Annotated in this window: 59 protein-coding genes and 1 pseudogene (1 of these 60 running past the window's edge); 32 read left to right on the forward strand and 28 right to left on the reverse strand. The window is 60.9% G+C overall.

Features of this window, described 5'->3' with window-relative positions:
- Positions 1-235 precede the first annotated feature (235 nt).
- The gene (locus P7F28_RS30885; RefSeq protein ID WP_277188985.1) at positions 236-1,378 is read left to right on the forward strand and encodes an acyltransferase; all 1,143 of its coding nucleotides are present in this window, start codon (positions 236-238) and stop codon (positions 1,376-1,378) included.
- A gap of 9 nt (positions 1,379-1,387) precedes the next feature.
- Here the strand turns inward: P7F28_RS30885 and P7F28_RS30890 are convergent, their stop codons facing one another.
- Together P7F28_RS30890 and P7F28_RS30895 are read right to left on the reverse strand one after the other, a co-directional pair.
- Positions 1,388-2,104, reverse strand: a complete 717-nt coding sequence (locus tag P7F28_RS30890; RefSeq protein ID WP_277188988.1) for a DUF899 family protein — start codon at positions 2,102-2,104, stop codon at positions 1,388-1,390.
- Between the two features lie 29 nt (positions 2,105-2,133).
- Complete coding sequence (locus P7F28_RS30895; protein ID WP_277188989.1) at positions 2,134-2,793, reverse strand: glutathione S-transferase family protein; 660 nt, start codon at positions 2,791-2,793, stop codon at positions 2,134-2,136.
- A 281-nt stretch (positions 2,794-3,074) separates the two neighbouring features.
- Between P7F28_RS30895 and P7F28_RS30900 the strand changes: the two genes are divergently transcribed.
- On the forward strand, positions 3,075-3,572 hold the full coding sequence (locus tag P7F28_RS30900; protein ID WP_277188991.1) for a response regulator: 498 nt from the start codon (positions 3,075-3,077) through the stop codon (positions 3,570-3,572).
- A 13-nt stretch (positions 3,573-3,585) separates the two neighbouring features.
- Here the strand turns inward: P7F28_RS30900 and P7F28_RS30905 are convergent, their stop codons facing one another.
- On the reverse strand, positions 3,586-3,903 hold the full coding sequence (locus P7F28_RS30905; protein WP_277188993.1) for a hypothetical protein: 318 nt from the start codon (positions 3,901-3,903) through the stop codon (positions 3,586-3,588).
- A 158-nt stretch (positions 3,904-4,061) separates the two neighbouring features.
- On the opposite strand from P7F28_RS30905, the gene P7F28_RS30910 reads away from it, so the two are divergent.
- The gene (locus P7F28_RS30910; protein ID WP_277188995.1) at positions 4,062-4,769 is read left to right on the forward strand and encodes an MgtC/SapB family protein; all 708 of its coding nucleotides are present in this window, start codon (positions 4,062-4,064) and stop codon (positions 4,767-4,769) included.
- On the opposite strand, the gene P7F28_RS30915 is transcribed toward P7F28_RS30910, so the two are convergent.
- The gene (locus P7F28_RS30915; RefSeq protein WP_277188997.1) at positions 4,729-5,466 is read right to left on the reverse strand and encodes a glutathione S-transferase C-terminal domain-containing protein; all 738 of its coding nucleotides are present in this window, start codon (positions 5,464-5,466) and stop codon (positions 4,729-4,731) included. The two genes, P7F28_RS30910 and P7F28_RS30915, sit on opposite strands and share 41 nt — an antisense overlap.
- A gap of 165 nt (positions 5,467-5,631) precedes the next feature.
- Here P7F28_RS30915 and nudC point away from each other — a divergent pair, with 165 nt between their 5' ends.
- Entirely contained in the window at positions 5,632-6,564 is a 933-nt protein-coding gene (gene nudC, locus P7F28_RS30920; RefSeq protein WP_277188999.1) for an NAD(+) diphosphatase, read from the forward strand.
- Here the strand turns inward: nudC and P7F28_RS30925 are convergent.
- The 6 genes from P7F28_RS30925 to P7F28_RS30950 form a co-directional block, all read right to left on the reverse strand.
- On the reverse strand, positions 6,561-7,589 hold the full coding sequence (locus P7F28_RS30925; RefSeq protein WP_277189001.1) for a LacI family DNA-binding transcriptional regulator: 1,029 nt from the start codon (positions 7,587-7,589) through the stop codon (positions 6,561-6,563). The two genes, nudC and P7F28_RS30925, sit on opposite strands and share 4 nt — an antisense overlap.
- A complete protein-coding gene (locus P7F28_RS30930) occupies positions 7,586-8,320 on the reverse strand; it encodes a ribonuclease activity regulator RraA (protein WP_277189003.1) in 735 nt (244 codons plus the stop codon). The genes P7F28_RS30925 and P7F28_RS30930 overlap by 4 nt, the downstream gene beginning before the upstream one ends.
- A 15-nt stretch (positions 8,321-8,335) precedes the next feature.
- The gene (gene araD / locus P7F28_RS30935; RefSeq protein WP_277189007.1) at positions 8,336-10,072 is read right to left on the reverse strand and encodes an L-arabinonate dehydratase; all 1,737 of its coding nucleotides are present in this window, start codon (positions 10,070-10,072) and stop codon (positions 8,336-8,338) included.
- Positions 10,073-10,150: 78 nt separating this feature from the next.
- A complete protein-coding gene (locus P7F28_RS30940; RefSeq protein WP_277189009.1) occupies positions 10,151-10,501 on the reverse strand; it encodes a hypothetical protein in 351 nt (116 codons plus the stop codon).
- Positions 10,502-10,567: 66 nt separating this feature from the next.
- Positions 10,568-11,362 carry a flagellar brake protein gene (locus tag P7F28_RS30945; protein ID WP_277189011.1) on the reverse strand — a complete coding sequence of 265 codons (795 nt, stop codon included), beginning with the start codon at positions 11,360-11,362 and terminating at the stop codon, positions 10,568-10,570.
- A gap of 194 nt (positions 11,363-11,556) precedes the next feature.
- Positions 11,557-12,183: a TetR/AcrR family transcriptional regulator gene (locus tag P7F28_RS30950; RefSeq protein ID WP_277189013.1), complete on the reverse strand. Its 627-nt coding sequence runs from the start codon at positions 12,181-12,183 to the stop codon at positions 11,557-11,559.
- A gap of 136 nt (positions 12,184-12,319) precedes the next feature.
- Here P7F28_RS30950 and P7F28_RS30955 point away from each other — a divergent pair, with 136 nt between their 5' ends.
- Complete coding sequence (locus P7F28_RS30955) at positions 12,320-12,589, forward strand: hypothetical protein (RefSeq protein WP_277189015.1); 270 nt, start codon at positions 12,320-12,322, stop codon at positions 12,587-12,589.
- 6 nt (positions 12,590-12,595) lie between these two features.
- Here P7F28_RS30955 and P7F28_RS30960 read toward each other — a convergent pair whose 3' ends face one another.
- From P7F28_RS30960 to P7F28_RS30995, 8 genes and pseudogenes are all read right to left on the reverse strand, one after another.
- Positions 12,596-13,858: an MSMEG_0569 family flavin-dependent oxidoreductase gene (locus tag P7F28_RS30960; protein ID WP_277189016.1), complete on the reverse strand. Its 1,263-nt coding sequence runs from the start codon at positions 13,856-13,858 to the stop codon at positions 12,596-12,598.
- Positions 13,859-13,872: 14 nt separating this feature from the next.
- Positions 13,873-14,157, reverse strand: a complete 285-nt coding sequence (locus tag P7F28_RS30965; RefSeq protein ID WP_277189248.1) for an MSMEG_0570 family nitrogen starvation response protein — start codon at positions 14,155-14,157, stop codon at positions 13,873-13,875.
- Positions 14,158-15,273: pseudogene (locus tag P7F28_RS30970) on the reverse strand (MSMEG_0565 family glycosyltransferase); the annotation flags it as partial.
- Positions 15,261-16,253: a sll0787 family AIR synthase-like protein gene (locus P7F28_RS30975; protein ID WP_277189018.1), complete on the reverse strand. Its 993-nt coding sequence runs from the start codon at positions 16,251-16,253 to the stop codon at positions 15,261-15,263. The pseudogene P7F28_RS30970 and the gene P7F28_RS30975, both read right to left, overlap by 13 nt.
- A complete protein-coding gene (locus P7F28_RS30980; RefSeq protein WP_277189020.1) occupies positions 16,202-16,756 on the reverse strand; it encodes an MSMEG_0567/Sll0786 family nitrogen starvation N-acetyltransferase in 555 nt (184 codons plus the stop codon). Before P7F28_RS30980 ends, P7F28_RS30975 begins: the two co-directional genes overlap by 52 nt.
- A 2-nt stretch (positions 16,757-16,758) precedes the next feature.
- The gene (locus P7F28_RS30985) at positions 16,759-17,829 is read right to left on the reverse strand and encodes an MSMEG_0568 family radical SAM protein (protein WP_370467448.1); all 1,071 of its coding nucleotides are present in this window, start codon (positions 17,827-17,829) and stop codon (positions 16,759-16,761) included.
- Positions 17,822-18,808 carry a Nit6803 family nitrilase gene (locus P7F28_RS30990; RefSeq protein ID WP_277189024.1) on the reverse strand — a complete coding sequence of 329 codons (987 nt, stop codon included), beginning with the start codon at positions 18,806-18,808 and terminating at the stop codon, positions 17,822-17,824. The genes P7F28_RS30985 and P7F28_RS30990 overlap by 8 nt, the downstream gene beginning before the upstream one ends.
- Before the next feature lie 3 nt (positions 18,809-18,811).
- Entirely contained in the window at positions 18,812-19,294 is a 483-nt protein-coding gene (locus P7F28_RS30995; protein WP_277189026.1) for an MSMEG_0572/Sll0783 family nitrogen starvation response protein, read from the reverse strand.
- Between the two features lie 70 nt (positions 19,295-19,364).
- Between P7F28_RS30995 and P7F28_RS31000 the strand changes: the two genes are divergently transcribed.
- Positions 19,365-19,607, forward strand: coding sequence for a hypothetical protein (locus P7F28_RS31000; RefSeq protein WP_277189028.1), 243 nt, complete (start codon positions 19,365-19,367; stop codon positions 19,605-19,607).
- A gap of 26 nt (positions 19,608-19,633) precedes the next feature.
- Positions 19,634-21,025 carry a PLP-dependent aminotransferase family protein gene (locus tag P7F28_RS31005; RefSeq protein WP_277189030.1) on the forward strand — a complete coding sequence of 464 codons (1,392 nt, stop codon included), beginning with the start codon at positions 19,634-19,636 and terminating at the stop codon, positions 21,023-21,025.
- A 13-nt stretch (positions 21,026-21,038) separates the two neighbouring features.
- Here P7F28_RS31005 and P7F28_RS31010 read toward each other — a convergent pair whose 3' ends face one another.
- From P7F28_RS31010 to P7F28_RS31035, 6 genes are all read right to left on the reverse strand, one after another.
- Positions 21,039-21,872: a hypothetical protein gene (locus tag P7F28_RS31010; protein ID WP_370467444.1), complete on the reverse strand. Its 834-nt coding sequence runs from the start codon at positions 21,870-21,872 to the stop codon at positions 21,039-21,041.
- Positions 21,872-24,493: a tetratricopeptide repeat protein gene (locus P7F28_RS31015; protein ID WP_277189032.1), complete on the reverse strand. Its 2,622-nt coding sequence runs from the start codon at positions 24,491-24,493 to the stop codon at positions 21,872-21,874. Before P7F28_RS31015 ends, P7F28_RS31010 begins: the two co-directional genes overlap by 1 nt.
- Complete coding sequence (locus P7F28_RS31020; protein WP_277189035.1) at positions 24,490-26,676, reverse strand: glycosyl transferase family protein; 2,187 nt, start codon at positions 26,674-26,676, stop codon at positions 24,490-24,492. Before P7F28_RS31020 ends, P7F28_RS31015 begins: the two co-directional genes overlap by 4 nt.
- Positions 26,673-28,922, reverse strand: coding sequence for a cellulose biosynthesis cyclic di-GMP-binding regulatory protein BcsB (locus tag P7F28_RS31025; RefSeq protein WP_277189037.1), 2,250 nt, complete (start codon positions 28,920-28,922; stop codon positions 26,673-26,675). The genes P7F28_RS31020 and P7F28_RS31025 overlap by 4 nt, the downstream gene beginning before the upstream one ends.
- A gap of 214 nt (positions 28,923-29,136) precedes the next feature.
- Positions 29,137-30,345, reverse strand: a complete 1,209-nt coding sequence (gene wecB, locus P7F28_RS31030; protein WP_277189039.1) for a non-hydrolyzing UDP-N-acetylglucosamine 2-epimerase — start codon at positions 30,343-30,345, stop codon at positions 29,137-29,139.
- Between the two features lie 407 nt (positions 30,346-30,752).
- The gene (locus tag P7F28_RS31035) at positions 30,753-31,811 is read right to left on the reverse strand and encodes an NAD(P)-dependent alcohol dehydrogenase (protein WP_277189042.1); all 1,059 of its coding nucleotides are present in this window, start codon (positions 31,809-31,811) and stop codon (positions 30,753-30,755) included.
- Between the two features lie 522 nt (positions 31,812-32,333).
- On the opposite strand from P7F28_RS31035, the gene P7F28_RS31040 reads away from it, so the two are divergent.
- Positions 32,334-32,648: a hypothetical protein gene (locus P7F28_RS31040; protein ID WP_277189043.1), complete on the forward strand. Its 315-nt coding sequence runs from the start codon at positions 32,334-32,336 to the stop codon at positions 32,646-32,648.
- Positions 32,649-32,662: 14 nt separating this feature from the next.
- Here P7F28_RS31040 and P7F28_RS31045 read toward each other — a convergent pair whose 3' ends face one another.
- Entirely contained in the window at positions 32,663-32,983 is a 321-nt protein-coding gene (locus P7F28_RS31045; RefSeq protein ID WP_277189045.1) for an HNH endonuclease, read from the reverse strand.
- A 135-nt stretch (positions 32,984-33,118) separates the two neighbouring features.
- Here P7F28_RS31045 and P7F28_RS31050 point away from each other — a divergent pair, with 135 nt between their 5' ends.
- The 4 genes from P7F28_RS31050 (at position 33,119) to P7F28_RS31065 (ending at position 36,399) form a co-directional block, all read left to right on the forward strand.
- A complete protein-coding gene (locus P7F28_RS31050; RefSeq protein WP_277189047.1) occupies positions 33,119-33,421 on the forward strand; it encodes a hypothetical protein in 303 nt (100 codons plus the stop codon).
- Positions 33,422-33,550: 129 nt separating this feature from the next.
- The gene (locus tag P7F28_RS31055; RefSeq protein WP_277189049.1) at positions 33,551-34,327 is read left to right on the forward strand and encodes an acetoacetate decarboxylase; all 777 of its coding nucleotides are present in this window, start codon (positions 33,551-33,553) and stop codon (positions 34,325-34,327) included.
- A gap of 20 nt (positions 34,328-34,347) precedes the next feature.
- On the forward strand, positions 34,348-35,130 hold the full coding sequence (locus P7F28_RS31060; RefSeq protein WP_277189051.1) for a 3-hydroxybutyrate dehydrogenase: 783 nt from the start codon (positions 34,348-34,350) through the stop codon (positions 35,128-35,130).
- A 12-nt stretch (positions 35,131-35,142) separates the two neighbouring features.
- Positions 35,143-36,399, forward strand: coding sequence for a patatin-like phospholipase family protein (locus tag P7F28_RS31065; RefSeq protein ID WP_277189053.1), 1,257 nt, complete (start codon positions 35,143-35,145; stop codon positions 36,397-36,399).
- Here the strand turns inward: P7F28_RS31065 and P7F28_RS31070 are convergent.
- A complete protein-coding gene (locus P7F28_RS31070; RefSeq protein WP_277189055.1) occupies positions 36,375-36,794 on the reverse strand; it encodes a hypothetical protein in 420 nt (139 codons plus the stop codon). The two genes, P7F28_RS31065 and P7F28_RS31070, sit on opposite strands and share 25 nt — an antisense overlap.
- Positions 36,795-37,160: 366 nt before the next feature.
- On the opposite strand from P7F28_RS31070, the gene P7F28_RS31075 reads away from it, so the two are divergent.
- The 13 genes from P7F28_RS31075 to P7F28_RS31135 all read left to right on the forward strand — a co-directional run bounded on the left by P7F28_RS31075 (position 37,161) and on the right by P7F28_RS31135 (position 47,345).
- Entirely contained in the window at positions 37,161-37,319 is a 159-nt protein-coding gene (locus P7F28_RS31075; RefSeq protein ID WP_277189057.1) for a periplasmic nitrate reductase, NapE protein, read from the forward strand.
- A gap of 37 nt (positions 37,320-37,356) precedes the next feature.
- On the forward strand, positions 37,357-37,659 hold the full coding sequence (locus tag P7F28_RS31080; protein ID WP_277189059.1) for a chaperone NapD: 303 nt from the start codon (positions 37,357-37,359) through the stop codon (positions 37,657-37,659).
- Complete coding sequence (napA, locus tag P7F28_RS31085; RefSeq protein WP_277189061.1) at positions 37,656-40,151, forward strand: periplasmic nitrate reductase subunit alpha; 2,496 nt, start codon at positions 37,656-37,658, stop codon at positions 40,149-40,151. The genes P7F28_RS31080 and napA overlap by 4 nt, the downstream gene beginning before the upstream one ends.
- A 4-nt stretch (positions 40,152-40,155) precedes the next feature.
- Entirely contained in the window at positions 40,156-40,644 is a 489-nt protein-coding gene (locus P7F28_RS31090) for a nitrate reductase cytochrome c-type subunit (protein ID WP_277189063.1), read from the forward strand.
- Positions 40,645-40,652: 8 nt separating this feature from the next.
- Entirely contained in the window at positions 40,653-41,273 is a 621-nt protein-coding gene (locus P7F28_RS31095; RefSeq protein WP_370467446.1) for a cytochrome c3 family protein, read from the forward strand.
- Between the two features lie 28 nt (positions 41,274-41,301).
- A complete protein-coding gene (gene ccmA / locus P7F28_RS31100; RefSeq protein WP_277189065.1) occupies positions 41,302-41,928 on the forward strand; it encodes a heme ABC exporter ATP-binding protein CcmA in 627 nt (208 codons plus the stop codon).
- Positions 41,916-42,584 (forward strand): heme exporter protein CcmB, encoded by a 669-nt coding sequence (gene ccmB, locus P7F28_RS31105; protein ID WP_277189066.1) that lies wholly within the window; start codon positions 41,916-41,918, stop codon positions 42,582-42,584. The genes ccmA and ccmB overlap by 13 nt, the downstream gene beginning before the upstream one ends.
- 10 nt (positions 42,585-42,594) lie before the next feature.
- On the forward strand, positions 42,595-43,344 hold the full coding sequence (gene ccmC / locus P7F28_RS31110; protein WP_277189068.1) for a heme ABC transporter permease CcmC: 750 nt from the start codon (positions 42,595-42,597) through the stop codon (positions 43,342-43,344).
- A 106-nt stretch (positions 43,345-43,450) separates the two neighbouring features.
- A complete protein-coding gene (gene ccmE / locus P7F28_RS31115; RefSeq protein WP_277189070.1) occupies positions 43,451-43,867 on the forward strand; it encodes a cytochrome c maturation protein CcmE in 417 nt (138 codons plus the stop codon).
- Complete coding sequence (locus tag P7F28_RS31120) at positions 43,864-45,792, forward strand: heme lyase CcmF/NrfE family subunit (protein WP_277189072.1); 1,929 nt, start codon at positions 43,864-43,866, stop codon at positions 45,790-45,792. The genes ccmE and P7F28_RS31120 overlap by 4 nt, the downstream gene beginning before the upstream one ends.
- Complete coding sequence (locus P7F28_RS31125) at positions 45,789-46,328, forward strand: DsbE family thiol:disulfide interchange protein (RefSeq protein WP_277189073.1); 540 nt, start codon at positions 45,789-45,791, stop codon at positions 46,326-46,328. The genes P7F28_RS31120 and P7F28_RS31125 overlap by 4 nt, the downstream gene beginning before the upstream one ends.
- Complete coding sequence (locus tag P7F28_RS31130) at positions 46,321-46,698, forward strand: cytochrome c-type biogenesis protein CcmH (RefSeq protein WP_306806096.1); 378 nt, start codon at positions 46,321-46,323, stop codon at positions 46,696-46,698. The genes P7F28_RS31125 and P7F28_RS31130 overlap by 8 nt, the downstream gene beginning before the upstream one ends.
- Positions 46,695-47,345 carry a c-type cytochrome biogenesis protein gene (locus tag P7F28_RS31135; RefSeq protein WP_277189075.1) on the forward strand — a complete coding sequence of 217 codons (651 nt, stop codon included), beginning with the start codon at positions 46,695-46,697 and terminating at the stop codon, positions 47,343-47,345. The genes P7F28_RS31130 and P7F28_RS31135 overlap by 4 nt, the downstream gene beginning before the upstream one ends.
- Here the strand turns inward: P7F28_RS31135 and P7F28_RS31140 are convergent.
- A complete protein-coding gene (locus tag P7F28_RS31140; protein ID WP_277189077.1) occupies positions 47,328-47,546 on the reverse strand; it encodes a DUF3079 domain-containing protein in 219 nt (72 codons plus the stop codon). The genes P7F28_RS31135 and P7F28_RS31140 overlap by 18 nt on opposite strands.
- Positions 47,547-47,623: 77 nt before the next feature.
- A complete protein-coding gene (locus P7F28_RS31145) occupies positions 47,624-48,829 on the reverse strand; it encodes a nitronate monooxygenase family protein (protein ID WP_277189079.1) in 1,206 nt (401 codons plus the stop codon).
- Between the two features lie 346 nt (positions 48,830-49,175).
- Here P7F28_RS31145 and cyoA point away from each other — a divergent pair, with 346 nt between their 5' ends.
- From cyoA to P7F28_RS31180, 7 genes are all read left to right on the forward strand, one after another.
- Positions 49,176-50,060 carry a ubiquinol oxidase subunit II gene (cyoA, locus tag P7F28_RS31150; protein WP_277189081.1) on the forward strand — a complete coding sequence of 295 codons (885 nt, stop codon included), beginning with the start codon at positions 49,176-49,178 and terminating at the stop codon, positions 50,058-50,060.
- Positions 50,061-50,064: 4 nt separating this feature from the next.
- Entirely contained in the window at positions 50,065-52,074 is a 2,010-nt protein-coding gene (gene cyoB / locus P7F28_RS31155; protein WP_277189083.1) for a cytochrome o ubiquinol oxidase subunit I, read from the forward strand.
- Positions 52,074-52,688, forward strand: a complete 615-nt coding sequence (gene cyoC / locus P7F28_RS31160) for a cytochrome o ubiquinol oxidase subunit III (protein ID WP_277189085.1) — start codon at positions 52,074-52,076, stop codon at positions 52,686-52,688. The genes cyoB and cyoC overlap by 1 nt, the downstream gene beginning before the upstream one ends.
- Complete coding sequence (gene cyoD / locus P7F28_RS31165) at positions 52,688-53,032, forward strand: cytochrome o ubiquinol oxidase subunit IV (RefSeq protein ID WP_277189087.1); 345 nt, start codon at positions 52,688-52,690, stop codon at positions 53,030-53,032. The genes cyoC and cyoD overlap by 1 nt, the downstream gene beginning before the upstream one ends.
- Positions 53,033-53,201: 169 nt before the next feature.
- Positions 53,202-53,729, forward strand: coding sequence for a 2,4'-dihydroxyacetophenone dioxygenase family protein (locus P7F28_RS31170; RefSeq protein WP_277189089.1), 528 nt, complete (start codon positions 53,202-53,204; stop codon positions 53,727-53,729).
- Between the two features lie 39 nt (positions 53,730-53,768).
- Positions 53,769-55,070 (forward strand): MFS transporter, encoded by a 1,302-nt coding sequence (locus P7F28_RS31175; RefSeq protein WP_277189091.1) that lies wholly within the window; start codon positions 53,769-53,771, stop codon positions 55,068-55,070.
- Between the two features lie 15 nt (positions 55,071-55,085).
- Positions 55,086-55,685: the 5' portion of an SDR family NAD(P)-dependent oxidoreductase gene (locus P7F28_RS31180; RefSeq protein ID WP_277189093.1), read on the forward strand. Its footprint extends 117 nt past the window's final position; the window shows 600 of its 717 coding nt (coding positions 1-600); the start codon lies at positions 55,086-55,088; its stop codon lies beyond the right edge, outside the window.

Genomic DNA, 55,685 nt, shown 5'->3' on the forward strand with positions numbered 1-55,685 from the left:
GCAGAAATATTTCCTAACAAGCCGGGCTATTTTTTGCCAATTTTTTAAGCCGATGCTTTCCCCTTACATGCGGGCTGAGAGGCGGCGGCCACCCAAGCACAAGCGTCGTTTAATCAGATGAATTAACTTGAATTATGCAGACAAATTAATCGTCTGCAATAGGTTTGTAACTCGAGTTTGTAACCGGCCCAGTTAATCAAAGGCGCGCCGCCCTCGATTCACCAGGAGGAGTTTGATGAAGCAACACGTGCAGGAGTTGACGGGGCTGCGCTGCGTCGCGGTCATGATGGTGGTATTCGGTCACGCCGAGCATATGACCAATGGCGGGTATAAAGGCGTGTTCGAGCCACTTCGCCTGATATCCGACGGCCGCCTCGGCGTACTGATTTTCTTCGTGCTGAGCGGCTATCTGATCACGCGCATTCTGCACGCCGAATTCAGGTCCACCGGCACCATTCGGCTCGTGCCGTTCTATACGAAACGCGCGTTGCGTATCTGGCCGGCGTTCTATGTCTATCTCGTCGCGATGTCCGCACTTTCATTCGCGGGATGGGTGGATATCGAGCATCGGCAAGTGATGCTGGCCGCACTGCATTTGTGGAATTACGCAGGATTGTTGGGCATCGGCGATCTGAATCATGCGCATTCGGAAGGCGCGTGGTATCTCGGGCATTTCTGGACGCTCGCGCTCGAGGAGCAGTTCTATTGGTTCTGGCCGCCGCTGCTGTACTTCATTCTCAAGCGCGCGCGCACGCGTTTGCTCGCGGCGTTGATAGTCGGCGTGCCTTTAATTCGGATTGCCACGTATTTTCTCGCGCCCAGCTTGCGCGGCCAATTGACGATGATGCTGCATACCGGCATCGATCCGATTTTGATTGGCTGCTTCGTGGCGCTCAATCTCGACGATCTGAAGCGGCGCGCCGCGGCCTTGCCCTGGGGTCCGGTGATCCCGACGCTCGTCGTTCTGATCCTGCTGTTCGCGATCACGCCCGTGCAGAACAAACTCGGCGGTCTATGGCGCGCAACCTACGGCACGACCTTAGAGTCCGCGCTGGTCGGCTTCGTGATCGTGGTGCTGGTATCGCAGAAGGAATTCTGGTTCTCGCGGCTGCTGCGCACTGCGCCGTTCGTGTTCATCGGCACGATTTCGTTCAGTCTGTACTTGTGGCAGCAGCTTTTCACGCATCCGCATTCGCCGGTGGCGTTCGGCTTTCCGTTGTGCGTGCTCGAAGCGCTCGGCGCCGCGATGATCAGCTATTACCTGATCGAAGCGCCGTTCCTGCGCATCAAGGATCGCTTCGCGGCGCGGCGGCACGAACGCCTTCGCAGCGATGATGCGCATGCGCGTGGGATCGCGCATGCGGAAGCCTCCAAGTAACGCAATAACTCAGGACCGTGGACCGTAATCGAGGCTGGGATACCAGTCGGTGCCGCGTCCTTCGGGCGTCATATCGAGCACGGTCCACAGCGGCATCGGGTCCGGCGCGCCGCGCGGATCTTCGCCGGGGTCGGCTGTCGCGAAATCCATTTCGCCGGCCCAGAAGTGGCGGATAACGCCGTCGCGGCGCGTGAAGACGTTGAGCGCGGGGTCGTCGTGTCCTTCCTTGTTCCACGCAAAGTAATCGCGGCTGAAGTTGCCGTTCAGATCGGAAAAGAGCCGCAGATCGCGCCAGCCGCGTTCTTTCTTGTACGCGACGAGCCGGTCGATCGGCGAACGTGCGATCACCGCCAGCGCCACGCGTTGTTCGATATCGCGCGCCTCGCCTTCCCACGCCGATAGCAACGACGTGCACATCGGGCACGGCTTCTCGCGCTGCGGCCCGAACATCCAGCTATAGGTGACGAGCGTGTCCTTGTCGCCGAACAGCGCGGCGAAATCAGCGGGACCGCGTTCGCCTTCGAATCGATAATCGCCCTTCACTTCGCCGCCCGGCGGCAACGCGCGGCGCATTTCCGCCACGCGTTCGATATGCCGCCGCAATTCGATTTCCTCGGCAAGCAACGCCGTGCGGGCGCGCCGGTAGTCGGCGCTTTCGTTGGGAAACCGCATGCCGGCGCGCTGCGCCAGTTCGGCGGCGGGAGCGAGATTGCGTGCTGCTGTCATGATTCGTGTCTCCTTCGTTTGATTGATGTTCAGTCGCGATCCGGCGCGCCGAGCGGAAACAGATGGCGATACGGCCGCGCCTCATCCACCGCCCGTGCAAACGATGGCCGCGCCAGCAGCCGCTTGCGATACGCGATCACCTGAGGATACGCATCGCCGATGCGATGACACCAGTCCGCATAGAACAGGAACGGCGCGGCAGCGCAATCGGCCATGCTGAAATCGTCGCCCGCCGCCCATTCGCGCGTGGCCATCAGGCGTTCGAGATACGCGTAGGACGTGTCGAGCATGGCGCGGGCATCGGCGACGCCGCGCGGGTCGCGCTCGTGCTCGGGGCGCATGGCATCGAAAACAATTTTTTGCTGCGGCGTCGCGACGTAAAGATCGAAAAAACGGTCCATAAAGCGCACGTCGAGCGCGCGTTGCGGATCGGCCGGAATCAGCGTCACCGGTCCCGCATAGTTCAATCCCAAATATTCGATGATCACGCTCGATTCGATCACCGGCGTGCCGCCATCGACCAGCAAGGGGAAGCGCTTCATCGGCCACATTTCGGTGAGTTCGCGCATGGCGTCGGGGTTGTCCGGCCCGAGCGCGCGATATTCGAACGGCGTGGCGTTTTCATAAAGCGCGGTCAGCACCTTCTGACAGTACGAGGAAAACGGGTGGGCGTATAAAACGAGGCTCATCGTATGAATCTCCTGTCGAGTGTCCGGCGCATTTTCGCGCCGCTTATCCGGACGACGAAAAGCGTCGCCGGAAATCGACACGATTTGTAAAAATTTTGTTGTGCAATGCAAGGTCGAAGGTGCGCTTAGGCTTTGCCAGCAAGCCTTGCAGGCATTTAATTGCGCCAGATTGCGAGGTTTGCCGCGACCAGCCCGATTTGCTAACGTGCGCGCCTGCACCCCGCCGCGAGGATCCATTCGAGATCCGGACGAGGGCGTGTCAAGGCAGATGAAAGATGAACATGACGCGCACAAACAAAATAAAAGTGGTCGTTGCAAGCGACCAGCCCGTGGTCCTGTCAGGCCTGCAGAACTGGTTCGATACGCACGAACGCTATCGGGTGAGCGTCTGCGCGCCGAATGCGGAGTTGCTGCTGTCGCGGCTGGAGCACGCCGCCGGCGAACTGATCGTGATGGCCTGCACGATCGATTCATCGTCCGAGGCATGGCCGGTGATGCGCGAAGCGCGCCGCCGCAGCCCGGACGCGCCGATCGTCGTGCTCACCTTACAGACCGATGCGCACCAGCTCCGCGCGATCCACACGGCCGGCGCGGCGGGAATCGTCAGCAAACACGACGACGTGCGCGAACTCGAGCGCGTGTGCAGCCGCGTGTTGTCCGGCATGACGCAGGTCATGTCCAAAAGCGTGGCCGCCCTGTGCGACGCGGCGCGTTCCTTCGACGGCGCGGCTTACCGCGGCGTGCGCCTGACCGTGAAGGCGTTCAACGCGCCATCCTGAACGGCGCGCGCGGTTACCTCGGCAAGCGCGTCGACAAAGGTGTACCGATGGTCTTGCCATCTTCGAAACCTTTCTCGTACGCCCGCTGATCCAGCGCCCGGACGAGCGGCTCGAATTCTTCGGCATAGCCACGGATCAGCGCCAGCAGCGGCTTCACCAGCGCCACCGGCGCGGCCCCCGCCACCTGATGCGCCTCATGCGCCGAACCGACCAGTTCGGTCATGGCGCGCAGCGCCTGCGTACGCTGCAGGCAATACTCCACGAGCGGCATTTCCTGCGTGATGACAGCATGTCCCTGCTCGTTGATCGTCACGCTCATGTTTTGTGGCATCGTCTGTCTCGCTTGTGCTTGTCTGTGGATGGGCCGTCCACTCTAGAAGGCGCACTCCCGCCGCTGCATCGGAAAATTCTTAAACCGCTTCACGTGTACGACATGTTCGTATGAGAATGTCGCCGGTTTGTTTCAAAAAACTCACGGCATTCCATTCGATGAGCATCGATTTCGTCCTGCGTCTTCTCGCCGCGTTCGCGTGCGGCGTCGCAATTGGCATTGAACGGCAGATGCGCCAGCGCACTGCCGGCTTGCGCACCATCACGCTGGTGGCGAGCGGCGCGTGCCTGTTCGTCACGCTCGGCATGCTCACGGGCAACGGCGAGTCGGGTGTGACGCAGATTGCGGCTTACGTGGTCTCGGGCGTCGGTTTTCTCGGCGGCGGCGTGATCATGCGCGACAAGGGTTCGATTCAGGGCATCAATACGGCGGCGACGCTGTGGTGTTCCGCGGCGGTCGGCGTGTTGTGCGGAAGCGGGCATTACGGTCCGGCGGTGGCGGGCACGCTGATCGTGCTGTTGACGAACACGGTGTTGCGCGAAGTGAGCCGCATGATCAACGCGACGCCGGTGTCGAGCGCGGATATCGTGCGTGAATATGTGCTAACCGTGATCGGCCGGCAGGAAGACGAGGTGCATATCCGCACGCTGCTTTCCAACGCGATGGACACGCAGCCGCTGTCGTTTCAAAGCCTGACGAGCGAGGATATCGACGACGAGCCGCCGCGCATGAAAGTCACTGCGACCGTGCGCATGCATCCGAAAGATCAGGCGAAGCTCGAACGCATGGCGAGCCGCATGAGCATGGAGCGCGGCGTGACGAGTATCAGTTGGACGGCGGCGGAAGTTGAGACGGCGCCGGAGTGAGCGCGCCCTGGCCCATGCGTCGGCGCATTTCCATGCAATAGCCTTCCAATTCCGTTTCTTCGTGCACGAAACGCTTGAGCGGCGTATCGATATCGTAAAAACAAATGCTTGCGACGAAGCCGTAAATGCCCGCGTCCGTACTCGAAGGCTCGTCGCCGAAAATAAACGCGTAGTCGCCCAGCAGATTCGATATCGCTTTCAGATCGGCGATACCGCGTGCATAGACCGCGTCCGGTTCGTATCGGCCGATGCCCTGATACCGGTAACGCTCGAAGTTGTACGCGCGCGCTTTTTCCAGCGCCTCCGCGCCGATATCCGGATGCTGTGCGAGCAAGGCATCGCGGAAGCGCGGCCAGTAGCGCTCGTCTTTCCAGCGCGAGTACGACATCACCCAATAAAGATCATCGAGCGTGCGGCGCACGAACAGGTCGATATCGCGTTCTTCCTGCGACATGGCTTCATCGATCGTCAACGCGTATTTGCGTTTCAGATGCGCGATGATCGCATCGCTGTCGCCGATGGTGTCGTCGTCATCGACGAGATAGGGCAACTGGCCGCGCGGCGCGGCGCTCGTATCGAGCACATGTTTGTGCGCGAACGTGAGGCCGGACAGACGCAGAAACGCGAACACCTTCAGCCCGAAAGGATTGTTATCTTCGAGACCAAACAACTGAGGGTAGGCGTACAGCGTGATCATGTGTTCTCCGCGAAAGGTTTGAATCGTCATCCAACGCTATTCAACGCTACTCAACGATATATCGCGTGATTTGCTACGATGGTCAACGCCTTCGCAGCTTTCCCTTTCTTTCCGTCAGGTACGCGCCGCTTCTGCGCGACGCGCCCGGTCAAACAGAAAAATACTATGCCCACGCCGCCTCATGCCATCGGTTTTACTCTCGACCCGCTCGATCGCGTATCCGACAAGCGCGATGACGATGCTTACGTGTCCGCGCTGCGTGACAAGTCTTCCACGCGTTTCCTGCTGTTCGTGAACAATGTGCCGTTGTTCAAGCGCGTTTCCGGTCACGATCCCTTGTTCGAAGCGCACGAAGCCGCTGCGTTCGGACCGGCTTCGCAAGCTGTTTTGCTCGGACTCGAAGCGGACGGGCGCGCGTTGTTTGCTTTGGCGCTGGAGGCATCGGCGGATGCGCTCGTGCTCGAATCGGGTCCGGTCGAAGCGGTCGAGTTGCGTCCCGTCGCGATGCAAGGGTTGGTCGCGCCGCCGCTTATCAGCGCGCTGGGCGAAGCGCGTTCGATGCTCGACTGGCATCGGCGTCACCGTTTCTGCGCGAACTGCGGCACGCCCACCGGCGATGCAGGCGCGGGCTGGCGGCGCATCTGCGGCAATTGCGATGCGCAGCATTTTCCGCGTGTCGATCCCGTCGTCATCATGCTCGTCACCGATGGCGACCGTTGTCTGCTCGGGCGTCAGCCGCAGTTTCTGCCGGGCATGTATTCGGCGCTGGCGGGCTTCGTGGAGCCGGGCGAGACGTTCGAGCACGCGGTGTATCGCGAGGTGCTGGAGGAAGCCGGAATTCGCTGCCGGAACGTACGCTACTACGCCTCGCAGCCGTGGCCGTTTCCTTCTTCGTTGATGATCGGCTGCTTTGCGACGGCGGCTGAAACCGAGTTGACGGTGGATCAGAAGGAACTCGAAGACGCGCGCTGGTTCTCGCGCGAGGAAGTCGCCGGCATGCTCGACGGCACGCATGCGCAATCGCTGTCCGCACCGAAGGCGTTCGCGATTGCGCATCACTTGCTGAAGGCTTTCGTGGACGGCACGGTGCCCGTTTAAACCGTCTCGCGTTCGATCAACTCGAAGCCCACATCCACGATGGCGCGTTCCGTTGCGCCATTCAGCCGCTCGATCAGACACTGCGCCGCCGTCGCGCCGATGCGTTTGCCATCCACGCGAACGGTGGTGAGCGCGGGCGAGGTATCGGCGGCGAATTCGAGATCGCCGAAGCCGCAGACCGCGAGTTGCTTCGGCACGTCGATACCGCGTTTGCGTGCTTCCGAAGTGATGCCGAGCGCGAGCAGATCGGAGCTGCAAAAGACGGCATCGATCGTCGCGTATTGATCGAGCAGATGCGCGAGACCGAGCTTGCCGCTGGCAACCGAAGACGGCGGCGGCATCAAGATTTCGGCGACGTGCGCAATGCCGTGCCGTTCGAACGTTTCGACAAAACCGCGCCGCCGCGCCAGCGCACGCTGATCGTTCGCCGATACCAACGCCGGATGCTTCACGCCCCGCGCGATAAACCGCCGCGCCACCATCGCGCCAATCGCATCGTGCGAAAAGCCCGTGAGCATATCGATGGGATCGTCGGTCATGTCCCACGTTTCAACGATCGGAATGCCGATCTTGCGCAGCCGTTCGCGCAGCGAATCCGTATGTGCGACGCCGGTCAGCAGCACGCCTTCGGGACGTCGGCTGAGAATGGCGTCAAGCAATTGGTCTTCGTTTTCGTCTTCGTAATCGGACAGACCGAGCAGCACCTGATAACCGGCGCGGGACATCGTGTCGCTGAAGACCTGCACCGTCTCCGAGAACAGCGAATGCGCGATGGTCGGCACGATCGCCGCGATCAGTTTCGATCGCGCCGACGACAAGCCGCCCGCCAGCCGATTCGGTACGTAACCGAGTTCCGCGATTGCGCGGCGCACGCGGGCGAGCGTATCGGGCGCGAGCGTTTGCGGCGCGTTGAATGCGCGCGAAACGGTGATCGGCGACACGCCCGCCGACGCGGCGACATCCGTAATGCGGATGGTCTTCGGTGTCTTGCGCTCGCGTCGTGGTTTGGAATCCGAAGCAATCATTTACGTTTGCTGCGCCATTCTGCGAATGCCGCGAGCGTCGATTCATCCGGCGGATACGTGCCGCGCAGAATCGCGCCGCCCTGCACACGCTCGGCGATAAACTCCTCCATGATCTCCTGCTCCGCTGCATCACGTGCGACTTCTGCGGCCATTTCCCGCGGCACGATTACCACGCCATCCACATCGCCAACGACGATATCGCCCGGATAAACGGCCACGCCGCCGCACGCGATCGGCACGTTCATATCGACAGCATGATGCCGCGCGAGATTGAGCGGCGCGCTCGCGCCCGCGCAAAACAGCGGCAGCCCGATATCGCCGATGGTGCCGCTGTCGCGCACGCAGCCGTCCGACACCATGCCCGCCACGCCGCGCACCTTGAGCCGCGTCGTCAAAATCGAACCCGTCGATGCGACGCTGCGATCGCCACGGCAGTCCTGCACCAGCACGCTTCCGGCCGGCGCGGTTTCCACCGCCTTGCGCTGCGGATGATCAGGATTCTTGAATACTCCGACATGATCGAGATCTTCGCGCGCCGGAATATTGCGCAGCGTGAAGGCCGGTCCGACCATATTCGGCGCGCCCGCAGCGGGCTTGACCAGCGGCGCGACGCCTTGCAGAAACACGTTGCGCAAGCCTCGTTTGAAAAGCTGCGTGGTGAGCGTCGCCGTGCTGACATGGCGCAGCTGTTCGATCGTTTCGTCTGAAATGGCGATGTCTTGTGTCGTCATGGTGATGAAGTGGGTTCAATGAATGTCGGGTTCGTCGCTGTCCGCGCGCACGTGTTCTTCGAGAAAATCGAAATCGCAGCCTTTATCGGCCTGCGTGACGTGCAATTGATGCATCACGCCGAAGCCGCGTTCGAACGGGCGTTTCGGCGCTTTCCACGCGGCTTGGCGCGTGGAAAGTTCTGCGTCGCTGATATCGAGGTGCAAGCGCCGCGCGTGTACATCCAGTTCGATAAAGTCGCCGTCTTTGACCAGCGCCAGCGGTCCGCCGACGAACGATTCCGGCGCGACATGCAGCACGCATGCGCCGTAGCTCGTGCCACTCATGCGCGCATCGGAAATGCGCACCATATCGCGCACGCCTTGTTTCAGGAGCTTTTGCGGAATCGGCAACTGGCCCCACTCGGGCATGCCCGGCGCGCCGACCGGTCCCGCATGCTGAAGCACGATCACCGAGTCGGCGCTGATATCGAGCGCTTCGTCGTCGATGCGTGCGGCCATATCCGCGTAATCTTTGAACACGACCGCCGGCCCGCGATGCTTCAGCAAATGCGCTTCCATCGCGGCGGGTTTGATGACCGCGCCATTAGGTGCGAGATTGCCGGTGAGCACGGCGAGGCCATCGTTCGGGACGAGCGGATTGTCGCGGCGGCGGATAACGTCATCGTCGAATATTTCGGCATCCGATATATTTTCGGACAAGGTCTTGCCATTGACCGTTCGTTGCGTGCCGTCGATCAAATCGCCCAATTCCGCGAGCATGGCGCGCAGGCCACCTGCATAGAAAAAGTCTTCCATCAGGTACTTTCCCGCCGGGCGAATATTGGCGATAACCGGCGTCACGCGCGACAGTTCATCGAAGCGCGCGGTGGTCAGCGGCACGCCCGCGCGGCGCGCCACGGCCACCAGATGCACGATCGCATTGGTCGAACCGGACATGGCGAGCACGGTGGTAACGGCGTTATCGAACGACTTCGACGTGAGAATGTCGGACGGCTTCAGATCCGTCCACACCATCTCGACGATCCGCTGACCGGTCAGCGATGCGTATTGCGCATGCCGCGAATCCACCGCGGGAATTGATGCGAAACCGGGCAACGTCAAACCGAGCGCTTCGGCGGCGCTGGTCATGGTGGAGGCGGTGCCCATCGTCATGCAATGTCCGGGCGAGCGCGCGATGCCGCTTTCCACGCCCTTCCACTCGTCCTCCGTAATCTTGCCCGCGCGCAATTCGGCCCAGTATTTCCAGGTATCCGATCCGCTGCCGAGCGTGCGGCCGTTCCAGTTGCCGCGCAGCATCGGGCCGGCGGGAAGAAAGATCGCGGGCAGATTCATGCTGATCGCGCCCATCAGCAAACCGGGCGTGGTTTTATCGCAGCCGCCCATCAGCACGCAGCCATCGAACGGATACGAACGCAGCAATTCCTCGGTTTCCATCGCAAGAAAGTTGCGATAGAGCATGGTGGTCGGCTTTTGAAACGGCTCGGCCAGCGTCATGACCGGCATTTCGACCGGAAAGCCGCCCGCCTGCCAGATGCCGCGCTTCACTTCCTCGACGCGCTGCTTGAAATGCGTGTGGCACGAATTGATCTCGCTCCACGTGTTCACCACGGCGATTACGGGTTTGCCCATGTAATCCGACGGGTGATAGCCCATCTGCGCCGTGCGCGAACGGTGACCGAACGAACGCAGATCGTTGACGCCGTACCAGCGGTGACTGCGCAGCTCTTCCGGTTTCTTGCGGACTGAAGTCAAAGCAATGTCTCCGATGATGGTATCGCTACCATTCGGTGACATGGTACTGACGATGGTTGATGCAGTCGCCTAGGGTTTTTACCTGAGAACGATCAGCGATCCGGTGAAGATCAACACGCACTCGGTGATGAACGACCCCAGCGTCACGCCGATCAACACGCGCCCGACGATCGCCCAGAGCCGATGATCGACATTGCCCGCGCAGCGCCATGCGAGCGTACACCAGAGGGCATAAAGCGCCGCGAACGCGGCAACCGCGACGAGCACGCCTGGCCAGAACCAGACGGTGATCAGAAAGAAAGTTTCGGGGACGAGGCCGCTGGTCCACAAGTCGAACCAGACCGTCCACCAGACGAGGTGGAGCGGCACGCCCAGCAGCCACCAGACTTTCCAGAAGCGTTCTTCACCGCGCCAGGCCTTGAGCAACATGCGCCGCCGTGTCGAGAAAAGGAGACGGGCATTTTACTTCGCGGCCGCGCGCCATGAACGCTCGAATTATGCAGATAAGCTGCGGCGCTTGGCTTCGATACGTGTAATCAGCCGTTGCAGCACGCTTTCTGCCGCGCCCGAAAGCCGCGTGAAACGAAAGCCGACGACATAACGCACGGTGCCGCTCGGCGTCGTGATCGTGCGCGGTGACACGAGTTCAAGGTCCACGCTGAGCGTGCCACCCGCGCCGAGATCGAGCGTGACATCGCTGAAGGCGGTGCCGATCTCCATTTCCGCCAGACGCGCGGCATCGGTGCGAAGCGCCAGACCGCCGAGCGACACGTCCTGCACTTCGCAGCGGAACGCCGCGCCATCCGCGAACGTGCCTTTGGCGGTGTACGGATCGAGTATCGGCGCGGGCACGCGGAAATATTCGCGGCGCTGGAAGTAGTAGAGCTTCTCCGGGAACGGCACCTCGAACGCCTGACGGCCTTCGAAATCGACTGCCTGCGGGCCGTCCGTGACGAACTCCGTGCGCACGCCTTCGGGCGCGGCCTTGAAGCTGAGTTGCGAGGCCGCGAGCAGCTTGCGGTTGTCCTCTTCGACACCGCCCCAATCGAACACGATGCGCTTTTCGCGGGCATCGACTTCGAGCAACTGCGTGACGATCTGGCCGGTCGCGCTCGCCGCCGTCAGCATGTCGCCGCGCTGCACCAGCATACGCAGGACGATAGAAATCTCGGAAGGCGTGAGACGCAGAAAGCGGGCTTGATCTTCCGCGCGGCGCTCGATGTCGGCAACCTGCGCGGCGGCCGGCGCGTTGGAAGGAACGGGTTGCGGCGACATCGGTTCAGCGAGCATGACGGTCCAATCTATTCGTGTTGACTGCGTGTGGAAACGCGTATGGAAACTACAGGCGCACTGCTTTGCAATAATCTGTAGTTTGCATCAAACAAATGGAATCATCACGCGGGTAAGAACCCGGTTTTGGCGTCATTTCGGCGTTTTGACAACAAAATCCGGGCATATGTACCGGCTGGCATTACACGGTGCTTTCACCTTCTAAACGGCAATGAATCGATAAATTGATCGATAGCCGCGAACAATGCGTTCTTCCGAACGCCGTCGTGCGCTTGAATCGACAAACCAGCGAACAAGGTGCTGCATAGCGTGGCGAGCGCCTGCGTGTCCGTACCCGCCGGCAACTCACCGTGTTCCACCGCGCGCGCGAGCCGCCCCGCCACCGCCGCCGACGCCCTTCGCCTGCGCTTTTGCAAATACGCGCGCAATTCCGCGTGCTCGGGCGCAATCGACATCGCGCCGAGAAACAGCATGCAGCCGCGCGGCTTCTGAAACCGCGTGAATAATTCGATGCTCGCGCGATACATCGCCCGCAAGCCCTCACGCGCCGATTCGTGCGACTGCAACGCACGCAAGGCCGCGCCACCCTCGCCGTTCGCGTAGTGATCCAGCGCCTCGCGGTACAGGTCTTCCTTGCTGCCAAAGGCCGCGTAAAGGCTCGGCGAATTGATACCCATATGTTCGATGAGATCACTCATGGAACAAGTGTCGTAGCCCTTGCTCCAGAACACATCGAGTGCGCGTTCCAATGCGGCTTCGCGGTCGAAAGCACGCGGACGGCCGCGCGGTTTCGCTTCGGCTTCGGATTGAGTGGTCGCCATGCTGTTCCCTTCGCGGCATTGATGCGCGTGCCGCAATTCTGAATTATGTGTCGATCGTAACAAAATTGATGGACGCGTGCAGCGGTCGCTGCTTTAATATGTGTATCGATCGTTACATAAATCTTGGAGCAACATCATGAAATCGACTGTTTCTGTTTTGACTGCGGCGTTGTTGCTGGCTGTTTCCGGTGCTGCGTTTGCGCAGACGGCTGTATCGTCCGAGCCCGCGCCGTATTCGGTTTTCGTCGATCAGCCGACGGGTTATACCTTCGTCAAGCTGCCAGGCGGATGGAAGTTCGCGGGCGCGGTATCGAAGGAAGAGGCGCAGCATTTGCCGGACACGGTGCTCACTTCGGTCATGCCCGCTGATTCGGCACACGCGATGAACACCGCATCGGCGAAATAAAGTGCTTTAAACGCAGGCTGCGGACAGGCGTGGTTCCAGCTTGTTCGCGCGCTCGGCACAGATGGCATCGACGATGTATTGCGCATCGCGCGCGACGCCTGAGAAACGCCCCGATCCCCACGTATGCAGCCACGGCAAGCCGACGAAATACACGCCCGGCACGCCCGTCACGCCTCGCAGATGCGCCGGATGGCCGCGTCCGTTGAACACGGGCGCATCGAGCCAACTGAAGTCCGGCCTGAAGCCGATGCACCACACGACCGCTGCGATATCGCTGGCCTGCAAATCCAACGTTTCGCGTTCCGCTGATGGTTGCCACACCGCTTCGTAACGCTCGGCGGCGAGCGCATCGATACCATGCCGCGCGATAAAGCCGTCGATACTCGCGTTGATGTTGTTGTACGTCGTGTCGGCTTCATCGAGATTCGCGCGCAGGTTCGGCGCGAAGCAAAGTTGTCCATCGCGCAAATCTTCAAGTCGTCCGAACAATTCCATGCCTTCGAGTGCGAAGCGGCGCAAATCGATATCGCGTCCGCCGTCGCGGCCGGTGACATAGTGATTGGTGTTATCGCGCACGCCCTCGCGTAGCGGATGATCGGTTACGGGCATGTCGTAGTAGCGCATATCCGCGAGCCAATCGACTACGTCGCGGCCTCGATAGAACCGCGCACAACGCGGCGCTTCACCGACGGCGAGATGCACCTTTCGCCCCGATAAATGCAGGTCTTCCGCGATCTGCGCGCCCGATTGCCCCGAACCTACAACAAGCACCGCGCCCGGCGGCAAGGCATCCGCATTGCGATATTCCGACGACTGCATCTGCACGATACGCGCAGGCAAGCGTTCGGCCATGCGCGGCACAATCGGCGTGTGATAGCCGCCCGATGCCACCACGATCTGATCCGCCGTGAACTCGCCGCGTGTGGTCTGCACGACGTAATGCCCGTTGCGTGTCACGCGCGTGACGGCTGTGTCTTCGAGCACCGGCGCGTTGACCTTGGCGACGAAGGCATCGAGATAGCGGATCAGTTCTTCCTTTTTCATGAAGCCGTGCGGATCATCGCCAGTGTATGGATGACCGGGCAACGCGCATTGCCAGTTCGGCGTCACGAGGCAGAACGTGTCCCAGCGCTGCGTGCGCCACGTGTGCGTCACGCGCTGCTTTTCCAGCACGAGATGGTCGATATTCGCCTGCTGCAAAAAGTAGCTGACCGACAACCCGGCTTGCCCGCCGCCAACGACGATCACGCTGTAATGAGTGTTCGACATTTCGGATTCCTCTATCAAACGAGTTCGATGACGGTCACGTGCGCATCGTGTTCGTGAGCGAAACGACTGGCATCCTGTTCGATGCGTGCGAGCTGATCCATCGCCGCCGAACACGCGAAGCCGTATTTCTCGCGCACACGTTCGGAGCCTATATTCAGGGCCTCGCGCGAGCGCGCCACGAAGTCGTCGAGCGGATAGCGCGTTCCTGCTTCGAAATACTCACCGACGACAGTGGAAGGCGAATAGCAGTCCGCTTCGACGCCATCGGGCCAGCGGATATGGAAGTGCATGACGGGCATGGTGAGTTCTCTATAGATGTCGAGATGGCGTGACGCGCTCGCTTGCCATGTGAAGCGCTGCAGAAGCGCGGGAACGTCATGCTCGAAGTTGATTTCACTCGTGCATTCGATTGCACGCGTCAAGGCTTCGGCAATGGAATGCGCGTCGTGTGGATCGGCGAATACGCAGGTTTGCGCGTCGAGATACTCCGTGAACGGCGCAATATTCGATACGACCACCGGCCGCCCGCTCGCCAGCGCTTCGAGCACGACGAGGCCGAAGCCTTCGCGCAGCGAGATCATCGAAACGGCATCGGCGAGTTGGAATAGCGCGGGCATGTCGTCGTCGTTCAGCGGACCTGTGACGATTACCGGCACGTCGAGTTCTTCTGCGCGCTCGAAGAAGCGACGCGCGTAAGCATCGTGATCGAGCAGGCTTGCGCCGCGTGCCAGCACGAGTTGCGCCGATGGCATGCGCCTGTGCAGCAACGCGAACGCTTCGAGCAGCATCAACGTGTTCTTGCGCGCTTCGATGCCACCGACTGCGAGCACGACCGGTCCATCCTGCGTGATGCTGAAGCGCTCACGCAGAGCGTTGCTATCACCGCCCGCACGATAGCGCGCTGCATCGATCCCGTTACTCACTGTCTTCGCTTCGATGCCGTATATCTCGCGCATCGTCCGCGTCCATGTTTCGCTGACGCACAGCACTTCGTCGGCATCGCGCCACGCGCGGCGTTGCCAATGCGCGAGGCGTTCATCATCGAAATGATCGAGATGATGGACCGTGCGCACAAAGCGGCGAATCGCGCCTTCCTGCTTCAGTTCCGCCAACGCATTTCCGCCGATGCTGTCCTGCGCGTGATACACATCGAAGCGCTTGTTCGCGAGTGCAAGTTTCAACGCGCGAATGCGTTCATCGACCATACCAACGAGACCATCGTGCGAACCTTTCACACGCGCCAGCACGATCTCACACGGTGATGCCCTGAACATCGATTCGCCTTCACGCGCGGGCGCGAAGATCGTGACATCGTGGCCGCATTCGTGAAGCGCACGCGCGAGCTCCAGCGTGTGCACCACGCCGCCGCGCGGATTCACCGAATGAGTGAGCAGTGCGATTTTCAGCGCGCGCATATGAACGCCTCCTCGCGCAGATTCCACAGCAGCGCGCTTTCATCGCCTTGCGTTACGACTACTTCGCGCGAGGCATCGACATGGCCGATTACGGCGCTCGCAATCTCACGCGCTGCAAAGCGGGCGATGACCACATCGACATGTTTGGGACGCACCGATAGCACGAAGCCGAAGCTCGGAAACGCGCCGAGCCAGCGTTCAAAATTTGAATCGTTAGGATCGGGAATCAAATCGAGATCGATACGCGCGCCCACTTTCGAGCATTCGAGCAACATGAGCGCCGTGCCGAGCACGCCTGCCATGCTGATGTCCTTGGCGGCATCGCACAGGCCGTCTTCAGCGAGCGCGGGCAGCAGTTCGAAATCGTCACGTGCGCGGCCTTCGGGCGAGCCGACCGATGCGTTCCAGAACGGGTACGGGTCTTCGTAATTACCGCGCAGATCGACGGCCATGATGAGCGCATCGCCGGGTTTGGCGTCGAAGCTCGTCAGCAACTTGCGCGCACGTCCGACGATGGATACCGCGAGTTGCGCGCCATCGCTACGCACGTTGCTGTGGCCGCCGACGATCGGCACGCCATACACTTTCGATGCGGCTGCCATACCCGCGAGCACTTCTTTCGCTTCGTACGTGCTGCCGCTCCATAGTGCATCGACGACGGCGATCGGGCGGCCGCCCATCGCGTAGATATCGCTCACGTTGACCATCACGCTGCTGTAGCCCGCGAACCACGGCATCGCGCGGACAAAGTCGCTCACCATGCCTTCGATGGCGAACAGCAAGTAACCGTCGTTATCGGGAATCGCAGCGCAGTCGTCGCCGATTGCAATTGCACCTTCAGGCAAGCGCGACAGCACGCCGGAAATATCGCTTTTATGCTGAAATCCGCGACTTTCGCGCAAACGTCCGACAAGCGATGCCAACGCGCTCACGACACTCTCCGCGCCAGCGCGACGAATCCGCTTTGCGGCGTCGCGCATGGCGGATACGCGTCCAACTGCGCCTGCATCAGATGATGCGCGCGCCCGAAGATCGTTTCTTCACGCAACGATGTCCAGCGAAGCCGCTCGAACAACGGCACGTTCTGCGCCTGCACATGCGCGAGAAATGTCTCGCAACCTTGACCATGCGCGCTCGATACCGCAAGACGAATCAGCGTCGCGCCGATCTTCGCATGCGAGCGAAATGCCGCATGAACGGCGAGCCGCGAGCCGAACCACACGCCCGGTTCATCCTCATGAATGCGCACCGTGCCGACCACTTGTTCGGGCATGCCCGCCACACAACTCAACGCGACGATCAATTGCGCCCGTTCATCCGTCTCGTCGCGATCATCGCCCACAAAAATGCCTTGTTCGATGCAGAATACCGCGCGCCGCAATGAGTAGGCTTCCTGAGTTTCCCAAGGCAAAGTCGCCCACTTCACGCGAAACTCCACGGGCGCGTAATCACATTCGAGTTGATCGACGGCTTCGACGAACATGATCACACCTCGTAGGAAGAAAGCGATGAACACGCGCCGCATTTCCCGCAGCCGGCTTTGATATCGGCGGAGCGCATGTTGGCATCCGCAAGCATGGCGCCGATGGGCGCGAGCACCGAGCGCATGAAATCAGGCGTCGGCGCGGGATGATCCTCGAGCGGCGTGCTGCTGATCGGCACGAACGGCACCACGAACGGATACACGCCGATCGCGATCAACTCGCGCGCAATCTGCACGATGGCCGTCGCGCTATCGCCGAGTCCCGCGAGAATGTATGTGCTCACCTGGCCGCGTCCGAACACCTTCACCGCCGCGTCAAACGCCTCCATATAGCGCGATACCGGCACCGTCGCCTTGCCCGGCATGATGCGTTCGCGCACGTCCGGCGTGACCGCTTCGAGGTGCATGCCGAGCGTGTCGATGCCCGCAGCTTTCATGCGCCCGAACCACGCATCGTCGTCGGGTGGTTCGCATTGCGCCTGTATCGGCAGATCGACGGCGGCTTTGATTGCAGAAGCGCTTTCGCAGAGGATCTGCGCGCCGCGATCGGGCGTTGGCGGCGTGCCCGTGGTCAGGACCATATGCTTCACGCCATCGAGCAACACCGCTGCGCGTGCGACTTCCGCGAGTTGCTCGGGCGTCTTGCGCGCAATCGTGCGGCCCGCCGCCAGCGATTGCCCGATTGCGCAGAATTTGCAGGATTTGCGGCGGCTTTCATAGCGGATGCATGTTTGCAGCACCGTCGTCGCCAGTACGTCGCTGCTGTGCAACGTGGCGATATGCGAGTACGGCACGCCTTCGAGCGTTTGCATCGCGTAGAAGCGCGGTGATTTAGGAAAACTTATCGATGCAATCGGAATCGCGTTGCGCATCAGCGCACTCTTGCCGTGTTCATCGGGCTGACCGGCGACGAAGGGCGATTCCCACGCGGTGCTCGTATGAACCGGCACCATGATGGTCACGCCATCGACGGTCACTGCCTTGTGATCCGACGGCCCAGCGCCACCGCGACGGCTCGATACACCCGCGCGCGGATCGATCAGACGCAGACCGCTCGACTGAAGCTCAGTCATCAATTGCCGGCTCGATGCCGGCAGGTTCTCTCGGGCGCTCATCGTCGTGGGTGTCCTTGAATGAAGTGACGGGCGATGCCGGCCGGTCGTTGATCGCGAGGCTCAGCAATTCGGGCCGCGCGTAGTGACCGACCGAATCCATCATGCGTTTGCGCTTGGTGATGAGCGACATGTCGAGATCGGCGATCACCATGCCTTCGCCTTCGCGCAGCGGTTCGGCAAGATGCTGGCCTTCGGGCGATACGATCGCCGTGTTGCAGCCGCCACGCAACGCGCGTTGAAGATTGGGATCGGGCGTGACGGCTTCGATCTGCGCATCGGTGAGCCAGCCGGTCGCATTGACGACGAAGCAGCCCGATTCCAACGCGTGATGGCGGATCGTTACTTCGATCTGCTCAGCAAATATTGGCCCGACCAGCGAGCCGGGAAACTGCGCGCAGTGAATCTCCTCGTGCTGCGTCATCAACGCATAGCGCGCGAGCGGGTTGTAATGCTCCCAACATGCCAATGCACCGACGCGGCCCACGCTCGTTTCGACAACCTTGAGGCCCGCTGCGTCGCCTTGTCCCCAGATCATGCGTTCGTGGAAAGTGGGCGTAATCTTGCGGCGCTTGAGCAGCAACGCGCCGTTGGTATCGAAGATAAGCTGGGTGTTGTAGAGGCTGCCGTGATCGCGCTCGTTCACGCCGAGCACAACTACCATCTGCGCTTTGCGCGCGTGGTCCGCAACCGCCTGCGTCACCGGACCCGGCACCACGACCGCGCGCTCGTACAGCTTCATATGATCCACACCCGATGCCACCGGCGCGCGCACGAACGAGAAATACGGGTAATACGGCACGAAGGTTTCGGGGAACACGATCAACTGCACGCCCTTCGCAGCGGCTTCGTCGATGGCCGTGCAGACGCGGTCGAGCGTGCCTTCGGGACGCTCGAAATCCGGCGTAATCTGCACAGCCGCGGCGCGTACGATGCGCATGACTTACACCGTCCACGTATGGATGATGAGCGCGTTCTCCTTGCGATGAAGAAGCTGAATATCCAGCACATCGAGCGGATTGATCGGCTTGATTCCTTCGATCAACGAAGCTTCGCCGTGCCCATAAAGCGCCTGCAATGCAAAGCGGCACGCATAGACCTTGCCGCCTTCGGCCATGAACTTCTGCAATTGCTTGTTGAAGTTGAGATGGCCGGGGAAGGCTTCATCGCCGAGCGTGGGAAAGCCGCGTTGCAGACCGAGCGTGACGCCGGGACCGTACAGCAGCACGGAAGTATCGAACCCTTTGCGTTGAAGACGCGTGGCCTGCAAGAGATTGACGAAACCGATCGAACCTTCGAACGCGACGGTATGAAACGTGACGAGCGCTTTTTCGCCGGGTTCGGCTTTCACGTCCTCGAACACTTTCTCTTCGTAATCGACCAGATAATCGCCGTTCTTGTGAAGCGGTTGCGTGACTGCAGGCATGTCATTCTCCGTTTGGCGTGTGTGTATGACGTCGCTATGTGACGAGCGATCAAACGCAACGGATATGCCAATGATTGGCCCGCAAAATGCGATCACTTTGCAATCAAGCAAAACGAATCTGCTCGACGGATACCAAAATTTTTTGTTCGAGCCTTGTAGCAAGGGGTTTTCTGACTTTTATTCTGCCTGGCGTTTCGCGCGCTCACGCACGGTTTCAGCGCACGTTCGCGTGCGCGTGGTGCGCGTCACACTAAAGCCGTGCATCGATGCGATCAATGCGATCAAATTGCATCGGCATTTACGATCGGTTTAGATCTTGGTTTTGCATAAGGGCGCCGCATGACGCAGACGTCGCATCACTGGATTCGCAAGCTCGAAGAGAGCCGCAAACCGGCTTATCTGACCATTCCCGATTTGATCGAGGAAGATCTGGCGAGCGGCCGGCTGCGTCCGCGTGATCGTTTGCCGGGTCTGCGCGATCTTGCCGAAGCGCTCAATCTCAACTACACGACGGTTGCGCGTGCGTATGCCGAAGCCCGCAAACGCGGCCTGCTAGATGCGCGCGCGGGCAGCGGTACCTTCGTGCGCGGCAGAACGCAGACGTTGCCATTGGCGGGCGGCAGCAGCGTCGAAATGTCGATGAACATGCCGCCGGAACCGCCTGCGCTGGCGGCGCGATTGCGTGAATCGGCTGCGCGTTTGATGAAGGACGCGGACCCGTTTCAGTTGTTGCGCTATCAGGATTTCGGCGGGACCGCGATGGATCGCTCGGCGGCCTGTGGATGGCTGCGCGCGCGTCTTCCGGATTGTCGTGAGGAAACGGTGCTGGTGTGTCCGGGCATTCATAGCGCGTTGGTCGCGCTGGTCTCACAACTCGCGCGGCCCGGTGAAACGATCTGTCTGGATTCGCTCGCGTATCCGGGCATCAAGGCGATTGCCTCGCAACTCGGCGTGAAGTTACAGGCCTTGCCGCGTGATGATGACGGCCCCTTGCCGCATGCGTTCGAGGCGATGTGCAAGACGGAAAAGCCCGGCGGTTTCTATTGCAATCCGACTTTGCAGAATCCGAGCACGCTGACCTTGAGCCAGCAACGGCGTGAAGCATTGGCCGATATCGCGTTGCGCTACAACGTGCCGATTATCGAGGACGAGCCTTATGGCATGTTGCCCTTGGATGCGCCATCGTCGCTTGCAGTGCTTGCGCCGGAATTGACGTATCACGTGACGGGTTTATCGAAGACATTTGGCGCGGGTTTGCGTGTGGCTTATCTCAAGGCGCCTTCCGCACGGCAGACACAGCGTATTGCCGGTGCGTTGCGGGCGACGACGGTGATGCCAAGCCCTTTCACCGTTTTGCTCGCGACGCAATGGGTCAACGATGGCACCGCTCTGGACGTCCTGAACGCGATCCGCGAAGAAGGGATGGCGCGGCAGCTTATCGCTTCGCAAGTGCTTGACAGTCTGCCGTTCGATGCGAATCCGTACGGCTTTCATCTGTGGCTGCCGGTGCCTTCGGTTTGCGACTGGAGTGCGTCTGAACTGGCGTTGCAGTTGCGCAATCAGGGCATCGGCGCGGTGGCGGGCGCTGCGTTTTCTACGGATGGCAATCCGCCGAATGCTTTGAGGCTGTGTCTTGGCGGACCACAAAATCGTGAGGACTGCCGGGAAGCTTTGCAGCGGGTCGCGGATATGCTCGCGGACCCGCATCACTTGCATATGACGATGTTGTGAGGGGGTTCGACCTTTAGTTCGATTTCATCTTGTATGCGTCCAACAGACCCCGCACCATCTCCCCCGACACATAATGCGGCCCATCGAATAGATAAGTCTTATATCCTCGATACGCGTCAATCTGCGGCTTCAGTTCGTCAACGGTCGCCGCGCGAAATCCGCCGCCGACATTCGGCCGAAACGCCTCCGCAATGATGCGCACGCGCCCATGCCCCAGCCGCGCCGCGATCTGATCGGCATACAGCCGCGCCACGCGCGGTTCACGCGCATATACGCCGCATCCGTCCTGCAGCAACACGCCAACATCACGCGGCAACCACTGCTCAAGCCATTCACCAATCGCAGCACCGCCCACATTCGCGCGATCATAAACACTGATCCATAGCGGCTTCGGCAACGCATCGAGCAGCGTGCGCAAAGCACTTGCATCTTTCCATGTCGGATCGATTTCGACAGGAAAGTAGTAGCCCGAAATATGTACGGGCAGGCGTACATCCGCCAGTCGCATCGACTCGATGAAAAGCTGCGAGATATTTGCGCGCGCCGATGCTTCATCGAAGCGTCCGGCAAGTCCGATAATCACATCGCGCGCCCACGGCTCACGTCCGATACGCGCCCAGTCCGGCATACGCGGCGCGCTTCGCATGTCGCTTCCGGGCACGAACGACAGACCATCCACCGACGTCCATTGCACAATCAGTTCGTGCGCGCCGAGCTTGTTCCAATCGCCCGCCGGATCGGGATGTGCGTTGTCGGGTTGCCAGACGATGCCATCGATAATATGCGGCTCTGCATGCACGCACAGCGCCGCCATCATCAGCATCAGGCCGAAAAGAAGCGTCTTCATCAATACGAGAATACCGCACCGAAGAACACGCCTTTCGCGCGGTCATCGCCCGCTATGCGGAAGCGGTATTGCACCGATACATCGACGAACGAGCGCGGCGCGTCGTAGTTGCTGCCACGGAACCACCAGCGCGCCGAGATGCCCGCGCCAATCCCCACCGGCGTGCTGTGATCGATCGCGGAATCGTAATCCGCGCCGATCACCGCGTGCGGAAACACCGTGAGACGCGGCGATATCGCATCGATGCGATACGTGCGTCCGAGCCGCGCGTTCGCCGTTGCATACGTCGATGAGTTCACGATGTAATGCCCGACTTCGCCATAGAACGTGCCGGTCCACCAGCTTGGCACATCGAAGCGACGCGCATCGCCGAAACCGGTCGAATACGCGGCGCGGGCGAGCCAGTCGGAGCGCACATCGGAGCCTATCGGCAGAATCTTTTCGATGGCGAAGATCGCATTCACCGACGCGAACGGTTTCACGCGCGCGCCGAGTGCCGCCTGCAAGGTCGATGCCCCCGACGGCGCGCCGCCCTTCACGCCGAAGTTCTCGTAACCGCGTGCATAGACTTCGAACATGCGGTCGCCGAGGCTGCCGAACGGTCGCCAGTAGGCTTCCGTGCCTGCTTGCCAATTGCTTGCGATTCCCGGCGTCGGGTTGAACGCGAAGCCGGGACCGGAACCGCTGCCGCGATAGTTCACGTTCATGCTGAAGCCCCAGTTACGCGTGGCTTCGGCGTGCGCGGCGCGGGCATCGATCAGGGCATCGTTTGACAATCGTTCGGAATCCGGAGCAGTACGCGTATCGTCGATTGCGTGTTCTATGTAACGTGCGCCTTCCGCGTTGCGGCGCATCGAAAGCGCGGCGTAGCCTGCGTCGGCTTCGGCGTTTGGCGGGAGATTGCCGTGCTGTTCGGCGCGCGCGTAGTATCTCAGCGCTTTCTCACGATCGCCCGCGCGGGAAGCCAGCGATGCCGCTTGCAGATCGGTCATTGAATCGAGCAGATGCGCGTCGATCGCGGAACGCGCTTCCGTCGATGCAGCGCGTGTCTGACCGTCGGCGGCAAGTGCATCAATCAGCGCCAGTCGCAGACGTGCATCGTCGGGTACGGCTTTGACGGCGTCGCGCCAATGTTCGATGGCAGCGCTTCGATCGCCCTGCTGCTGCGCGAGATTCGCGGCGCGCGTGGCATCGAAAGCGGGATCGTGGGCGTAGATATCGCACGATGCGCCGTATTGGTCCTGTCGGCAATCGAAAGTCGGACGCGCGTCCGGGTCGATATCATGCGGCGCAGCTTCCGCCCGCGCGCGGTATCGACGCAAGGCGATTGCTTCGTCGTTCTTATCGTCGGATGGCAGCGCATCGAGCGCGGCCTGTGGTTTGCCTTGCGCGAGCCGCACATCGGCGATGATCGTGCGTGCTACTTGCGCGTCACGGTAGCGGCGTTGCGCTTCGGTGTTCGCAACGACGGCAGCCGGGGCGGGCTTTGGCGTTGGCGCATCCCGCTTCAACTGCTTCTGCAAGATAATCGAGCGTTCTTCATCGACACTCATCGCATTCGGATGTTCGATGCCATAACGCAGCACGTCTTCATGTGACTGAATTTGTGCATCGATATCGTCCTTAACGGCCACGAGTGTATCTGGCTGCGGATTCACATTCGCCCGCGTCTCCGCCGCCTGATCAACCGATGCAGGCGCAATCGCAAGCGCATGAGCGAAATCCTCATCCGCACTAAGTCCGCGTGCTGCACGTGCGTACCCATGCAAAGCCCACAACAAAGCGTCGTTTCGATTCAACGCGATGCCATCGCCCGCAGTGCTTTCCACGCCTGCAAGATCATCACGCGCGAATAGCGTTTCGATCAACTGCATGCGAAATTGCGCGCGTTCGGGCGCGTACATCATCGCACGTTGCGCGTGTCGTTCGGATTCCGTAAGATCGTCACGTTGACGCGCATCATAAGCCACGATCGATTCCGGCGCAGCAAGCCGATCGCCGATATAACGACGACGCGTGCGCAATCCTTCGCTATCGCCAAATCGACGCGCCGTATCGCTGGCGACATCCCATGCGGCGCGATCATCTCCCGTTGCGGCGAGCGAATCGACCAGCAGATAACGCAGTCGTTCGACACGCGGCGCAAGCCGTATCGCTTCGCGGCTTTCGATCACCGCCGCCGCGTAATCCTTGTTTGCATAATCGCGATACGCCGCGCGCGCAGCACGCAAGGCCGGTCCTTGCAGGTCACCGGTTCCGCCCGCGCCGCCACCGCCCGCAGCCAAATCATCGATCTCGCGACGACGCGATACCAACGCGGCCTGCGGCCCGAACTGCGCGATAGCATCGCTCAGAACCTGGCTCGCATCCTTCAGATGCCCGCGCGCCGCCAGCGAATTCGCCAGCAGCACACGCAAGTCCATCACGTCCGGTCGCTGGCGAATCGCTTCGCGCGCGCTCGCGGCTGCATCGACATAACGATGCTCGTCGTACGCGGCATACGCGTCCCGCGCGATGCGATATGGCGCGCCACTCAAGGGCAGCGGCAAGGTGACATCTGCATGCGCGACGCCCCACGTCGACAACGCAATCACGGCACATGCAATCCGACTACGGTTCATTGCCGGCCCGCCCGCTGCGAATAGCGCCGCTGTTGTTCCTCGACCGCGCGTTCCAGCGCTTCGCGCGTAATCACTCCTTCGGACACCAGATAATCGCCGATGCGTCCATGTCGTTCTGGCCGATAATCCCGCAGCGCCGTTTCGAAGCGGCGTCGCGTGACCAGTCCCATCTCGATCATGATGTCGCCGAGCAAAGGCACGCCGCGCGCGGCTTCATCGTATGCGGCGTGCGTGCGTTCGGGCGCGGCTTCCGCGCCAGACAGTGTCGATACATCGACATCGCGCAGCATGCGCAAACCCGACGCGATTTCGCTTTCACGAACCACTTGTATCGATATCGCGACGCCCACCGCATCGCGCAATTCGGCGAGTGCGGCATCGTCGAGCAAGGAAGCGGTGACGAAGACCGCGTGACCGTTCGCATCCTCGCCTTGCGGCATCGCGCGCAGGCGGACCAGTGTTTCCGGCGGCACCGCGACGCCCGGTTCTTCCTGCATGCGCGTGGCATCGAAACGGGCGCGCGGCAAATCGGCCTGAAACGCGATCGCTTCAGCGAGCGTTTCCTCATCGAGCCAGCCGCGCGTCACCAAAACGCGACCAATCGGCGCTTCGCGCGCGTGCTCGGTCTGCTTCGCTTCTTCGAGCCGTTCGGGATCGATCGCCTGCCACGAAACCAGCAGATCGCCGAGATCCTGACGCGTATCGCGCAGGCCATCGGCGCTGGGGAAATCGTGCGTGGTCTTGTCCCACGCGAGTCGCCGCCCCGTCACCACATGCACGATAAACAAACGCCACGCGCGCGCCACCGCCATAAAATTCACGACATTGCCGATCACCATGCGCGGCACCGCCAGCACGCCGTGCTCCCATCCATAGAGCCGCGTGGTGAAGATGATCCGCTGCACCACGCGCAGACACAGCGCGACGAAATTCGCAGCGAGCAGCGCATTGAGCCAGCCCGCATCGATAAACGGTGATGGAAATAGATCGGACGTCAAACCAAAATACGTCGCCGCCGCGAACAGCAAAAACTGAATGGCTAGCAGATACGCGAGCATGCCGACGAACGCCGTCACCACGCCTTTTCGATCACGCAGCAGCAGATATCGATTGGCAATCGTGCCCGTCCAGCCGATCAAACCCCAGCTTTGCAGACCGATCCCCAACGTCCATCGCGCGCGCTGTCTGTACGCTGTACGAAACGTATCGGGGAAGAACTCGCGCACGCACAGCGGCATCGTCGTATTGATTTCGCGCTCGGGGCCGAGACCGAACCACACCTTGCGGCGCGACGTAAATTGCACCGGAAACAGCGGGAAAATCGACGACATGCCCATCTTGAGAATGCGCGCGCCGATGTCGTAATCCTCGGTGAGGCTTTCGGTATTGAATGGCTGACTTTCGGTCTGCTCGACCAACGCGAGCATGGCGCGACGCGAGAAGCACGTGCCCACGCCCGCCGAAGGCACCGCGCCCGCAAGACTCTCTCGCACCACCAAATCCTTCGCGTGCCACTCCGCGAACTCATCCATATACGTGCCCGCGACCAACTCGAACCAGTTCCGTTCGAGCGATGCCACCGGCAGTTGAATCATGTCCTTGCGCGGCAAAAGATAGTTGAAGAACTTCAGTTCGATCGGATGCAGCACATCCTCGCTGTCGTGCATGACGACGCCCGCGAACTCCACGCCCGCCTCGTACTCGTAATGCAGAATCGCCTGCACGAGCCAGTTGAGACAATCGGCCTTGCAGGTCGGTCCATCATGCGGCACTTCCACGCGATGCAAATGCTTATACCGATGCCGCATGCGCTCCACTTCGCGAATCGTCGCGACATCGTTCTGATAGGTGCCAACGAAGATCGTATAGCTGCGGTAATCGAGCACGCGCACGAGGTCTTCGATCATCGCCGCGATCACGTCCTGTTCCTGCCACGCAGGCACCATGATCGCGATCGGCTGCTCGTCGCGCGCGTAAAGCTGCTCGATGGTGAGCGGCGAGTAACGCCGCTCGATCGTCACCTTGCGCCAGAACTTGCGCGTCCAGAACCAGATATCGATAAACAGATCGTCGAGACTGGACAGCAGGATGATCGCAGCCACCGTCGCGGCGACGTATTCGAGTCCCTGGTAGTACTGGGCCAGAATGATCCGGCCGTACCACCTGAGCAGTTCCAGTGTCACGCTTGGTCCTTCTTGTTTTGCTGTTCACGTCGATGCTTGCGGCGCGCGTTGCCCGCCAGCGCGATCAGCACGAGTAGCAAGATGACCAGCACGGCAGGAATGCCCCAGCGCGCCCAGTGACGCGTGACCCAGTCGCTGCCGCTCGCGGGTTCATCGACGAGTTCGTCGGGGTTGACCGTATCGAACTGTTTGAGCACGCCGGTTTGATCGACCACGGCGATATCGCCGCGTGACAGCGCGAGTTTGTCGTTGAGCACGGGCGCGGCACCCGTCGATCGATACACCACGCCGTTTTGTCCGCCCGCGCTCGCCACGCTCACCACCGCGACTTTCGACAGGCCCGACATATCGAGCAGCATGTCGCCGGAAGGCGCGGACAGCGTGAGACGATCTGCTGAGTAGACCGCAGGATTTTTTTCATCCGCGAGTTTCACGTCGGCAGCGAGGAACGCGCCATCGGGCGATGCGGTCTTGCCGTCATCGGTGACGAAGAATTTCGCCTGCACGGGCGCGACGCCTGTTGCGCCGGACAGATACGCGAGACGCGGAACCGTGTCGAGCGAATCGTCGAGATAGGCGCGCGGCACGTAGACCGAAGCAGACGTCGCATAACGCGCCGCCATGCCGACAAACGTGTTGCCCGGCGTCGCCTTGCCGAGTTGAATATGACTCGTCGGCAGCACCGCGACCGGATAGTTCTGGCGCGCCTCACAACCTGCGTCGGGTTGACGCCGGAAGGTCACGCGCAGTTCGTTGGTGCGGGCCAGCGCGTATCGCGGAATCGGCACGATGATGCGTTGACGCACGCCATCCGCGTTCAACAGCTTCGCGCCGATCATCACGTCGTTGAAATAGATCGTGGCCGTGGCCGCGCCGTTCGACAGCGTAGGCGATGCCGCCAGATCCAGCACCACGCTTTCCGGCAAACGCCCGTTGCCCGACGCCGCCGCGAGATCGAAACGCGCGGTCCACGAAGCCGTGGTCTGCACATCGATACTGCGCGGATCGCCGCCCAGTTCGGACAGCGCGATCATGTCGGCGCGCGCGCGTTCGGCGGCATCGATCTGATGCACGACCACACGGTTCGATACATCGATCGGACGCCAGCTTTGCGCCAATGCACCGATGCCGCGCGTGTCGCCGACCACGATCACCGCGCGCCCGCCGAGATGCGCGATACGCACTTCGCCTGCGGTGAACGGCGTGGTCAACTGCGCGACGCTGCGATGACGCCAGGCGTCGAAGGCCGGCAGCGCATCGTTCGATGCACTCGCCACTTGCGCGCGCAATGCATCGAGCGCGCTGTCGATTTGTTTGCGCATCACGTCATCGACGACAACAACGTCAGGTCCGAACGACGCGCGCGGACTCAGCGCGATCAGCGCGCCGAGTTCGGCATCGTCCTTGATGAGATGTTTGCCGCCAGAAGCGAGCGCCGCGAACGCGGGAATGCCGCGCAAACCTGCGGGCACGTCCACGCCAGTAAGATCCGCTGTCTTGCCGACCGATGGCAGCGTTTCCATCACCGGGCGCTTGCCGTCGCGCTGAAGCAAGGCATCGGTGCGCCAGGCGGTGTCGAACGCTTCGGTTTGCAAACGATTGCCCGATACCGCGAGCACCGGCGCATACGGCAATGCGCTCCATGCGGTGCGCAGATCGCGGATATCGGCGGGATCGAAACGGAACGTCAGACGCGTGCTCGGCGACACGCGCAGCACATTGCCGATCGCGGTCTGATCCGTACACACGTTCTGGCTGATGACGGACGCAAAACCCAGCCCGAGCCGCACGAAACCGGTATCGCGCGGCGCGCCATCGACACCGAGATTCACCGCGACATTGCCCTGATCGGTCGTAAACTGGCGCGACAAAACCGGCGATCCATCGAGCGACAGCAGCATCGTCACACGGCCGCCGTCGCCGCGCACATAGCCGCCATCGACATTCAGCGTCGCATCGTAAATGGGGATATTCGCGGGCACGGGCAGATAAAACTCCTGCCGGGTTTCAGGCGCGCTCAGCGTGACATCGCGTTCGAGGCCGAGCTGGCTCAGCGTCACCGTGCGCGTTTCCTTCACATCATTGCCGAGCTGAGAAAATGCGCCCGATACGCTGTTATCAGAGAGGGAAGGCGCGGCGGGCGCTGCAAGCACAGCAGCAGGTGCACCGGTGAGAAACGCCGCGCATGCGGCACACACAACGAACGCGGCGCGCAGGCGGCGCCGCTCGAAAAGGTCGTCGATCAAGGCAGGTGGCTCGAATTAAGCGCAACGAGGTGCTGTCACAACGCGCGTGTGTTCGAGGCGGATGGGCCTGCTGTTCCGCTGATCGAACGCAGGATGCGGCGCGTGCGCCTCGGAGTGCGTGGATCTTGGTGTTCTTTATTGCGATCGGGCCTCTGCAAGCGCCCGTATTGCGTCGAAATTTCTTGTTCTCGTTACTCGATACAGCGATACGACATCACGCAATCGCCGCGCGCCGTGCCGGAAATTCGGCCTCGACGACGACATCACGCGAAGGTTCAGGACTGAATTCTTCGAACGGCCGTCCCATCAGCGCCGATACGATCCGCGCCGATGCCCGGCCATCTCCATACGGATTCACGCTCTGCGCGAAAGCCGCGCGGGCTTTGTCATCGTCGAGCAGCAGGGAGACCGCGCACACGATTGCGTGCGTGTCCGTGCCAACCAGCCGCGCGGTGCCGGCCTGCACGGCTTCGGGTCGCTCGGTGACGTCGCGCATCACGAGCACCGGTTTGCCGAGCGCGGGCGCTTCTTCCTGCACGCCGCCCGAATCGGTCAATACCAAGGTCGAGCGCTGCAACAGGCGCACGAAACCCATGTAGTTCTGTGGCTGAATCAGAAACACGTTCGGCAGCGAGCCGAGCGCGCTGATGACAGTTGCCTGAACGTTCGGATTCAAATGCACGGGATAGACGATCTGCACATCGCGGCGCTTCGACAATTGCGCAATTGCCGCGCAAATATCGCGCAGACCTTGCCCGAAACTTTCACGGCGATGCCCGGTAACCAGCACCAGCTTTTTCGATGCATCGAGAAACGGAAAGCGCGCGTCGAGACGTGCACGCAGCGCATCGTCCGAATCGATGCGTTTGACGACGGACAAGAGCGCATCGATCACCGTATTGCCGGTGACGACGGAGCGGCCCGCGAGCGTTTCGCGCGCCAGATTCTGCTCATTGCGACGCGTGGGAACGAACATGAGATCGCTGACGACATCGACCACGCGGCGGTTCATTTCTTCCGGCCACGGGCTTTTCATGTCGCCGGTACGCAGACCCGCTTCGACATGCGCCACCGGCACGCGACGATGAAACGCCGCGAGCGCGCCAGCGGTCGCGGTGGTGGTATCGCCATGAACGAGAATGCGGCACGGCTGCTCCTGCTCGATCACATCATCGAGCCCGGCAATCAGCTTCGAGGCCAGACCGTTCAGGCTCTGGTTCTCCGACATCACCTTGAGATCGTGTTGCGGCGTGATGTCGAACAGATCCAGCACCTGCCTGAGCATCGAACGATGCTGGCCGGTCACGCATACGACAGAGCGCACGCTCGGCTCCGCCTCCAGTGCCTTCACGAGCGGCGCCATCTTGATGGCTTCAGGCCGCGTCCCGAACACGGAAAGTATCGTTTTTGGTTTCGTTCTCATCGTCCCCGACGAATGCACAATCTTTAACAATCTGATTGTATTTAGACGTTTAGGAACGCTCGAAATCTAAATTGTAAAAAAGTCTGACGAGAGGTTTATACAACAGTCTGAAGATGCTTTGTCCAATCCGACGCGGGCGTTTTTACCTGAATGTTTAATTTTTAAGCACAGGTAAGTGTGCGGCGCGGGATTGATATGACCAAAAGAGTTGGTTTCTTAGTGATGGTGACGAGAGCGCACGGTCATTCGGCTATCCCACATCCTGATTTGCGACGTGCGAGACGCCGCTGAAGATCAGGCCTGATATGTCGCGCTTATTGATCCAGTCGGCATCCTAACTAAATGCGATCCAATATTTCATATCGCCAACGAAACAGGCCCGCATCGCGCGGGCCTGAGTCAATCATTTACTTCTGCAACGAAGCCATATCGATCACGAAGCGATACTTCACATCGCTCTTCAACATACGCTCGTAAGCGCCGTTGATCTCGTCCATCCTGATCATCTCGATGTCCGACACGATTCCATGCTTGCCGCAGAAATCGAGCATTTCCTGCGTCTCGGCAATGCCACCGATCAGCGAACCCGCCAGCGTGCGGCGCTTGAAAATCATGTTCATCACCGAAGGCGACGGATGCGCATGTTCGGGCACGCCGACCAGCGTCATGGTGCCGTCACGCTTGAGCAGAACCATGAACTGATCCAGATCGTGCGATGCCGCTACCGTGTTCAGAATGAAGTCGAAACTATTGGCGTGCGCGGCCATTTGTTCCGGGTCCTTCGAAATCACCACTTCGTGCGCGCCCAGACGCTTGGCATCTTCGATCTTGCCCGGCGATGTGGTGAACAGCACCACATGCGCGCCCATCGCCGCCGCGATCTTCACGCCCATGTGACCCAGACCGCCCAGACCGACCACGCCGACCTTGTGACCCTTCTGCACGTTCCAGTGACGCAGCGGCGAATACGTCGTGATACCTGCGCACAGCAGCGGCGCAACCGCAGCCAGTTCCAGATTCTCCGGCACGCGCAACGTGAACGCTTCGTCCACCACGACGCTCGACGAATAGCCGCCGTACGTCACGCCGCCCGACTTCTTGTCCGGCGAGTTGTAAGTCTGGATAAAGCTGTCCGGACCATCGCAAAACTGTTCGAGACCTTCCTTGCAGGCTTCGCACGTGCGGCAGGAATCGACCATACAGCCGACGCCTACGAGATCGCCCGTCTTGAACTTCGTCACGTCCGCGCCGACTTCGGCCACGCGCCCGACGATTTCATGACCCGGCACGACCGGATAGTTCGTCGCGCCCCATTCGTTGCGCGCCATATGCAGATCCGAATGGCAGACGCCGCAAAAAAGAATGTCGATGCGCACGTCGTTCGGGCCGACTTCGCGACGCTGAATATCCAGCGCTGCAAGCGGTTTATCGGCTGACGAAGCGGCATAGGAATACGCTTTGTACATGATCGGGGTTCCCTCTTTGATTTGAACTTTTGATGACGAATACCGGCGATTTTTCACAATCAGTGAACGCCGGGGAGGACACGGTGAAATGCAGGCTTTTTTATGTGCGGCAACGAACCTATGAAGCGAAGCCGCGCACGCGTTGCGGATTTTGAGCCGATGAAGCCGAGGTTTCGGCGGCGACGAGCAACCTCAGTACTGTATGCCTAACGGTGTAAGTCTGCTCAAGCGAACGGCCGCTCGTTCGATCGTGCATTCGGCCGCATTCGATCGATCGTGCGGACGTGGCACACGACGTGCGACAGGGCAACGTCCGCGACTTTCGCGACTTCCGAAGAGCATGCAGCCACCCGATTTGCTCCCTCCTTCAGCGGGACTTTTCGGCAAACGGCAGGCGCTTTAAGGTAGTCGCATGACAGACAAAAAACGCTCGCTGGTTTTGAAAAGCGGCGAATTCTAACAGCGTAGGAGCCGGTGGGGAAATGCAGTCCGGCGCAGCACATACACACTGAGAGTGAGACCATGAATGCGAAGGCGATGACGGTGAATATCGAGATGCCCGACGGCGCGGTCAGCGCCGAATTTCATATCGATACGGGGCGGCTCAGAATTCTCGAACGCGGCATGTTGCGTGTGGAGTTGTTCCCGCCGCATTCGTGGTTCGCGATTGCATCGGTGGCGGGCAACAGCCGTTGGGGTACGCGGCCGCGTGAGCGCGATCTGCGCGCGGTGGTCGAAAACTTCATCATGCAGCGCTTCGGCATGTCGGCGTATCGCGCGGAACTGGCTTGCGCCATGACGTCTTTATCGCCGATGCCGCAGGTGCGCAGCCTTTAACCCTTTAGCTATCGCTAGCGTTTTCTCGCGGCGCGCCGCGTGCGCTCGTGAAAGCCATTCGGCTTCGTCTTCACCCAATCAACGAAACCGCGCACCGCGTCGTGCGCGAGCAGCGCATCGACGGTGGAATACTGCTGCGCGAGTTCCTTCTCGGTGAACAACGCATGCAGTTGACGATGACAAATCCGATGCAGCACCGCCGTCTGCCGTCCGCCCTGCGACTTCGGCACCAGATGATGCAGGTCGCGTTCGGCAGACTGCACCGGACGTCCGCACAACGCGCAGACTTCCTCTTGCGGCGGGTGATACCACGGCTCGGGCGTTCGCTTGGCCATCGATAAATATTGCGTAAGTTGCATTCAGTGTACGCGCCGCTGCACGATCACGTTAATTGTCATTTTGTTTTGCACGCGAACATGGCAAGATGAAAACGCTGTTCACCGACCACGCCCACCGAAGCCGGAGAAGCCATGGAAGTGACCATCAGCGAATTGACGGGGTTGCTGGAAGAACTCGAACGGGACGATCCGGTCGATTACGGCGACCTGCCCTTCGGCGAACCCGAGCTGCGCACGCTCGTCGTCACCTCACTTCTCGAACGTCATCACGCCTTGCAGGCAAGCGGCCTCGATTCCGGCGACGTCAACCTTACTTATATGCTCAGCACTGCGTTGCTCGTGCTCGAAAACCTCGTGTTGAATGCGCGCATCTTGATGCTTCAAGGCAATCAAATCGATGTCAGCGCGCTGCTGCGGAAGTATTCGGGCGGCTGAGCAAGCGGATGAATTCGGCCATCCCGCTAAGACATATCCGATTTGCTGAGCATGCCGCGTTTCGCTGCCTTATTTGTTAGGTATTCCAAATAAAATGGGTATCGTCTCAACCAAGGACGATACCCTTTCATGAAAGAAGACGAGATCCGCCAGCATGCGTTCGCCATGCCGATGTACCGGCCGGCTTACCCGCGCCCGCCGTTCCGCTTTCTCAATCGCGAATACTTCATCATCAGCTACGAGACGGATCTCGACGCCGTGCGCGCTATCGTGCCCGAGCCGCTGAGGGTCGAGAAGCCCATCGTCAATTACGAATTCATTCGTATGCCTGACACGTCCGGCTTCGGCAATTACACGGAAAGCGGTCAGGTCATTCCCGTCATCGACATGGACGGGCGCGCGGCGGCCTATACGCATTGCATGTTTCTCGACGACGAAGGGCCGATCGCGGGCGGTCGCGAAATCTGGGGCTTTCCGAAGAAGCTTGCCTCGCCGAAGCTGTTCGTCGGCGGGACGGACACACTGGTCGGCACGCTCGACTACAGCGGTCAGCGCGTGGCCACCGGCACGATGGGCTACAAGTACACATCGCTCGATCACGAAACCGAACGCGCCGGCCTCAGTGATACGCCGAACTATCTGCTCAAGATCATTCCGCATGTGGACGGCAGCGCGCGCATCTGCGAACTCGTGCGCTTCTTCATGCGCGACGTGACCGTGCTCGGCGCATGGGAGGGCCCCGGCGCGCTCGAACTTCATGCGCATGCGCTCGCGCCCGTTGCGGATTTGCCGGTGCGCCGCGTGCTGCGCGCAAAACATGTGATCGCCAATCTCACGCTGGATATCGGTGAAGTGGCGCACGACTATCTGGCATCGGACGAAGCGCGCAAGCTCGTCAATCGTTAAATCATTCGTTGGGAAAAAACATGGCACTGAAAGATAAGGTCGCGCTCGTCACGGGCGCAGCGAGCGGTATTGGTGAACAAACGGCGCGCAAGCTCGCGGAGCAAGGCGCGGCCGTGGTGATCGCAGATTTGAATATGCAGAACGCGCAGGCAGTCGCATCGGATATCGTCGCGAAAGGCGGCAAGGCCATTGCGGTTTCGATGGACGTCACCAGTGAAAACGATGTGAACGCGGGTATCGAAGAGACGGTGGCGAAGCTCGGCGCGATCGATGTGCTGGTATCGAACGCGGGGATTCAGATCGTCAAGCCGGTCGAAGAATTTTCGCTCGACGAGTGGAAACGCATGCTCGCCATTCATCTGGACGGCGCGTTTCTCACCACCAAGGCGGCGCTCAAACATATGTATCAGTCGGGTCGCGGCGGCTCGATCATTTATATGGGCTCGGTGCATTCGCACGAAGGCTCGAAACTGAAAGCGCCGTATGTGACCGCGAAGCACGGTTTGCTCGGATTGGCGAAGGTCGTCGCCAAGGAAGGCGCGGCGCATAAGGTGCGCGCGAACGTAGTGTGTCCCGGCTTCGTACGCACGCCGCTGGTCGAAAAGCAGATTCCGGAGCAGGCGAAGGCGCTCGGTATGTCGGAAGCGGACGTCGTGAAAAACGTCATGCTGAAAGATACCGTCGATGGCGAATTCACCACGGTTGACGACATCGCGAATGTGGTTGCCTTCCTCGCGGGCTTCGAGACGAACGCGCTCACAGGTCAGTCCATCGTGGCGAGCCACGGCTGGTTCATGCAGTAAGGGGAAGCCGCCATGCGCCGCAGTGAACGCAATTCTCCCGAGCAGCCGAATCATATCGACCTTTCTGCTTACGACCGCATCGGTCTGGTGTTGCAGGGCGGCGGCGCGCTAGGTTCTTATCAGGCCGGCGTCGTGGAAGGGCTGATGGAAGCGGGCGTCGAGCCGACGTCCATTTCCGGCATTTCCATCGGCGCGCTGAACACAGCCATTGTTGCGGGCAATGCGCCCGAGAATCGCGTGGCGGCGCTGCGCGGTTTCTGGGACACCATCTGCGAACCAGCGGATGTCTTCGCTCAAATGGGCGCGATGTTGCCGGCGGCTTTCGGCTTCGGCAATTACGCGCGCACCGTGTCGAGTCTGTGGGCGGCCACGCATTCGCTGATCGCCGGGCAACGCGGCTTCTTTGCGCCGCGTATCGATTTGCCGCTGCTCGGTATCAGCAGCGAACGCTCGCCGAACGCTGTCAGCTTTTACGACACCACCGCGTTGCGCCAAACCCTGCTCGAGTTCGCGGACTTCGACCGCATCAACAACGGTCCCGCGCATGTGACCGTCGGCGCAGTGAACGTGCGCACCGGCAATCTCGTCTATTTCGATAACCGCAAGACTCGGCTCTCGCCCGAACATTTCATGGCGTCGGGCGCGTTGCCGCCGGGTTTTCCCGCTGTGGAAATCGATGGTGAGTTTTACTGGGACGGCGGACTGGTCTCGAATACGCCGCTGAGCGAAATCATCAGCGAAGGGCGGCACAAGAACACGCTCGTGTTTCAGGTCGATTTGTGGAACGCCAAAGGCACGCTGCCAGGCGACTTGCTCGACGTCGCCGAGCGGACCAAGGACATTCAATATTCCAGCCGCACGCGCGCCATTACCGATTTCGTCGCGCTGCATCACCGGCAGGCGCGGATTATCGAGGAGATGTTGCAGTACATGCCCGAAGACGCGCGTCGCGCCAATCCGCTGCTGCGCGAGGCCGAAGCCATCGCGCGGACGGGAACGCTGAACATCGTCCATCTGATCTACAAGGACAAGTACTTCGAAGGGAATTACAAAGACTACGAGTTCAGCACGGACACCATGCTGGAACATTGGGCGAGTGGGCTGGAGGATATCCGGCGCTCGTTCGGGCGTCCGAAGTGGTTCGAGATGCCGAGCCACGAAGCCGGGTTTGTCACGCACGACGTGCATCGGCGGGAACCGATGCACGCGTCATCTCACGAGACCAGGCGCGAGACCAAGCTCGATTACTGCGGAAACGAAGGCGGCTGATAGCCCGGAAGCTGGCTCAATGCGCGATGGCACGAAGCGGAAAGCGCCGCCAAACGATCGACGCTTTCGCGCATATCAATCTGCGTGCGCGTAATCAGATCGCGCAATACGTCCAGACGCGGGCTGATGGTATCGACGAAAGGTTCGCCGCATGCGAGCAGCGCTTCGGCGTCGTCACGGGCTTCGCGCAGTTCCATCACCGTGACCTTGTTCTGCGCCAGCAAACGCGCGTGATGCTCGGCCAGGTCGCCCAGCCCCATCGCCCGCATCCGTTCGATCAGGCGGCGCGGCGAGCGCAGACATGCTTCGCCAGCGTCGTAGGCCATGAACTGAGCATCGGCAATGCTCAGCGAAAGGCGGCCTTCTGGCGATTCGAATTCGAGCTTGGTAGACATAAGAAGTCACGCGTGTTGTGAATTGCCCGAAGTGTAGGCAGGCGTCGCGCATGACACCGTCAGAGTAATTCGAAAAATGCCGCGCCTTTCGTGAATACGGCGTTTCACTTCTTTGCATTTCGATGCAAGCAAGGCGTAAGCACTTGCTAATGATCAAGGCGAATTCATCGGCTTTCGGTTCAAATGGTGAAACGCAAAGCCCACGATCATTTGGAATCGAAACCACGTGTTAATTAGCATGCCGTTGCAATCGGCGAAGCTTTTCGTCGCCAAGTTCGCCTTGAAAAACGTCATTCCCTATCCAAACAATGGATACAGCTTTGACATTGGACAAGCGTTTCTGCATGCGTCATTTCATCTCACGCCATGACCGAAAACACTGACACGCGTAAAACGGAGGAAACCCGCAGTATCCTCTTTCTGACCGTTGTGATGGTGCCGGTATTGACTGTTGCGCTGATCGCGGTTTATGGATTCATCGTGTGGTTTTATCAAATATTGATCGGTGGTCCGCCGCATCATTAAAGCATCAGCGTTACCAAAATCAATCGATGAACGGGGAATGATCGACATGCCCGTCAATAACGAAGGCTGCGAGTTTCATATTGCCGGCGTGGTCGTTTATGCGCGTGTTGAATCACTCGATGACGTCATTCACGCACTCGAAACATTACCCGGCGCGCAAATTCATGGCGCAAGTCACGACGGAAAGATCGTGCTCACTTTTGAAGGTGAGCGCTCGTCGCATATTGCCGAGCAATTGAGTGCGGCGCAGGCCATTCCTCATGTCGCCAGTGTCGCGCTGGTTTATCAGCATGGCGAGTCGATCGAACCACAACCCGATGAAACTGAAATCGCAAAATGAAACTCAGCCGACGCGCATTTATTAAACAAACGGCCGCTGCGACTGCCGCCGCGTCCGCCAATATCACGCTGCCGGGTATCGAAGGCATGCAGGCGAACGCCGCCGCGGCCGACGACCTCGTCTGGTCGAAAGCGCCCTGCCGCTTTTGCGGCACCGGCTGCGGCGTGCTGGTCGGCGTGAAGGCGAATCAGGTCGTCGCCACGCAGGCCGATCCGCAAGCCGAAGTCAATCGCGGTCTCAACTGCGTAAAGGGCTATTTTCTGTCGAAGATCATGTACGGTCAGGACCGGCTCACCACGCCGCTCATGCGCATGAAAGACGGCAAGTTCGACAAAGACGGCGAATTCGCGCCGGTCTCGTGGAACGCCGCCTTCGACGAAATGGCGAAGCAATTCAAGCGCGTGCTGAAGGACAAGGGACCGAACGCCGTCGGCATGTTCGGCTCCGGGCAATGGACCATCTGGGAAGGCTACGCCGCCGTCAAGCTGATGAAGGCGGGCTTTCGCACCAACAATCTCGATCCGAACGCGCGCCACTGCATGGCGTCGGCGGTGACCGGTTTTATGCGCACCTTCGGCATGGACGAGCCGATGGGCTGCTACGACGACATCGAGGAAACCGATGCTTTCGTGCTGTGGGGATCGAATATGGCGGAGATGCACCCGGTGCTATGGTCGCGTGTGACCGCGCATCGCCTGGCCGCCCCGAACGTGCGCGTGGTCACGCTCTCCACGTTCGAGCACCGCTCCTTCGATCTCGCCGATGAAACCATCGTATTCACGCCGCAGACCGATCTCGCGATCATGAATTACATCGCGAACAGCATCATCAAGTCGGGGCGCGTGAATCGCGATTTCATCAACAAGCATACGAACTTCAAGAAGGGCAACACGGATATCGGCTATGGCTTGCGGCCGGATCATCCGCTGCAAAAAGCCGCGAAAAATGCGGGCGATGCCAACGGCTCGCAGCCCATCACCTTCGATGAATACGCGAAGTTCGTTTCGAAGTACGACGCGGCTTATGTGACCAAACTCACGGGTGTATCGAAGGCAAAACTCGATGCGCTCGCCGAGATCTACGCCAATCCGAAGACGCGCGTCGTGTCGTTCTGGACCATGGGTTTCAATCAGCACACGCGCGGCACGTGGGCGAACAACATGATCTACAACCTGCATCTGCTGACCGGCAAGATCGCGACGCCGGGCAACAGTCCGTTCTCGCTGACGGGCCAGCCGTCGGCGTGCGGCACGGCGCGGGAAGTAGGCACGTTTTCGCATCGGCTGCCGGCGGATATGGTGGTGACCAACCCGAAGCATCGCGAGGAAGCGGAGACCATCTGGAAGTTGCCGGCCGGCACCATTCCCGACAAGCCGGGTTTCCACGCCGTCGTACAGAACCGCATGCTCCACGACGGCAAGCTCAACGCCTATTGGGTGATGTGCAACAACAATATGCAGGCGGGCGCGAATCTGCATAACGAAGGCTATCCGGGGTATCGCAATCCGGCGAATTTCATCGTGGTCTCCGATGTCTATCCGACCGTCACCGCCGTCGCCGCCGATCTGATTCTGCCGACCGCGATGTGGGTCGAAAAAGAAGGCGGTTATGGCAACGCCGAGCGCCGCACGCAGTTCTGGCATCAGCTCGTCGCCGCTCCCGGCGATGCGCGTTCCGACTTGTGGCAACTGATCGAGTTTTCGAAGCGCTTCAAGGTCGAGGAAGTCTGGCCTGCTGAGTTGATCGCGAAAAAGCCGGAGTACAAGGGCAAGACGCTGTACGACGTGCTCTACAAAAACGGCCAGGTGGATAAGTTTCCGGCCTCGCAGGAAGACGCGAAGTATCGCAATGACGAGGCGAAGGCGTTCGGCTTCTATGTGCAGAAAGGTCTGTTCGAAGAGTACGCGAGCTTCGGGCGCGGCCACGGTCACGATCTCGCGCCTTTCGACAGCTATCACCAGGCGCGCGGGCTGCGCTGGCCGGTGGTCAACGGCAAGGAAACGCTCAGGCGCTACAAGGAAGGCTCGGACCCGTACGTGAAGGCGGGCACGGGCTGGCAGTTCTACGGCAATCCGGACGGCCGAGCCAATATCTGGGCGCTGCCTTACGAGCCGCCGCCCGAAGTGCCGGACAAGGAATACCCGTTCTGGTTATCGACCGGACGCGTGCTCGAACACTGGCATTCCGGTTCGATGACCCGTCGCGTGCCCGAGTTGTATCGCGCGTTTCCGAACGCCGTGTGCTTCATGCATCCCGACGATGCAAAGGCGCTGGGCTTGAGGCGCGGCGTCGAAGTCAAGGTGATGTCGCGGCGCGGCTATATCCGCACACGCGTGGAAACACGCGGACGCGACAAGCCGCCGCGCGGTTTGGTATTCGTGCCGTGGTTCGATTCGAGCCAGCTCATCAATAAAGTGACGCTCGACGCCACCGATCCCATTTCATTCCAGACCGATTTCAAAAAGTGTGCGGTCAAAATCGTACGAGTGTGATGCCATGCGCACGCTGACACTTCTCGCAATTTTGCTGGCCTCGTTGCTGGCGTTCACCGTGTTCGCACAACCCGTTGTGCCTGCGGTGCCTTTCCATGACAACCTCCGTGGGACCACGCCCATCGACGAGGAAGCGAAACCGCCGCTGATCGCGCCGACGGAAAACAAGGACGTGATTCGCGGCCTGAACTACGCGCAGCAGCCGCCGACCATTCCGCACAAGATCGACAACTATCAACTCGATCGCAATGCCAACAAGTGCCTCGCCTGCCACGCGCGCAGCCGCGCGGAGGAAAGCGGCGCGGTGCCGGTGGCGGTGTCGCATTACATCGACCGGGCGGGTGAGGTGTCGGGGCATTTGTCGCCGAGGCGCTATTTCTGCACGCAGTGCCACGTGCCGCAAGCCGATGCGAAACCGCTGGTCGGCAACACGTTTCAGTCGGTCGAAGATATCCGGCCGCTGTCCTCGCCCACTCAACCCAAGTCACGTTGAAGCACGCCATGCACGCATTGCGCGATCTGATCAAGCGCTACTGGACCACTATCCGGCGTCCGAGCCTCTATTACAGCCTGGGTTTTCTGACGTTGGGCGGCTTTATCGCGGGCGTAGTGTTTTGGGGCGCCTTCAACACTGCGATGGAGTTGACGAACACCGAAGCGTTCTGTACGGGCTGTCATGAGATGCGCGACAACACTTACGCAGAGTTGAAGAGCACGATTCACTACAGCAATCGCACAGGTGTACATGCGAAGTGTTCGGACTGTCATGTGCCGCATGCGTGGACCAACAAGATTGCGCGGAAGATGCAGGCATCGAAGGAAGTGTGGGCGAAGATCTTCGGCGTGGTGGACACGCGCGAGAAGTTCCTCGACAAGCGGCTGGAACTCGCGCAGCACGAATGGGCGCGTTTCAAGGCGAACGATTCGCTCGAATGCCGCAACTGCCATTCCTTCGAGTACATGGATTTCACGCGGCAAAGTCCGCGCGCGCAGAACGCGCATCAGAAGTATCTGGAGACGGGCGAGAAAACGTGCATTGATTGTCACAAGGGCATTGCGCATCAGTTGCCGGAAATGTCGCGCGCCGATGCGGGCGAGCCTGCCGCTGACGCGAAGCCATGAGCGGCTGCATCGATTCACAGGAGAGCCGATGCTCAGCGCAACGCGACTCGAAGTGATGCGCGGCGGCAGGACCATCGTGGCCGGCGTGAGCCTTTACGCCGACGCCGGTCACGCGCTCGTGATTCACGGCGCGAATGGCAGCGGCAAGAGCACGCTGATCGCCGCGCTCGCGGGCTTGCTGCCGTTGTCGTCGGGCGCGCTGGCGTGGCAGGGCGTGCCGGTGCGCGCGAATCCGGCGCGCTATCGACGCGACCTCGCGTTTCTCGGCCACACGGATGGCATCAGCGGCGAACTGACCGTGCTCGAAAACCTGCGCTTCGCGGCATCGCTGGATGCGCGTTCGGTGCTGAAACCCGACGTGCTCGATGCCGCCGGCCTCACCGCGCTCGGCTCGCTGCACGTGAATCGGCTATCGCAAGGCCAACGCCGACGCGTCGCACTGGCGCGCGTGATCTGTTCGAACAAACCGCTCTGGCTGCTCGACGAACCCACTGACGCCCTCGACGATTCCGCCGCCGCGTGGTTCACCGCCTGCATCGACGCACATTTGAACACGGGCGGCACCGTGATCGCCGCCACGCATCGCCCGATCGAATCCGATGCCGCGCGTACGCGCCGTCTGCATCTCACGCGGAGCGCGCCATGTTGCGCGTGATGCTTCAGGTGATCCGCCGCGAGCTGATCGTGACGCGCCGTTCGCGCACCGCGACGCTCGGCGTGCTGATGTTCTTCGTGCTGGCCGCGAGCCTGTTTCCGCTTGGCATCGGACCGGATGCAACGTTATTGCGCGCGATTGCGCCCGGCGTGTTGTGGGTGACGGCGCTGTTCGCGGCTTTGTTGTCGGCGGGACAGCTTTTCGGGCATGACTTCGCCAGCGGCGTGCTGGAGCAAATGCTGGTGTCGCCGCAACCGCTCGCGGCAATCGTGCTGGCGAAGATCATCGCGCACTGGCTGGTGAACGGGCTGGCGCTGACGGCGCTCGCGCCTTTTGTCGCGCTCGAATATGGGCTGGATTCATCGACCATTGTGAAGCTGATGATGTCGCTTTTGATCGGCACGCCGCTGCTCAGTCTGATCGGTTCGATGGGCGCGGCGCTCACCGTCGGCGTGCGCGGCGGTCAGGTCGTGCTCGGTTTACTGGTGTTGCCGCTCTATGTGCCCGTGCTGGTGTTCGGCGTCGGCGCAGCCGATTCCGCCGCAATCGGCGCGTGGTCGCAGGCGAACTTCTCGCTGCTCGCGGCTGCGCTGGTCGCGGCGTTGTGGCTATGTCCGCTTGCAAGCGCCGCCGCGCTGCGCATTTCGATGGAATAGGAGTAACCGCATGTCCCGACGATCGCTCTACCGCTACGCCTCACCGCCGCGCTTCGAACGGCTCGCCGCGCGACTGACGCCGTGGTTCGCAGCCGCCGCGGTGCTGCTGATCGCAGGCGGCATGTTCATCGGCCTGGCAATCGCTCCCGCCGATGCACTGCAACGCGACATCTATCGCATCATGTTCGTCCACGTCCCGGCCTCGTGGATGTCCATGTTTATCTACGTCGTCATGGCCGCGTACTGCGCGCTGCATCTCGCGCTGAACGCCCGCCTCGCGCCGATGATGGCGCTCGCGCTCGCGCCGACCGGCGCGCTGTTCACGGCCATATCGCTCATCACGGGCGCGCTGTGGGGCAAGCCGACGTGGGGCACGTGGTGGGTGTGGGACGCACGCCTCACCTCCGAACTGATTCTGCTGTTTCTCTACGCGGGCTTTCTGTCGCTGCATGCGGCAATCGACGGCACGCAGCGCGCGGATCGCGCCTGTTGCGTGCTCGCGCTGGTCGGCGTCGTCAATATTCCGGTGATCTATTTTTCGGTGCAATGGTGGTACACGCTGCATCAGGGACCGTCGATGTCCTTCGGCAGCGGTGTGTCGATGAGCGCGTCGATGGTGTGGGGCATCGTCGTGACGGCGGCGGGATTCTGGGCGTACACGGCGGCGATCGCGCTGACGCGCGTGCGTACGATCATGCGAACGCGCATGCGTTCCGGTATCGACGATGCGGTGACGACGCTTGAGGAGCGAGCCGCATGAACGTGCTCAATATGTTGATCGACAATCCGATTTTGAGTGCCGCACTTGCGGTCACCTTCCTGCTGCTCGGCGCAGAAGCATGGTTCGTGCGCAGGGAGGCCCGACGATGAAAGCGCGCCATCGCAGAGCCGCGCTGATCGCGGCGGGCGTAGCGAGCGTGGCGCTCGTTTGCGCGTTCGTGCTCAATGCGTTTCGCGCCAACGTGATGTTCTTTGTCGGCCCGAGCGAGCTTGCATCGCATACGTCGTCGCGGGTTCGTTTGGGCGGACTCGTCGTGCCCGGCTCGCTCGTCCGCGATGCCGATCAACGCACGGTGCGCTTCGTCGTCGCGGATCAGCGGGCGTCGATTCCGGTCGTATTCGAAGGAGCGCTGCCCGATCTGTTTCGCGAAGGCAGCGGTGTCGTCGCGCAAGGCAAAGTTGGCAGCGATGGCCGTTTTCACGCCGATGAAGTGCTCGCCAAACACGACGAAAAATATCAACCGCCGCAGGCCGCACAAGCGCTGCGAGAGGCCCGCCGATGATCCCCGAACTCGGCCACTTTGCGCTGATCACAGCTTTCGTGCTCGCCGTCGCCGCAGGCATCCTGCCGATGCTCGGCGCGCAATGGAAAATCCAGCGATGGATGCGAGTCGCCGTGCCTTCGGCCATCGCGCAATGCGGCTTCGTGATGATGTCGGTGGCGTGTCTCGCGTGGTCGTTCGTATCGAACGATTTCTCGCTTATCTATGTCGCGCAGAACTCGCATTCCGCGTTGCCGGCGGTGTATCGGCTGACGGCGGTGTGGGGCGGACACGAAGGATCGCTGCTGCTGTGGGCCGCGCTGCTCACGCTGTGGATGCTCGCCGTCTCGTTGTCCGGGCAGTCGATCACGCTTGCCATGAAGGCGCGCGTGCTCGCCGTGATGAGCTGGATCGATGCGGGCTTTCTGCTGTTCATGCTGCTCACCTCCGATCCCTTCGATCGCCTGCTGCCGCCCGCGATGGACGGCCGTGGTCTCAATCCGCTGCTGCAAGACCCCGGCATGGTCGCGCATCCGCCGATTCTTTATATGGGTTACGTGGGCTTTTCGGTGGCGTTCGCGTTCGCCATTGCTGCGCTGTTATCCGATCCACCCGAGCTATCCAACGCCAACTGGGCCCGCACCGCACGCGCCTGGACGCTCGCGGCGTGGACCTTTTTGACGCTCGGCATCATGCTCGGCAGCGGCTGGGCGTACTACGAACTCGGCTGGGGCGGATGGTGGTTCTGGGACCCGGTGGAGAACGCCTCGTTCATGCCATGGCTCGCGGGCACGGCGCTGATCCATTCGCTGACCGCCACCGCCAAGCGCGGCGCGTTCGGGGCGTGGAGCGCGCTGCTCGCCATCTGCACGTTTTCGCTGTCGCTGCTCGGAACGTTTCTGGTGCGTTCGGGCGTGGTCACATCGGTGCATGGATTCGCGTCCGATCCGGCGCGCGGCGTTTTCATTCTCGCGCTCTTGGCGCTGTTCGCGGGCGGCGCGCTCGCGCTTTTCGCGTGGCGTGCGCCGCGTCTGGCATCGAACGTCGGGTTCGATGCGTGTTCGCGCGAGTCGCTGTTGTTATCGAACAACCTGCTGTTGCTGGTGGCGGCGGCGTCCGTCATGCTCGGCACGCTTTATCCGATGGCGCTCGACGCGCTCGGCCTCGACAAGATTTCCGTCGGCGCGCCCTATTTCGACAGCGTGTTCGTGCCGATCATGACGCCTGCGATCTTTCTGATGGGCATCGCGCCGCTCGCGCGATGGAAGTCCGCGCGCCTGCCCGAACTCGCGATGCGCCTGCGCTGGGCCGCGCTCGTGAGCATCGCGACCGCGTTCATTTGGCCAATGTCGCTGGTCGGTCTCGGCATGGCGCTCGCGGTATGGACGTTCGCCACCGTCGCGCTGAGCCTGGTTGACCGGCTGCGTTCGAAGCGTGTGACGCGCACCATTGTCGGCATGTGGCTGGCGCATGCGGGCGTGGGCGTGTTTATCGTCGGCGTGACGCTGGTGAAGGGCTATCCGGTCGAACAGGATGCGCGGTTGGCGCGCGGCGAAAGCGTGGAAGTCGGCGGTTATCGGTTCCGGCTGGATGGCGTACGCGAAATCACCGGGCCGAATTATCGGGCGATGCGCGCGATTATCGACGTCAGCCGCAGCGGCAAGAGCATCGCCACGCTGCTTCCCGAAAAGCGCAGCTTCGACGTCTCCGACACGCAGACCACCGAAGCCGCGATCGATCACGGCATTCTGCGCGATCTTTACGTCGCGATGGATCAGCCCGCAGGCGACGACGCATGGACGCTGCGCATCCAGATCAAGCCGTTCGTGCGCTGGATCTGGGCCGGATGCGTGCTGATGGCGGCGGGCGGTCTGCTGGCCGCGACGTCAAGAAAACGCGTCGTTGCGGCTGCCACGGCCCGCGTGCAAATCGGAACCGGACGATGAAACGCTTCCTTATTCCGATCATCGTGATGGCCGCGCTGGTGGCGCTGCTCGCCGCCGGTCTGCGTCACGATCCGCGCCGCCTGCCGTCCGCTTTGATCGGCAAACCCGCGCCCGCGTTCGAACTTCCCCGGCTCGATGCCGCGCATACGACGATTTCCTCCCGCGCGATGCACGGACAAGTCTGGGTGCTCAACGTCTGGGCGTCATGGTGCGAAGCGTGCCGCGACGAGCATCCGCTGCTGATGAAGTTCGCCGCGAAAGGCATCGCGCCGGTCTACGGACTCGACTATCAGGACGATGCCGAACCGGCGCTGCAATGGCTCGCGCAGGCGGGCAATCCGTATCGGGCGACGCTTGTCGATCGCGACGGGCGTACGGGTATCGACTATGGCGTGTATGGCGTGCCGGAAACCTTCGTGATCGATCGCGGCGGCGTGGTGCGGTATCGGCAGGCGGGACCGCTGACGCAGGCATCGCTCGATACGGTGATTCTGCCGCTGGTCGCGCGGCTGCAACGGGAGACGGTGAATGAATAAGCGCATCGCAATGAGTTGCGCGTTGGCTTTGGCCGCATCGAGCGCGCACGCGGCGGACGAATCCGACGCCAGCCGCATCCGGCATCTCGACGAGAGTTTTCGCTGCGTCGTCTGCCAGAACCAGAGTCTCGCGGATTCCGCCGCGCCGCTCGCCGCCGAACTGCGCGCGCGCATCCGCGAACAGGTGGCAGCGGGCGCGGCAGACGACGAGATCCGCTCGTACATGACAAGCCGATACGGCGATTTCGTGCTGTATCGACCGCCGATGAAGCCGCTGACGTGGGCGCTGTGGTTCGGTCCGTTGATCGCGCTGGCGCTCGGCGCGATCGCGATGACGCGCGCCATTCGTCGTGCGAGGCGCACGGCATGATCGCGTTCTGGTTAATTGCGGCGGGGATGATGCTGGTGGCCGTCGGCTGCGTCACCGTGCCTTTGCTGAGCGCGCAACGCCGTCACGCCGCGCTGGCGGGACTGTTGATCGCGCTGGTGCCATCGGCGGCGATCATGTTGTATATGCGGATCGGCAATCCGGCGGCGCTGGCTTTGGAAAATACGATAAGCGGCGAACACGCGAATTCGCCTGCATCGCTTGAACTGATGGTGAGCCGTCTTGCCGCACGTCTGCGCCGCAATCCGAACGACGCCACCGGCTGGGCGATGCTCGCGCGTTCCTACGCCGTGCTCGAACGTCCCGACGATGCCGCCGCCGCATACCATCGCGCGCTGCTACTGAATCCGCGCAACGCCGACCTGCTGGCCGATTACGCCGATGCGCTCGCCAGCGCGAAAAATGGCGACTTGAGCGGCGCGCCGCAAGCGAATATCGATGCGGCGCTGGCCATCGACCCGGATCATCCGAAAGCGCTGGCGCTGGCGGCATCGGCGGCGGCGGACCGGCGCGATTACGCAGCAGCGATTCGTTATTGGACGCGGTTGAGGGATGTATCGAGTGGTGACGCGGGCATGGCGCGCCAGGCGCAGAAGAATATCGACGAGATATCAGCGTTGAGGCGCTGAAGGCACGACTGACTTCGCGCCTTCGGCAACGTCCAGACCCCAGTCGCCGTGTTCATACCAATCTTCGCCGAGCAGTTCCATCGGATGCTGCGTGCGGCTCGATCCGTTGCCGCAGCGCATATTGTCGGTGCCGCAATAGTGATCGCAGCCCCAGCAATTGCGTTCGGGATGAGTCGGATTGAGCGGAAATTTCTTCGACATGGCGATGCTCCTTGAATGTCAGATAGCGTAGGCGCGCATTGGCTGCGCGCCTATCGGCCATGTTCCGAACTCACATGTTACGACGCGCAATGCGCTGTTTCAGCGCCCGTGAGCAGCAACGCGATCAACTCGCGCACGCTGCGAATCGCCGTGCCGAACGGCAGCGCTTCACGTCCGCGGAAGAACAGACCGTTGCCGACATCGCCACGCAGCGCTGCTGACAGTCGCGTATCGATACAAAAGTGACCAAACTTTTCGATGCCGTCGCGCAAGCCGCACACGCTCAGACATTCGAGCGCCTGCGCGCAAGGCTGTTTGCGCGCGCCGATCTTGGTGCGGATACGGTCTTCGTTCTTGAGATAGCGCATCAGCCACGGCGTTTTCACCGCGCGCGCGGGCAAGCCCGTCACGCTGACAAATTCGACGATATCTTCAGGCGCGGCTTCCGTGAGCACGCGCTTGAATTCGGGATGCGCGTCACCCTCTTCGGTGACGGCGAACGGTGTGCCGATCTGCACGCCATTCGCGCCCGCCACGAGCGCCGCACGCAGCGCTTCGTGACTGTTGATCCCGCCGCCGACGATCACCGGCACATCCGCCCGCGCGATGCCGAGCGTTTCGAACACGGTGTCCAGTTCGCGCAGCACGCGCGCAAATTCGAAGCGTTCGTTGCCCATGTCCGCGACATCGGTGACGCCGAGATGGCCGCCCGCGTGCGCCGGATGTTCGATCACGATGGCATCGGGCAAGCGGCCTTTCTTCATCCACTTCTTCAGCACGAGCGCGACGCCCCGGCTATCGGAAAGAATTGGGATCAGCGCGATATCGTGACCTTGCGTGAGATCGGGCAGATCGAGCGGCAAACCCGCGCCCATCACAATGGCGTCCGCGCCCTGCTCGCACGCGACGCGCACATAGTCGGCGTGTGCAGCCACGGCTTTCATCACGTTCACGGCGATCATGCCGCGCCCTTGCGACAACTCACGCGCCGCGCGAATCTCGCGTTCCAGCGCGACCAGATTCGCGCGCTCCAGGTTCTCGCGCGTTGCATCGTCCTTGCAGAAGGCAAGCAGATCGGGATGATGATGCCGCAAGTCGATACTCGCAATCGTCCCCACTGCGCCCTCGCGCGCCACGCTGCCCGCCAGCCGATGCGCGGAAATGCCCACGCCCATGCCGCCCTGCACGATAGGCAGCACGCTGCGGCCACGAATGACCAAAGGTGAAAATTCGTGCGTGAGGCAAGCCGTCACTGCGGCCAGTTCGGCCTGATCTCGATTCATGTTCGATCGCTCATAGAAATACTTCGTCGCAAGGGTATCTCCGAGCGTCGTGATCGGAAAAGAAGCGGATCGGTCGCGCGTTGACAATCGTCATGCGTGCGGCGTTTCGTGCGCACTCCGGATCATTTATCAACAAACTGCGACGCATTGCCGCTTGCGCATTTTGTACCGCCTCGTTCAATTCGCGCACTTCGCGCGTCACGGTGTCGCAATTCGTGTTTTGTTATTCGAATCTCAACATTTCGCAACATCTCGCTAAATCGCGCATGGCATGATCCGGTCGCGGCGAAAGCCACGTAACGGCGTTCTGCCCGGGACGCTTCGATCCAAACAACCAGCGAATGCAATGAATGAAAATACTCCACGGCTAACAAGACCATTGTTATCGGGGTTGATGGCCAGTCTTTGCCTGTCGGGATGCAATCTTGAAGTGTTGAACTCCAAGGGCGCAATCGGCAAGGCCGAAGTCTCGCTGATCGCCACGTCGGTCTACGCAATGTTGATCGTCGTAATCCCGGTGATCCTGCTCACCCTCTTCGTGGCCTGGCGCTACCGTGCGTCCAACAAGAACGCCACGTATGCGCCGAAATGGTCGCACTCCACTGGCATCGAAGTCGCCATCTGGACGATTCCGACGCTCATCATCCTGTTCCTCGGCATCCTCACCTGGAAGACCACGCACGAGCTCGATCCGTACAAACCGCTCGAATCGAACGTGAAGCCGATCAATGTCGAAGTCGTCGCGCTCGACTGGAAATGGCTGTTCGTGTATCCGGATCTCGGCATCGCGACGGTCAATCAGATCGCGTTTCCGGTCGGCACGCCGGTCAACTTCAAGATCACGTCGGATTCGGTGATGAACTCGTTCTTCATCCCGCAACTCGGTGGCCAGATCTACGCGATGGCCGGTATGCAGACCAAGCTGCATCTGATCGCCGATCACGAAGGCGACTACGCGGGCATCTCCGCCAACTACAGCGGCGCCGGTTTCTCCGACATGAAGTTCCGCGCGCTCGCCATGTCGCAAGGCGAATTCGACGCGTGGGTGAAGAAGGTGAAGGACGGTCACGAGAACCTCAGCATGGACGTGTACGCAGATGTCGCGCGTCCGAGCGAGAAGGTTGCGGTGCGTTATTTCTCGACCGTCGATCCGAAGCTGTTCACCAATATCGTCGGCAAATACAACTACGGGAATTCGACCGTAGGCGAAAACTGTGTAACCAAGGGGTAAGCCAATGTTCGGCAAATTAACGCTCGAGGCGATCCCGTATCACGAACCCGTCATCATGGGCGCGACTGCGTTCATGGCTCTGATGGTGCTCGCTACGGTGGCCGTCATCACCAAGCTAGGCAAGTGGGGCTGGCTGTGGCGCGAGTATCTGACATCCACTGATCACAAGCGCATCGGCGTGATGTATCTCGTGCTCGCCTTCCTGATGCTCGTGCGCGGTTTCGCCGATGCCGTCATGATGCGCGCGCAACAAGCCGTCGCGATGAATGCGGAAGGACCGTTCCCGCCGCATCACTTCGACCAGATTTTCTCGGCGCACGGCACCATCATGATCTTCTTCATGGCCATGGCGCTGCTGGTCGCGTTCTTCAATCTCGTGGTGCCCCTGCAGATCGGCGCACGCGACGTCGCGTTCCCGATGCTGAACTCGCTGTCCTTCTGGATGACGTTCGCAGCGGCCATGCTCGTGAATATCTCGCTGTTTATCGGCGAGTTCTCGACGGCGGGATGGCTGGCGTATCCGCCGTTGTCGGAGCTGCAATTCAGTCCGGGCACGGGTGTGGATTACTACCTCTGGGCCTTGCAGATTTCCGGCGTAGGCACGCTCTTGTCCGGTGTGAACTTCTTCGTGACCATCGTGAAGATGCGCGCGCCCGGCATGACGTGGATGAAGCTCCCGGTGTTCACGTGGACCGCGTTCTGCTCGAACATCCTGATCATGGCAACGTTCCCGATTCTGACCGTGGCGCTCGCGCTGCTCGGTCTGGACCGTTACGCGGACATGCACTTCTTCACCAATGACGGCGGCGGCAACCCGATGGTCTATCTGAACCTGATCTGGGCCTGGGGTCACCCCGAGGTCTACATTCTGGTTCTGCCGGCTTTCGGTATCTACTCGGAAGTGGTCGCAACGTTCTCGAAGAAACCGCTGTTCGGCTACAAGACCATGGTGTACGCAACGTGCTGCATCATGGTGCTGTCGTTCCTGGTTTGGCTGCATCACTTCTTCACGATGGGCTCGGGCGCGAACGTCAACGCGTTCTTCGGTATCGCGACGATGATCATCTCGATCCCGACCGGCGTGAAGATTTTCAACTGGCTGTTCACGATGTACCGTGGCCGCGTGCAGATGACGTCGCAGATTCTGTGGACCATCGGCTTCATGATCACGTTCACCATCGGCGGCATGACGGGCGTGATGCTCGCCATTCCGGGCGCGGACTTTGTGCTGCACAACTCGCTGTTCCTGATCGCGCACTTCCATAACGCGATCATCGGCGGCGTGGTGTTCGGTTACTTTGCAGGCGTGTCGTACTGGTGGCCGAAGGTGTTCGGCTTCAAGCTGAACGACAAGCTCGGCAAGTGCGCGTTCTACGCGTGGTTCGTCGGCTTCTTCGTGGCGTTCATGCCGCTGTACGTGCTTGGCTTCATGGGCGCGACGCGCCGTATGAATCACTACGATAACCCCGCATGGCAGCCGTACTTCATCGTCGCGGCCATTGGCGTGGCGATCATCGCGGTCGGCGTGGTGTTCCAGGTGGCGCAGATCGTGGTGTCGATCATCAATCGCAACAAGGCGGAATATCGCGATGTGACGGGCGATCCGTGGGGCGGCCGTACGCTCGAATGGTCGATCAGCTCGCCGCCGCCGGTCTATAACTTCGCGCGCATGCCGCAAGTGAAAGAACTCGACGCCTTCGCTGATGCCAAGGAAACCGGCGTGAGCCTGTATCAGGGCAAGTTCCGTGGCATCCATATGCCGTCGAATACGAGCGCGGGTCTGCTGGTCGGTCTGATCAGCATGGCGCTCGGTTTTGCGCTGATCTGGCATATCTGGTGGCTCGTGATTGCGTCGGCGGTGGGGATTGCGGCTGTTGTCATCGGCCATAGCTTCCTCAAGAACGAGGGCTATATCATCCCGGCGTCGAAAGTCATGGCGATCGAAGGCTATACGCCGCCGAAGTCGAATGACCGCGCAGGTGTCGCACGCGATCTGGAAGTGGAGGTTCTCTGATGTCGTCTCTGTCTCAACACGCTCACGCGCATGACGATGCGCACGATGTCGAGCACGCGCATTCGCAATCGGTATTTGGCTTCTGGGCCTATCTGATGACCGACTGCGTGCTGTTCGCGTCCTTGTTCGCGACCTTCGCGATGTTCGCGATGCAAACCGCAGGCGGCCCGACGCCGAAGCAGTTGTTCGATCTCACCGATGTCGGTTACGAAACCGCGTTGCTGCTGATGAGCAGTCTGACCTTCGGCTTCGCGATGATCAGCGCGCATCGTCGCAAGCAGCCGATGGTGCTGGCGTGGCTCGGCGTGACGTTCCTGCTCGGCGCGGGCTTTCTGTATCTGGAACTGCACGAGTTCGCGCATCTGATCGCGGAACAAGCGGGTCCGAACCGCAGCGCGTTCTGGTCGGCGTTCTTCACGCTGGTCGGCACGCACGGTCTGCACGTGACCTTCGGCATGATCTGGATGCTGGTGCTGATGGTGCAAATGGTCATGAAGACCGGCACGGACGAGCGCCGTCTGCGTCGTCTCGCGTGTCTCAGCCTTTTCTGGCACTTTCTGGACATCGTCTGGATTTGCGTGTTCTCGTTCGTTTATCTCGGGAGTATGGCGTAATGGCTCAGGCACATAGCAACCATAGCGGCCACCACAGCGACCTGCCGCACGTTTCCGTGCGCGGTTATCTGATCGGCTTCGTGCTGGCTGTCGTGTTGACGGTGGCTTCGTTCTGGAGCGTGAAGTCGGGCGCGTTCAGCGGCGAAAGCGCACTCGTCGCGCTGGCGGTGCTGGCCGCGATCCAGATGATCGTGCACGTGGTGTTCTTCCTGCACGTTAACGCGTCGAAGGAACAGCGCTGGCATGCGTGGTCGTTTGCTTACACCATCGCGATGTCGCTGGTGATTATCATCGGGACGGTGTGGGTGATGCATAACGTGCATATGTTGATGATGGCGCGATAAGCGGTTTCATCGACTTTGCGTGATGAAGAAGCGGACCTTTCGGGGTCCGCTTTTTTTTGCGTTCACGAAAACAGGTGGATTCAACACTTATTGACAACCGCCACATACACGCCGACTATATGTCCATAATCTGATTCATCAATCCACAATATGGACAAAAGGAGACGCGATGCCCGCGCCAGCCAATTCGGCGGATGCCTTAACGCCGTACCAACTCCCCTTCCCCAAAGACGCTCTGCCGGAAATCGTCGTGCCGACAGCGATTCCAGACGATGAACGCGTCTGGGTGCCGCAAGCCGAAAACGTGTGGTTTCGTCCGCTGTGTCTGAACGTATCGACCGGTTACTGGATGAACCTGCTGCGCGTGCGCAAGTCTGGCGTGCTGTCGCGGCATCGGCATCCGCAGGCGGTGCACGGCATGGTGCTCAAAGGCCGCTGGCGCTATCTCGAACACGATTGGGAAGCGACCGAAGGCAGCTACGTTTTCGAGCCGCCTGGCGAGACGCACACGCTGTATGTGCCCGAAGACGTCGAAGAAATGATCACGTATTTCCAGGTGAACGGCGTGATGTTCTATTGCGATCCCTACGGCAATTACACCGGCTACGAAGACGTCTTCACCAAGGTTGATATGTGCCGCAAGCACTACGAATCCGTAGGACTCGGCGCGGACTACACAGATCAGTTCATCCGATGAACATCCGATTAGACTCAAAAGAGCATCCGGAGGAGACACATGCTTGAAAAATCACCGCGCCTGAAGCGCATTCAGTGGGTCGCGCTCACGTTTTTGACGCTGGCGGGCATCGTCAATTATCTCGATCGAAGCACGCTGTCGATTGCCAATCATTCGGTATCCCAAGAACTAGGGTTGTCGGCATCGCAAATGGGTCTGCTGTTGTCGGCGTTCTCGTTCGCATACGCGTTTTCGCAATTGCCTATCGGCGTGATGCTCGATCGATTCGGCGCGCGCGTCATGCTCGGCCTCGGCATGTTCGTGTGGTCGGTGGCGCAGTTGTTCGGCGGGCTGGTGACCAGTCTGCATCAGTTTCTGGCGGCGCGGATTGCGCTCGGCATCGGCGAGGCGCCGCAGTTTCCGGCGGGCGCGAAAGTCGTCTCCGAATGGTTCGCCCAGCGCGAACGCGGCAAGCCGACGGGCATTTTCGTGACGTCATCGACCATCGGCCCCGCACTCGCGCCGCCGATTCTCACCGTGCTGCTGCTCAACTTCGGCTGGCGCAACATGTTCGTCATCATGGGCGTGCTAGGGATTGCGGTGGCGATCGGTTGGTACATCGTGTATCGGAATCGGCGGGATGTGACGCTGGAAACGCAGGAGCTTGCGCATCTGACCGAGGGCGAACCGGCGCAGCGTCAGGAGCGCAATATGAGCTTCGCGGAATGGCGCGGGCTGTTCGCCAAGGCTACGACGTGGGGCATGATTTTCGGCTTTATGGGCGTGATCTATATGGTGTGGCTGTATCTGACCTGGCTGCCCGCGTATCTGGAGCACGAGCGGCATCTGACCATCGCTAAAACCGGCTGGGTCGTGACGATTCCGTATCTGGCGGGCACGCTTGGCATGTTGTCGTCGGGCTTTATCGCGGATGGTTTGATGGCGCGCGGCGTCGCGCCCATTCGCAGCCGCAAGTGGCCGATTCGCACCGGTTTGATCGGCGGCGCGTTGTTCACGGTGCCCGCCGCGTTCACGCCGAATCTGACGCTCGCGATCGTCTATCTTTCCGCCGCGATGTTCTTCGTCAATATGGCGAGCGGCGCCGCGTGGGCGCTGGTGTCGGTGGCCGCGCCCCGTCATATGGTGGCATCGCTCGGGAGTATTCAGAATTTCGGCGGATACTTCGGCGGCTCGTTCGCGCCGTTTATCACCGGGCTGGTGGTGGACAAGACGCACTCGTTCGTGAATGCGTTTTTGATCAGCGCAGCCGTGGCGTTCGCGGCGGCGCTGGTGTACATGTTCGTCGTGCGCTCGCCGATTCAGGATTCCGAGCAGCAGGCGGCGGCGGTTCCTGTCGTTTGAATTTAAAAGTACGTTATGACTTTCCAAGCTGATTTATTCGCCGATAAAACCGTGGTCGTCACGGGTGGCACGCAGGGTATCGGCGCGGGGATCGCGCGGCAATTCGCGGCGCTCGGGGCGCGCGTGCTTGCGTGCGGTCTTGCGCCTAAAGACGCACTCGGCGATGGCATCGAACTGATCGATCTCGATGTCGCCAATCCCGCCAGCACCGCCGCGTTGTTCGACAAGCTCGAATCGCTCGATGTGCTCGTCAATTGCGCCGGCATGATCCGGCGCGGCGACGAGCACGATATCGAAACCTTCGAGCGCGTGATCGCCGTGAATCTTAGCGGCACGATGCGCATGTGCGCCGCCGCGCGTCCCTTGCTCGCTGCATCGAAAGGTTCGATCGTCAACACCGCGTCGATGCTGACGTTCTTCGGCGGCGGCCTCGTGCCCGCGTACAGCGCGAGCAAGGGCGGCGTCGCGCAACTGACGAAGTCGCTGGCGATCGCGTATGCGGCGGACGGCATTCGCGTCAACGCCGTTGCGCCCGGCTGGATCGCCACGCCGCTCACGCAGGCGCTCCAGGACGACGACGGCCGCTCGCAGGCCATTCTCGATCGCACGCCGATG

It is taken from the genome of Caballeronia sp. BR00000012568055 (assembly GCF_029439455.1).
Taxonomy (GTDB): domain Bacteria; phylum Pseudomonadota; class Gammaproteobacteria; order Burkholderiales; family Burkholderiaceae; genus Caballeronia.

Bases quoted from the DNA above. Each gene is read 5' to 3' on its own strand.
- P7F28_RS30885 (WP_277188985.1), top strand. From the start codon at position 236: ATGAAGCAACACGTGCAGGAGTTGACGGGGCTGCGCTGCGTCGCGGTC.
- P7F28_RS30890 (WP_277188988.1), bottom strand. From the start codon at position 2,104: ATGACAGCAGCACGCAATCTCGCTCCCGCCGCCGAACTGGCGCAGCGC.
- P7F28_RS30895 (WP_277188989.1), bottom strand. From the start codon at position 2,793: ATGAGCCTCGTTTTATACGCCCACCCGTTTTCCTCGTACTGTCAGAAG.
- P7F28_RS30900 (WP_277188991.1), top strand. From the start codon at position 3,075: ATGACGCGCACAAACAAAATAAAAGTGGTCGTTGCAAGCGACCAGCCC.
- P7F28_RS30905 (WP_277188993.1), bottom strand. From the start codon at position 3,903: ATGCCACAAAACATGAGCGTGACGATCAACGAGCAGGGACATGCTGTC.
- P7F28_RS30910 (WP_277188995.1), top strand. From the start codon at position 4,062: ATGAGCATCGATTTCGTCCTGCGTCTTCTCGCCGCGTTCGCGTGCGGC.
- P7F28_RS30915 (WP_277188997.1), bottom strand. From the start codon at position 5,466: ATGATCACGCTGTACGCCTACCCTCAGTTGTTTGGTCTCGAAGATAAC.
- nudC (WP_277188999.1), top strand. From the start codon at position 5,632: ATGCCCACGCCGCCTCATGCCATCGGTTTTACTCTCGACCCGCTCGAT.
- P7F28_RS30925 (WP_277189001.1), bottom strand. From the start codon at position 7,589: ATGATTGCTTCGGATTCCAAACCACGACGCGAGCGCAAGACACCGAAG.
- P7F28_RS30930 (WP_277189003.1), bottom strand. From the start codon at position 8,320: ATGACGACACAAGACATCGCCATTTCAGACGAAACGATCGAACAGCTG.
- P7F28_RS30940 (WP_277189009.1), bottom strand. From the start codon at position 10,501: ATGTTGCTCAAGGCCTGGCGCGGTGAAGAACGCTTCTGGAAAGTCTGG.
- P7F28_RS30945 (WP_277189011.1), bottom strand. From the start codon at position 11,362: ATGCTCGCTGAACCGATGTCGCCGCAACCCGTTCCTTCCAACGCGCCG.
- P7F28_RS30950 (WP_277189013.1), bottom strand. From the start codon at position 12,183: ATGGCGACCACTCAATCCGAAGCCGAAGCGAAACCGCGCGGCCGTCCG.
- P7F28_RS30955 (WP_277189015.1), top strand. From the start codon at position 12,320: ATGAAATCGACTGTTTCTGTTTTGACTGCGGCGTTGTTGCTGGCTGTT.
- P7F28_RS30960 (WP_277189016.1), bottom strand. From the start codon at position 13,858: ATGTCGAACACTCATTACAGCGTGATCGTCGTTGGCGGCGGGCAAGCC.
- P7F28_RS30965 (WP_277189248.1), bottom strand. From the start codon at position 14,157: ATGCCCGTCATGCACTTCCATATCCGCTGGCCCGATGGCGTCGAAGCG.
- P7F28_RS30975 (WP_277189018.1), bottom strand. From the start codon at position 16,253: ATGCGCGACGCCGCAAAGCGGATTCGTCGCGCTGGCGCGGAGAGTGTC.
- P7F28_RS30980 (WP_277189020.1), bottom strand. From the start codon at position 16,756: ATGTTCGTCGAAGCCGTCGATCAACTCGAATGTGATTACGCGCCCGTG.
- P7F28_RS30985 (WP_370467448.1), bottom strand. From the start codon at position 17,829: ATGACTGAGCTTCAGTCGAGCGGTCTGCGTCTGATCGATCCGCGCGCG.
- P7F28_RS30990 (WP_277189024.1), bottom strand. From the start codon at position 18,808: ATGCGCATCGTACGCGCCGCGGCTGTGCAGATTACGCCGGATTTCGAG.
- P7F28_RS30995 (WP_277189026.1), bottom strand. From the start codon at position 19,294: ATGCCTGCAGTCACGCAACCGCTTCACAAGAACGGCGATTATCTGGTC.
- P7F28_RS31000 (WP_277189028.1), top strand. From the start codon at position 19,365: ATGATTGGCCCGCAAAATGCGATCACTTTGCAATCAAGCAAAACGAAT.
- P7F28_RS31005 (WP_277189030.1), top strand. From the start codon at position 19,634: ATGACGCAGACGTCGCATCACTGGATTCGCAAGCTCGAAGAGAGCCGC.
- P7F28_RS31010 (WP_370467444.1), bottom strand. From the start codon at position 21,872: ATGAAGACGCTTCTTTTCGGCCTGATGCTGATGATGGCGGCGCTGTGC.
- P7F28_RS31015 (WP_277189032.1), bottom strand. From the start codon at position 24,493: ATGAACCGTAGTCGGATTGCATGTGCCGTGATTGCGTTGTCGACGTGG.
- wecB (WP_277189039.1), bottom strand. From the start codon at position 30,345: ATGAGAACGAAACCAAAAACGATACTTTCCGTGTTCGGGACGCGGCCT.
- P7F28_RS31035 (WP_277189042.1), bottom strand. From the start codon at position 31,811: ATGTACAAAGCGTATTCCTATGCCGCTTCGTCAGCCGATAAACCGCTT.
- P7F28_RS31040 (WP_277189043.1), top strand. From the start codon at position 32,334: ATGAATGCGAAGGCGATGACGGTGAATATCGAGATGCCCGACGGCGCG.
- P7F28_RS31045 (WP_277189045.1), bottom strand. From the start codon at position 32,983: ATGGCCAAGCGAACGCCCGAGCCGTGGTATCACCCGCCGCAAGAGGAA.
- P7F28_RS31050 (WP_277189047.1), top strand. From the start codon at position 33,119: ATGGAAGTGACCATCAGCGAATTGACGGGGTTGCTGGAAGAACTCGAA.
- P7F28_RS31055 (WP_277189049.1), top strand. From the start codon at position 33,551: ATGAAAGAAGACGAGATCCGCCAGCATGCGTTCGCCATGCCGATGTAC.
- P7F28_RS31060 (WP_277189051.1), top strand. From the start codon at position 34,348: ATGGCACTGAAAGATAAGGTCGCGCTCGTCACGGGCGCAGCGAGCGGT.
- P7F28_RS31065 (WP_277189053.1), top strand. From the start codon at position 35,143: ATGCGCCGCAGTGAACGCAATTCTCCCGAGCAGCCGAATCATATCGAC.
- P7F28_RS31070 (WP_277189055.1), bottom strand. From the start codon at position 36,794: ATGTCTACCAAGCTCGAATTCGAATCGCCAGAAGGCCGCCTTTCGCTG.
- P7F28_RS31075 (WP_277189057.1), top strand. From the start codon at position 37,161: ATGACCGAAAACACTGACACGCGTAAAACGGAGGAAACCCGCAGTATC.
- P7F28_RS31080 (WP_277189059.1), top strand. From the start codon at position 37,357: ATGATCGACATGCCCGTCAATAACGAAGGCTGCGAGTTTCATATTGCC.
- napA (WP_277189061.1), top strand. From the start codon at position 37,656: ATGAAACTCAGCCGACGCGCATTTATTAAACAAACGGCCGCTGCGACT.
- P7F28_RS31090 (WP_277189063.1), top strand. From the start codon at position 40,156: ATGCGCACGCTGACACTTCTCGCAATTTTGCTGGCCTCGTTGCTGGCG.
- P7F28_RS31095 (WP_370467446.1), top strand. From the start codon at position 40,653: ATGCACGCATTGCGCGATCTGATCAAGCGCTACTGGACCACTATCCGG.
- ccmA (WP_277189065.1), top strand. From the start codon at position 41,302: ATGCTCAGCGCAACGCGACTCGAAGTGATGCGCGGCGGCAGGACCATC.
- ccmB (WP_277189066.1), top strand. From the start codon at position 41,916: ATGTTGCGCGTGATGCTTCAGGTGATCCGCCGCGAGCTGATCGTGACG.
- ccmC (WP_277189068.1), top strand. From the start codon at position 42,595: ATGTCCCGACGATCGCTCTACCGCTACGCCTCACCGCCGCGCTTCGAA.
- ccmE (WP_277189070.1), top strand. From the start codon at position 43,451: ATGAAAGCGCGCCATCGCAGAGCCGCGCTGATCGCGGCGGGCGTAGCG.
- P7F28_RS31120 (WP_277189072.1), top strand. From the start codon at position 43,864: ATGATCCCCGAACTCGGCCACTTTGCGCTGATCACAGCTTTCGTGCTC.
- P7F28_RS31125 (WP_277189073.1), top strand. From the start codon at position 45,789: ATGAAACGCTTCCTTATTCCGATCATCGTGATGGCCGCGCTGGTGGCG.
- P7F28_RS31130 (WP_306806096.1), top strand. From the start codon at position 46,321: ATGAATAAGCGCATCGCAATGAGTTGCGCGTTGGCTTTGGCCGCATCG.
- P7F28_RS31135 (WP_277189075.1), top strand. From the start codon at position 46,695: ATGATCGCGTTCTGGTTAATTGCGGCGGGGATGATGCTGGTGGCCGTC.
- P7F28_RS31140 (WP_277189077.1), bottom strand. From the start codon at position 47,546: ATGTCGAAGAAATTTCCGCTCAATCCGACTCATCCCGAACGCAATTGC.
- P7F28_RS31145 (WP_277189079.1), bottom strand. From the start codon at position 48,829: ATGAATCGAGATCAGGCCGAACTGGCCGCAGTGACGGCTTGCCTCACG.
- cyoA (WP_277189081.1), top strand. From the start codon at position 49,176: ATGAATGAAAATACTCCACGGCTAACAAGACCATTGTTATCGGGGTTG.
- cyoB (WP_277189083.1), top strand. From the start codon at position 50,065: ATGTTCGGCAAATTAACGCTCGAGGCGATCCCGTATCACGAACCCGTC.
- cyoC (WP_277189085.1), top strand. From the start codon at position 52,074: ATGTCGTCTCTGTCTCAACACGCTCACGCGCATGACGATGCGCACGAT.
- cyoD (WP_277189087.1), top strand. From the start codon at position 52,688: ATGGCTCAGGCACATAGCAACCATAGCGGCCACCACAGCGACCTGCCG.
- P7F28_RS31170 (WP_277189089.1), top strand. From the start codon at position 53,202: ATGCCCGCGCCAGCCAATTCGGCGGATGCCTTAACGCCGTACCAACTC.
- P7F28_RS31175 (WP_277189091.1), top strand. From the start codon at position 53,769: ATGCTTGAAAAATCACCGCGCCTGAAGCGCATTCAGTGGGTCGCGCTC.